General features: G+C 70.8%; 61 protein-coding genes (1 of these 61 running past the window's edge). 29 read left to right on the top strand and 32 right to left on the bottom strand.

All coding sequences use genetic code 11. The annotated features are described in order from the left end of the window. The coding region (locus tag OU415_RS12210) for an alpha/beta fold hydrolase (RefSeq protein ID WP_270948789.1) at positions 1-619 on the bottom strand (619 nt) is incomplete at its 3' end. A 200-nt stretch (positions 620-819) separates the two neighbouring features. Between OU415_RS12210 and OU415_RS12215 the strand changes: the two genes are divergently transcribed. After that, complete coding sequence (locus tag OU415_RS12215) at positions 820-1440, top strand: TetR/AcrR family transcriptional regulator (RefSeq protein WP_270948790.1); 621 nt, start codon at positions 820-822, stop codon at positions 1438-1440. Positions 1441-1606: 166 nt separating this feature from the next. Then, complete coding sequence (locus OU415_RS12220) at positions 1607-2443, top strand: transposase family protein (RefSeq protein WP_270948911.1); 837 nt, start codon at positions 1607-1609, stop codon at positions 2441-2443. Positions 2444-2655: 212 nt separating this feature from the next. On the opposite strand, the gene OU415_RS12225 is transcribed toward OU415_RS12220, so the two are convergent. Together OU415_RS12225 and OU415_RS12230 are read right to left on the bottom strand one after the other, a co-directional pair. Then, positions 2656-3570, bottom strand: coding sequence for an alpha/beta fold hydrolase (locus OU415_RS12225; protein ID WP_270948791.1), 915 nt, complete (start codon positions 3568-3570; stop codon positions 2656-2658). Beyond that, positions 3567-4466 carry an AurF N-oxygenase family protein gene (locus tag OU415_RS12230; protein ID WP_270948792.1) on the bottom strand — a complete coding sequence of 300 codons (900 nt, stop codon included), beginning with the start codon at positions 4464-4466 and terminating at the stop codon, positions 3567-3569. Before OU415_RS12230 ends, OU415_RS12225 begins: the two co-directional genes overlap by 4 nt. 64 nt (positions 4467-4530) lie before the next feature. Between OU415_RS12230 and OU415_RS12235 the strand changes: the two genes are divergently transcribed. Then, positions 4531-5286: a TetR/AcrR family transcriptional regulator gene (locus OU415_RS12235; protein ID WP_270948793.1), complete on the top strand. Its 756-nt coding sequence runs from the start codon at positions 4531-4533 to the stop codon at positions 5284-5286. Further along, positions 5279-5587 carry a DUF4873 domain-containing protein gene (locus OU415_RS12240; protein WP_270948794.1) on the top strand — a complete coding sequence of 103 codons (309 nt, stop codon included), beginning with the start codon at positions 5279-5281 and terminating at the stop codon, positions 5585-5587. Before OU415_RS12235 ends, OU415_RS12240 begins: the two co-directional genes overlap by 8 nt. Positions 5588-5683: 96 nt before the next feature. Here the strand turns inward: OU415_RS12240 and OU415_RS12245 are convergent, their stop codons facing one another. Further along, positions 5684-5911: a DUF3107 domain-containing protein gene (locus OU415_RS12245; protein WP_270948795.1), complete on the bottom strand. Its 228-nt coding sequence runs from the start codon at positions 5909-5911 to the stop codon at positions 5684-5686. A 227-nt stretch (positions 5912-6138) separates the two neighbouring features. Continuing rightward, positions 6139-6825, bottom strand: coding sequence for a ferritin-like fold-containing protein (locus OU415_RS12250; RefSeq protein WP_270948797.1), 687 nt, complete (start codon positions 6823-6825; stop codon positions 6139-6141). Between the two features lie 419 nt (positions 6826-7244). On the opposite strand from OU415_RS12250, the gene OU415_RS12255 reads away from it, so the two are divergent. Next, positions 7245-8900: a DEAD/DEAH box helicase gene (locus OU415_RS12255; RefSeq protein ID WP_408641844.1), complete on the top strand. Its 1656-nt coding sequence runs from the start codon at positions 7245-7247 to the stop codon at positions 8898-8900. A gap of 310 nt (positions 8901-9210) precedes the next feature. Next, a complete protein-coding gene (locus OU415_RS12260; protein WP_270948799.1) occupies positions 9211-10224 on the top strand; it encodes an Rv3212 family protein in 1014 nt (337 codons plus the stop codon). Positions 10225-10276: 52 nt separating this feature from the next. Here the strand turns inward: OU415_RS12260 and OU415_RS12265 are convergent, their stop codons facing one another. From OU415_RS12265 to OU415_RS12285, 5 genes are all read right to left on the bottom strand, one after another. Then, positions 10277-10663 carry a hypothetical protein gene (locus OU415_RS12265; RefSeq protein WP_270948800.1) on the bottom strand — a complete coding sequence of 129 codons (387 nt, stop codon included), beginning with the start codon at positions 10661-10663 and terminating at the stop codon, positions 10277-10279. Then, positions 10660-11496: a RecB family exonuclease gene (locus OU415_RS12270; protein ID WP_270948801.1), complete on the bottom strand. Its 837-nt coding sequence runs from the start codon at positions 11494-11496 to the stop codon at positions 10660-10662. Before OU415_RS12270 ends, OU415_RS12265 begins: the two co-directional genes overlap by 4 nt. A gap of 47 nt (positions 11497-11543) precedes the next feature. Beyond that, positions 11544-12425 carry a PHP domain-containing protein gene (locus OU415_RS12275; protein WP_270948912.1) on the bottom strand — a complete coding sequence of 294 codons (882 nt, stop codon included), beginning with the start codon at positions 12423-12425 and terminating at the stop codon, positions 11544-11546. Between the two features lie 87 nt (positions 12426-12512). After that, positions 12513-13085, bottom strand: coding sequence for a PH domain-containing protein (locus OU415_RS12280; protein ID WP_270948802.1), 573 nt, complete (start codon positions 13083-13085; stop codon positions 12513-12515). A 25-nt stretch (positions 13086-13110) separates the two neighbouring features. Then, positions 13111-13272, bottom strand: coding sequence for a hypothetical protein (locus tag OU415_RS12285; protein ID WP_270948804.1), 162 nt, complete (start codon positions 13270-13272; stop codon positions 13111-13113). Between the two features lie 146 nt (positions 13273-13418). Here OU415_RS12285 and OU415_RS12290 point away from each other — a divergent pair, with 146 nt between their 5' ends. The 4 genes from OU415_RS12290 to OU415_RS12305 all read left to right on the top strand — a co-directional run bounded on the left by OU415_RS12290 (position 13419) and on the right by OU415_RS12305 (position 16485). Continuing rightward, positions 13419-13847, top strand: coding sequence for an NUDIX hydrolase (locus OU415_RS12290; protein WP_270948805.1), 429 nt, complete (start codon positions 13419-13421; stop codon positions 13845-13847). A gap of 440 nt (positions 13848-14287) precedes the next feature. Beyond that, positions 14288-15370 (top strand): magnesium/cobalt transporter CorA, encoded by a 1083-nt coding sequence (corA, locus tag OU415_RS12295; protein WP_270948806.1) that lies wholly within the window; start codon positions 14288-14290, stop codon positions 15368-15370. A gap of 140 nt (positions 15371-15510) precedes the next feature. Then, positions 15511-15699 carry a hypothetical protein gene (locus OU415_RS12300; protein ID WP_270948807.1) on the top strand — a complete coding sequence of 63 codons (189 nt, stop codon included), beginning with the start codon at positions 15511-15513 and terminating at the stop codon, positions 15697-15699. Between the two features lie 312 nt (positions 15700-16011). Continuing rightward, a complete protein-coding gene (locus OU415_RS12305) occupies positions 16012-16485 on the top strand; it encodes a CAP domain-containing protein (RefSeq protein WP_270948808.1) in 474 nt (157 codons plus the stop codon). Here OU415_RS12305 and OU415_RS12310 read toward each other — a convergent pair. The 5 genes from OU415_RS12310 to OU415_RS12330 form a co-directional block, all read right to left on the bottom strand. Beyond that, a complete protein-coding gene (locus tag OU415_RS12310; protein ID WP_270948809.1) occupies positions 16478-17650 on the bottom strand; it encodes an ABC transporter ATP-binding protein in 1173 nt (390 codons plus the stop codon). The genes OU415_RS12305 and OU415_RS12310 overlap by 8 nt on opposite strands. A gap of 6 nt (positions 17651-17656) precedes the next feature. Continuing rightward, positions 17657-18502, bottom strand: a complete 846-nt coding sequence (locus tag OU415_RS12315) for a carbohydrate ABC transporter permease (protein WP_270948810.1) — start codon at positions 18500-18502, stop codon at positions 17657-17659. Next, positions 18502-19425, bottom strand: coding sequence for a carbohydrate ABC transporter permease (locus OU415_RS12320; RefSeq protein ID WP_270948811.1), 924 nt, complete (start codon positions 19423-19425; stop codon positions 18502-18504). The genes OU415_RS12315 and OU415_RS12320 overlap by 1 nt, the downstream gene beginning before the upstream one ends. Then, positions 19425-20681, bottom strand: a complete 1257-nt coding sequence (locus OU415_RS12325; protein ID WP_408641842.1) for an ABC transporter substrate-binding protein — start codon at positions 20679-20681, stop codon at positions 19425-19427. The genes OU415_RS12320 and OU415_RS12325 overlap by 1 nt, the downstream gene beginning before the upstream one ends. Before the next feature lie 322 nt (positions 20682-21003). Beyond that, positions 21004-21525, bottom strand: a complete 522-nt coding sequence (locus OU415_RS12330; RefSeq protein ID WP_270948812.1) for a general stress protein — start codon at positions 21523-21525, stop codon at positions 21004-21006. 207 nt (positions 21526-21732) lie between these two features. On the opposite strand from OU415_RS12330, the gene OU415_RS12335 reads away from it, so the two are divergent. After that, complete coding sequence (locus OU415_RS12335; protein WP_270948813.1) at positions 21733-22122, top strand: helix-turn-helix domain-containing protein; 390 nt, start codon at positions 21733-21735, stop codon at positions 22120-22122. Here OU415_RS12335 and OU415_RS12340 read toward each other — a convergent pair. Continuing rightward, a complete protein-coding gene (locus tag OU415_RS12340; RefSeq protein ID WP_270948814.1) occupies positions 22029-23591 on the bottom strand; it encodes a DHA2 family efflux MFS transporter permease subunit in 1563 nt (520 codons plus the stop codon). The genes OU415_RS12335 and OU415_RS12340 overlap by 94 nt on opposite strands. Before the next feature lie 195 nt (positions 23592-23786). Here OU415_RS12340 and OU415_RS12345 point away from each other — a divergent pair, with 195 nt between their 5' ends. Then, complete coding sequence (locus tag OU415_RS12345; protein ID WP_270948815.1) at positions 23787-24539, top strand: spermidine synthase; 753 nt, start codon at positions 23787-23789, stop codon at positions 24537-24539. Here OU415_RS12345 and OU415_RS12350 read toward each other — a convergent pair. Both OU415_RS12350 and OU415_RS12355 read right to left on the bottom strand, forming a co-directional pair. Then, positions 24536-27976: a patatin-like protein gene (locus OU415_RS12350; RefSeq protein ID WP_270948816.1), complete on the bottom strand. Its 3441-nt coding sequence runs from the start codon at positions 27974-27976 to the stop codon at positions 24536-24538. The two genes, OU415_RS12345 and OU415_RS12350, sit on opposite strands and share 4 nt — an antisense overlap. A gap of 270 nt (positions 27977-28246) precedes the next feature. Further along, the gene (locus OU415_RS12355) at positions 28247-29203 is read right to left on the bottom strand and encodes an HpcH/HpaI aldolase/citrate lyase family protein (RefSeq protein WP_270948817.1); all 957 of its coding nucleotides are present in this window, start codon (positions 29201-29203) and stop codon (positions 28247-28249) included. Between the two features lie 123 nt (positions 29204-29326). Here OU415_RS12355 and OU415_RS12360 point away from each other — a divergent pair, with 123 nt between their 5' ends. Both OU415_RS12360 and OU415_RS12365 read left to right on the top strand, forming a co-directional pair. Further along, the gene (locus OU415_RS12360; protein WP_270948818.1) at positions 29327-30616 is read left to right on the top strand and encodes a magnesium transporter MgtE N-terminal domain-containing protein; all 1290 of its coding nucleotides are present in this window, start codon (positions 29327-29329) and stop codon (positions 30614-30616) included. Continuing rightward, on the top strand, positions 30616-31125 hold the full coding sequence (locus OU415_RS12365) for a DUF1003 domain-containing protein (RefSeq protein ID WP_270948819.1): 510 nt from the start codon (positions 30616-30618) through the stop codon (positions 31123-31125). Before OU415_RS12360 ends, OU415_RS12365 begins: the two co-directional genes overlap by 1 nt. Positions 31126-31227: 102 nt before the next feature. Here the strand turns inward: OU415_RS12365 and OU415_RS12370 are convergent, their stop codons facing one another. After that, positions 31228-31641 (bottom strand): NUDIX hydrolase, encoded by a 414-nt coding sequence (locus tag OU415_RS12370; protein WP_270948820.1) that lies wholly within the window; start codon positions 31639-31641, stop codon positions 31228-31230. A 4-nt stretch (positions 31642-31645) separates the two neighbouring features. Further along, complete coding sequence (locus OU415_RS12375) at positions 31646-32134, bottom strand: MarR family winged helix-turn-helix transcriptional regulator (protein WP_270948821.1); 489 nt, start codon at positions 32132-32134, stop codon at positions 31646-31648. 193 nt (positions 32135-32327) lie between these two features. On the opposite strand from OU415_RS12375, the gene OU415_RS12380 reads away from it, so the two are divergent. Beyond that, complete coding sequence (locus OU415_RS12380; RefSeq protein WP_270948822.1) at positions 32328-33467, top strand: Mrp/NBP35 family ATP-binding protein; 1140 nt, start codon at positions 32328-32330, stop codon at positions 33465-33467. A gap of 89 nt (positions 33468-33556) precedes the next feature. On the opposite strand, the gene OU415_RS12385 is transcribed toward OU415_RS12380, so the two are convergent. Next, a complete protein-coding gene (locus tag OU415_RS12385) occupies positions 33557-34159 on the bottom strand; it encodes an O-methyltransferase (RefSeq protein WP_270948823.1) in 603 nt (200 codons plus the stop codon). Between the two features lie 287 nt (positions 34160-34446). On the opposite strand from OU415_RS12385, the gene sigE reads away from it, so the two are divergent. The 4 genes from sigE to tatB all read left to right on the top strand — a co-directional run bounded on the left by sigE (position 34447) and on the right by tatB (position 38146). Next, entirely contained in the window at positions 34447-35058 is a 612-nt protein-coding gene (sigE, locus tag OU415_RS12390) for an RNA polymerase sigma factor SigE (protein WP_270948824.1), read from the top strand. 3 nt (positions 35059-35061) lie between these two features. Beyond that, on the top strand, positions 35062-35793 hold the full coding sequence (locus tag OU415_RS12395) for a zf-HC2 domain-containing protein (protein ID WP_270948825.1): 732 nt from the start codon (positions 35062-35064) through the stop codon (positions 35791-35793). Between the two features lie 152 nt (positions 35794-35945). Then, the gene (locus OU415_RS12400; RefSeq protein WP_270948826.1) at positions 35946-37613 is read left to right on the top strand and encodes a trypsin-like peptidase domain-containing protein; all 1668 of its coding nucleotides are present in this window, start codon (positions 35946-35948) and stop codon (positions 37611-37613) included. A gap of 140 nt (positions 37614-37753) precedes the next feature. Beyond that, on the top strand, positions 37754-38146 hold the full coding sequence (gene tatB, locus OU415_RS12405; RefSeq protein ID WP_270948827.1) for a Sec-independent protein translocase protein TatB: 393 nt from the start codon (positions 37754-37756) through the stop codon (positions 38144-38146). Here the strand turns inward: tatB and OU415_RS12410 are convergent. Further along, positions 38034-39302, bottom strand: coding sequence for an MFS transporter (locus OU415_RS12410; RefSeq protein WP_270948828.1), 1269 nt, complete (start codon positions 39300-39302; stop codon positions 38034-38036). The genes tatB and OU415_RS12410 overlap by 113 nt on opposite strands. Positions 39303-39365: 63 nt before the next feature. Between OU415_RS12410 and OU415_RS12415 the strand changes: the two genes are divergently transcribed. Then, a complete protein-coding gene (locus OU415_RS12415) occupies positions 39366-40286 on the top strand; it encodes a LysR family transcriptional regulator (protein WP_270948829.1) in 921 nt (306 codons plus the stop codon). A 159-nt stretch (positions 40287-40445) separates the two neighbouring features. Here the strand turns inward: OU415_RS12415 and OU415_RS12420 are convergent, their stop codons facing one another. Then, positions 40446-42029 (bottom strand): leucyl aminopeptidase, encoded by a 1584-nt coding sequence (locus OU415_RS12420; protein ID WP_270948830.1) that lies wholly within the window; start codon positions 42027-42029, stop codon positions 40446-40448. Positions 42030-42272: 243 nt separating this feature from the next. Next, positions 42273-42440 carry a DUF3117 domain-containing protein gene (locus OU415_RS12425; protein WP_009949794.1) on the bottom strand — a complete coding sequence of 56 codons (168 nt, stop codon included), beginning with the start codon at positions 42438-42440 and terminating at the stop codon, positions 42273-42275. Between the two features lie 382 nt (positions 42441-42822). Here OU415_RS12425 and OU415_RS12430 point away from each other — a divergent pair, with 382 nt between their 5' ends. Next, a complete protein-coding gene (locus OU415_RS12430) occupies positions 42823-43611 on the top strand; it encodes an enoyl-CoA hydratase-related protein (protein ID WP_270948831.1) in 789 nt (262 codons plus the stop codon). Positions 43612-43689: 78 nt separating this feature from the next. Here the strand turns inward: OU415_RS12430 and OU415_RS12435 are convergent, their stop codons facing one another. Genes OU415_RS12435 through OU415_RS12450 form a run of 4 tightly spaced genes read right to left on the bottom strand, consistent with a single transcriptional unit; the run spans position 43690 to position 45431 of the window. Next, positions 43690-44265 (bottom strand): DNA-3-methyladenine glycosylase I, encoded by a 576-nt coding sequence (locus OU415_RS12435; protein WP_270948832.1) that lies wholly within the window; start codon positions 44263-44265, stop codon positions 43690-43692. Further along, a complete protein-coding gene (locus OU415_RS12440) occupies positions 44262-44714 on the bottom strand; it encodes an SRPBCC family protein (protein ID WP_270948833.1) in 453 nt (150 codons plus the stop codon). Before OU415_RS12440 ends, OU415_RS12435 begins: the two co-directional genes overlap by 4 nt. Before the next feature lie 3 nt (positions 44715-44717). Further along, positions 44718-45056, bottom strand: a complete 339-nt coding sequence (locus OU415_RS12445) for a DivIVA domain-containing protein (RefSeq protein WP_270948834.1) — start codon at positions 45054-45056, stop codon at positions 44718-44720. Positions 45057-45098: 42 nt separating this feature from the next. Then, complete coding sequence (locus OU415_RS12450; protein WP_150065560.1) at positions 45099-45431, bottom strand: PadR family transcriptional regulator; 333 nt, start codon at positions 45429-45431, stop codon at positions 45099-45101. 171 nt (positions 45432-45602) lie between these two features. On the opposite strand from OU415_RS12450, the gene OU415_RS12455 reads away from it, so the two are divergent. Beyond that, positions 45603-45971, top strand: coding sequence for a hypothetical protein (locus tag OU415_RS12455; protein ID WP_270948835.1), 369 nt, complete (start codon positions 45603-45605; stop codon positions 45969-45971). 174 nt (positions 45972-46145) lie between these two features. On the opposite strand, the gene folP is transcribed toward OU415_RS12455, so the two are convergent. From folP to OU415_RS12470, 3 genes are read right to left on the bottom strand one after another with little or no spacing between them, the layout of a single operon-like run. After that, positions 46146-47015 carry a dihydropteroate synthase gene (folP, locus tag OU415_RS12460; protein WP_270948836.1) on the bottom strand — a complete coding sequence of 290 codons (870 nt, stop codon included), beginning with the start codon at positions 47013-47015 and terminating at the stop codon, positions 46146-46148. A gap of 41 nt (positions 47016-47056) precedes the next feature. Continuing rightward, the gene (locus OU415_RS12465) at positions 47057-47614 is read right to left on the bottom strand and encodes an LOG family protein (protein WP_270948837.1); all 558 of its coding nucleotides are present in this window, start codon (positions 47612-47614) and stop codon (positions 47057-47059) included. After that, positions 47611-48396, bottom strand: coding sequence for an LOG family protein (locus OU415_RS12470; protein WP_270948838.1), 786 nt, complete (start codon positions 48394-48396; stop codon positions 47611-47613). The genes OU415_RS12465 and OU415_RS12470 overlap by 4 nt, the downstream gene beginning before the upstream one ends. A gap of 198 nt (positions 48397-48594) precedes the next feature. On the opposite strand from OU415_RS12470, the gene OU415_RS12475 reads away from it, so the two are divergent. Then, on the top strand, positions 48595-49542 hold the full coding sequence (locus OU415_RS12475; RefSeq protein WP_270948839.1) for a slipin family protein: 948 nt from the start codon (positions 48595-48597) through the stop codon (positions 49540-49542). 9 nt (positions 49543-49551) lie between these two features. On the opposite strand, the gene dapE is transcribed toward OU415_RS12475, so the two are convergent. Continuing rightward, complete coding sequence (dapE, locus tag OU415_RS12480) at positions 49552-50628, bottom strand: succinyl-diaminopimelate desuccinylase (RefSeq protein WP_270948840.1); 1077 nt, start codon at positions 50626-50628, stop codon at positions 49552-49554. A gap of 112 nt (positions 50629-50740) precedes the next feature. Between dapE and OU415_RS12485 the strand changes: the two genes are divergently transcribed. The 6 genes from OU415_RS12485 to OU415_RS12510 all read left to right on the top strand — a co-directional run. Beyond that, positions 50741-51037 (top strand): hypothetical protein, encoded by a 297-nt coding sequence (locus OU415_RS12485; protein WP_270948841.1) that lies wholly within the window; start codon positions 50741-50743, stop codon positions 51035-51037. Positions 51038-51039: 2 nt separating this feature from the next. Continuing rightward, a complete protein-coding gene (locus OU415_RS12490; protein WP_270948842.1) occupies positions 51040-52782 on the top strand; it encodes an alpha/beta hydrolase in 1743 nt (580 codons plus the stop codon). After that, positions 52779-53297, top strand: a complete 519-nt coding sequence (locus tag OU415_RS12495) for an LppA family lipoprotein (RefSeq protein ID WP_270948843.1) — start codon at positions 52779-52781, stop codon at positions 53295-53297. Before OU415_RS12490 ends, OU415_RS12495 begins: the two co-directional genes overlap by 4 nt. 179 nt (positions 53298-53476) lie before the next feature. Beyond that, on the top strand, positions 53477-53932 hold the full coding sequence (locus OU415_RS12500) for an LppA family lipoprotein (protein WP_270948844.1): 456 nt from the start codon (positions 53477-53479) through the stop codon (positions 53930-53932). 54 nt (positions 53933-53986) lie between these two features. Further along, positions 53987-54973, top strand: coding sequence for a 2,3,4,5-tetrahydropyridine-2,6-dicarboxylate N-succinyltransferase (gene dapD / locus OU415_RS12505; protein ID WP_270948845.1), 987 nt, complete (start codon positions 53987-53989; stop codon positions 54971-54973). A gap of 115 nt (positions 54974-55088) precedes the next feature. Then, on the top strand, positions 55089-55883 hold the 5' portion of the coding sequence (locus OU415_RS12510) for a CHAD domain-containing protein (RefSeq protein ID WP_270948846.1). Its footprint extends 141 nt past the window's final position; the window shows 795 of its 936 coding nt (coding positions 1-795); it begins with the start codon at positions 55089-55091; the stop codon falls past the right edge of the window.

The raw sequence follows: 55883 nt of genomic DNA on the forward strand, positions 1-55883 counted from the left end.
CGAAGCGGTGCGGCGGCACGACGTCCGGATCGGCGAAGCACAGCCGCATCAGCTGCTCGGTCCGCTCGGCCGGAGTCACGGCGGCCAGCTGCCGACGCGTCCGCGCCCCGATCACCGGCACCATCGCCAGCGCGATCCGCGGATCGGAGACCCGCCGGGGATCCAGCCGCAGGTCGGGCATGGCCGGGGAGACCAAGGTCAGCGTGGCGATCAGGTCGGGGCGCTGCACCGCCACCTCGACGGCCACCGCCGCGCCGAAGGAATTGCCGGACAGGTGCACCGGGGCGGGCAGCTGCTCCAGCAGGCCGATCACCGCTTCGGCGTTGGCCTGGCGGGTGCACGGGAACCCCCGCGGTGGTTCGGTGTGGCCGAATCCGGGTAGGTCGACCGCGATGCTGCGCAACTTCACCGAGAGCACGGCGGCGAGGTCGGTCCAGTTCGTCGAGGAGCCGGCCAGGCCGTGCAGGTGCACTGCGGTCTCAGCGGTCACCGCTGGTCCGGGCGTCTCCCGCACGTGCAGCCGCACCGGCCCCCAGCCGGTGGCGACGTCGACGTGCTGCCCGGGCGGAGGTTTGGCCGCGAGGTCGACCGGAGGAACGCCCTCGGCTACCAGCGGCACCCGCGTCAGCTCCCGTCGGCCGAGCTGGTCTCGTCCGGGAACCGCAACAGTAGGTGTAGTGGTGGTCACAACTACAGCATGATGGCCCCTCGACCACCGGATTTCGCCACCTGGGCCTACCGACGAGTAGAGTCAGTGCGCACCGGAGGTCGCCAACGGCCGCCGAGCGCGCTTTTGGAAGGAATCGGGTGGAGGCGAGGATGACCGAGACCGCGCAACCTGGCCGAGGTGTCCGGTTGCCCCGCGACGCACGCCGCGCGCAGCTGCTCGAAGCTGCCCAGCACGTGTTCGTGCACAACGGCTACCACGCGGCGGCGATGGACGACATCGCCGAACGCGCGGGCGTCAGCAAGCCCGTCCTCTACCAGCACTTCCCCGGCAAGCTCGAGCTCTACCTGGCGCTGCTGGACGTGCACGGCAACGAGCTGGTGCGCCGCGTCCGCGAAGCCATCGCGTCCACCTCGGACAACAAGCTCCGGGTGCGGGCGGCGATCGGCGCGCTGTACGAGTTCGTGGCGGGCGAGGACCAGGCGTTCCGGCTGGTGTTCGAGTCCGACCTGCGCGGCGAGCCGGCGGTGGAGAAGTCCGTCGAGAGCGCTCTGCACGGCTGCATCGACGCGATCACCGAGGCGGTGACGGCGGATGCCGGGCTCGACGCCGAGCGCGCCCGCCTGCTGGCGGTCGGCCTGGTCGGCCTGGCCCAGGTGACCGCGCGCGACTGGCTCGACGCGCGCGGAACGATCTCCCGGGACGAGGCGGTCGGCCTGATGTCCACCCTCGCCTGGAAGGGCCTCGCCGGCTTCCCCCTCCAGAACACCTGACCCCGGATCCGCAAATTCAATGAGGTGTTCTCAGTAAGGCTGGGCAGGGGGCGCCATGGTGTGAGGTGTGACGGTCGCCGAGGGCCTGCCTGAAGGAAGTGGGACGTGGGGGCTCCTGGTAGAAGAACTCCGACCAAAGATGATCTTCACCAGGCAAGGCCCCCACGTGATCACCTATCGTGCCATCCTCGATGTTCCCCGTGACCTCGCCCTCTACCTCGCCGGACTGCTGGCCGCCCAGCGTCGTGAGCTCGGCACCCGGAAAGGCCGCCGGGCACTGACCCCGTTCGGCCAGGCAGTGCTGGGGCTGCGTTGGTTCCGGGACAACATCAATATCGCCAGACTCGCCCGTGATCACGGGATCTCCAGCGCGACCGCCTACCGCTACCTCGACGAGGTCACCGAAGTGCTCTCCGCCCAGCGCCCTGACCTGCACGAGGCTCTCCGGCAGGCCAAAGACGACGGCTGGACCTATGTGATCGGCGACGGCAAGATCTTCTCCTGCGACCGGGTGAACGAGAAGATCCTCAGCGTCAAAGGCACCGAGATCGACCGGTGGCATTCCGGGAAAACCCGCGGGCAGGGCGGCAACATTCAAGCTCTCACCCAGCCCGACGGGTTCCCGATCTGGGTCAGCGACGTCGAACCAGGCTCGGTCCACGACATCACCGCCGCCGACAAACACGTTCTCGGCGCCCTGCACTGGGCCGCGTCCCAGCTAGACCTGCCCACCCTGGCCGACGCCGGCTACCAAGGCACCGGTGCCGGGATCCACACCCCAGTCAAACGCTCCAAGAAACACCCCGGCAGCCCACTGGACATCGACAACCAGACCTACAACCTGCTGCTCCGCAGCCTGCGCGCCCTGGGCGAACGCGGATTCGCCCTCCTGGTCGGACGCTGGCGCACCCTACGGCGCTTGACCACCAGTCCCCGCAAAATCGGCCACATCGTCCAAGCCGCACTCGTACTCACCCACCACGAACACGGCCGCCTGACCTAATCCTTACTGAGAACACCTCAATGGAAATCGGACATCCAATTTCCATTGAATTTGCGCACCCCCCGACACCCAGCACCCGCCCGGACGGCTCGGTGCCCGTCCCGGGTGGTCCGCAGTTTCAATTGAAACTGCAGATCCCAGGCACGGTGGACCGCAGTTTCAATTGAAACTGTTGTCAGTCGGGACTGAAACCACGGTCCACCGAGGTCGGATCAGCGGGCGGCTCGGGCGACGAGTTCGGCGATGCGGTCGGTGACCTCCGTCGTTCGCTCCAGCGGGAGCATGTGGCCCGCACCCGCGTAGATCAGCAGCTTCGCGTTCGGCAGCGCCTCGGCGATGCGGCGGGAGTGCGTGTGCGGCGTGAGCCGGTCGGCCAGGCCGGAGAGCACGACAGCCGGCTTGGACCGGAGCGCGGACAGCGCACCGAGCCGGTCGTGATCGGCCAGGGCCGCGCGGAAGGACGCCATGTTCGACGGGTTGCAGGCGGCGACCCAGTCCGCGGTGGTCGCCACGTCCCTGGCCTCCGGGCCGCGTCCGAACAGCAGCCAGCGCATGGCCGGCCGCATCCACGCCGACTTCGAGCTCAGCCGCTTCCCGCTGGCTCCCGCGAGCTGCTTGCGCACCAACCGCTCGCTGCGGTTGGCCAGCGCCGCGACCGGCGCGGGCAGGCCGAGGGTCGGCGCCACCAGGTCACCACCCGAGGTCGCCACCAGCGCCACCCCGGCCACGCGCTGCTCGACCAGCTCCGGGTGCTGCTCGGCCAGCGCCATGATCGTCATGCCGCCCATCGAGTGCCCGGCCAGCACCACCGGCCCGGTCGGGACCCGGTCTTCGATCAGCTCCGCCAGGTCGTCCGCGCAGCGCCGGATGCTCGCGCCACCTCGCGGCGCCGCGTCGCTCTCGCCGTGGCCGCGCAGGTCGAAGCGCAGCACGCGCGCCTCGACCCCGGCCGCCTTCGGCAGGCCGGTCGCGACCCGGTCCCAGCTGTGCTTGGTCAGCGCCCAGCCGTGCACGAGCACGACGGTGACGGGCGCGTCGACCGGTCCTTCCTCGACGACGCTCAGCCGGACGCCATCGCTGGTCTTGAACTCGTCAGCGGTCGTGGTCAGCAAGTTCGCTCCCGTCATCGGATCAGGTGGGCCTTCTTCCACCAGTACATTCCCGGCGTTCCGACCAGCCCCGCTTCCTGCAGGAACGCCATGATCTTCTCGCCGCCCCAGTGCAGGGTGTCCTGCCAGACCGGATTGCTCCACGCCGCTTCCATGCCGTCGCGCGGCCGGATGCCGACCGCCTTGTAGACGTGCGGGTTGATCAGGCTGAAGCAGACGAAGTACGACACCATCGCGGTCATGAACTGGTGGTAGGCGCGTTCCGCGGCGTTGCACTCGGCCATCCGGCGCATCACCTCTTCGCGCGCGAAGGTCACGTGCCGCGCCTCCTCCAGCACGTGGATGCGGTTGATCATGCGCACCAGCGGCTGGACGTTCTCGTCGTTCATCTGGTCCCGCTGGTAGCGGTCCAGGATCTCCTCCGCGACCAGGATCGACGCGTACGCCGACGGGCCGCGCAGGGTCGCGGGCAGGATCCGGCCGCCGAGCTTCAGCAGCGGCAGCGGCCCGTAGGCCGGAGCCCCGATCCGGTCCACCGTCTTGGCGAACATCGTCGAGTGGCGGCACTCGTCGGCCACCTCGGTCAGCGCGTACTGGGCGTGGTTGGTGCGCGGGTCGGAGTTGTAGAACTCCTTGAGCAGCATCTGCATCAGCAGGACCTCGAACCACAGACCGTTGGAGGCGATGCTGGCGAACTCGTGCTTGGTGAGCTCGATGCGCTGCTCGTCGCTGAGCCGGTCCCAGAGCTCGGTGCCGTAGAGCGAGCTGCGGTGCAGCGGGATGAACGGCTTGCCCTCGGCCAGCGGCGCATCCCAGTCGACGTCGACTTCGGGGTCGTAGCTGTTCCGCGCCGACGAGCTCAACAGCCTGCCGGCCGTCTTCTCCCGGTCGTTGACCTGCAAGGCCCTGCTCATCCCGTGATCACCCCTCAACCCGCGGCATTGCGTGTTACTTCGGGTAACAGTTACCTTGGGTAGCGTGAGCCACATCTCTCGACCTGTCAAGGCTGCTCCGAACGACGGCGCCCGCGGCGACGCGCGGCGGGAACGCTGGCGCGAGCACCGCCAGGCGCGGCGCGCCGAGTTCGTCGAGGCGACGGTGCGGGCCATCGGCAAGCACGGGGCCGAGGTCGGCATGGACGACATCGCCGCCGAGGCCGGGGTCAGCAAACCGGTGCTCTACCGGCACTTCCACGACAAGAGCGACCTCTACGTCGCCGTCGGCGAATGGGGCGCGGAGCTGCTGATGCAGCGCCTCCGACCGCTGTTCCACGAGACCGGCAGCCCCAACCAGCGGATCCGCCGCCTGCTCGACGCCTACCTCGGGACCATCGAGCAGTACCCGGACCTGTACCGGTTCGTCGTGCAGCGCACCTTCGCCGACCGGCCGGTGCGCAGCGACCCGGTCACGGCGGAGAAGACGGTGATCGCGAACTCGCTGTCCCGCCTGCTCGGCGAGTACCTGCGGCTGCTCGGCCTGGACTCCGGCGGCGTCGAGGTCTGGAGCCACGGCGCGGTCGGGATGGTGCAGGCCAGCGGTGACTGGTGGCTGGACCGGCAGTCGATGAGCCGCAGCGACCTCACCGACTACCTGGCGCAGATCATCTGGCACGCCATCGACGGCCTGCTGCGCTCGGCGGGCCTGGTGATCGACCCCGACGAACCGCTGGAGATCAACGAGCACGGCTTGCACGTGGTGGCCGATGCCGACGAGGAGGACGTCGACCATGGATGAGCACGACGAGGACGACTACCGCGGCCCGGCCACGGTGCGCACCGAGGACCGCGAGGTCGCGGTCGAGGTGGTGCTGCGCGGCCACTTCCAGCCGATCGACGGCCGTTTCCACTGGTACGGGCGGGTGGCCGCGCACGACGAGGTGGCCGAGTTCGCCGCCGGCCGCAAGACGGCGGTGCTGCTGAGCACCCCGCAGGGCGAAGCGCGGGGCACCCTCTCGGACCCGGATCCGTGGGGCCGCTTCCGGATAACCGGCACCGGCCGCCCGCCGTTCCCGATCCCGACCGACGTGGACGACTGAGCAGCGGGAAACGCGGAGGGCACCTCTCGCCACGTACCTGGCGAGAGGTGCCCTCCACCTCGGTCTAGCGGCCGCGCGCGGCGGAACTCCCGACGATCAGCCGACGCCGAAGCCGACCCGCGGCAGCTCGGCCGGGCCGATCTCCACGTAGGCGACCTTCGTCGACGGGACGATGACGCGCCGCCCCTTCTCGTCGGTCAGCGCCAGCACGCCGTCAGCGTTCTTCAGCGCGTCGGCGACCAGCGACTCGACCTCTTCGGGGGACTGTCCGCTGGCGACCGTCAGCTCGCGCGGGCTGTCCACGACGCCGATCTTGACCTCCACGCCGAACCTCCGTTGGGCACTCGATTCCGATGGATGCGGCAAGGCTATCCCAGCCCGAGCCGACTCAGGGCAACGAAGCCCACCGCGCCGCTATTCCCCCGACCGCAGCAACCCGACCGGGGCCAGCAGAACCACAGTTTCAATTGAAACTGCGGATCCCACCCACGGCGGATCGCAGTTTCAATTGAAACTGCATTCAGTCGAGACTGAAGCCATCGTCGGCGGGGTCAGCCGAGGCCGAGGCGCTCCATGCGCTTGCCGTGGTTGCTCTGCAGGCGGCGGAACATGGCTCCGATGCCGGTCAGGTCGCCCGAGCCCTTGATGATCAGCTCGGCCAGCGCGTCGCGCTCGGCGACCACCCGCTGCGCCTGCATGATCGCCTCGCCCAGCAGGCGCCGACCCCACAGCGTCAGCTTGTCGCGCAGCTGCCGGTCGTCCTCGCAGGCCGCCTGCACCTCGCGCTCGGCGAAGGCCGCGTGCCCGGTGTCGGCCAGGACCGCGAGCACCAGATCGCGCGACGTCGGGTCGAGCCACTCGGCGACCTCGCGGTAGAAATCGGCCGCCAGACCGTCTCCGACGTAGGCCTTGACGAGTGATTCCAGCCACGAATGCGGCGCGGTGGAGGCGTTGAACGCTTCGAACGGCTCGGCGAAGGGCTCCATCACGGCGCCGATCTCCACCCCGCGCCCGGCGAGGTGCTCCTCGAGCAGCCGGTAGTGCCCCATCTCCGCCGCCGCCATGCTGGCCAGCGCTGCGCGCCCGGTCAGAGTGGGTGCGGTGCGCGCGTCCTCGGCGAGACGGTCGAACGCGGTGAGCTCGCCGTAGGCCAGTGCCGCCAGCAGATCCACGACGCCTTCCGAGTAACGTTCGTCACTTTCTCCCGGCAGCGCCGCGTTCTGGTCAGCCTCACTCATGGCTGCGAGCGTAACCGGCGGCGCGCCCGAGTTATACGCGCCACGGTCAGAACGGCCGACCAACAGGTATCCTTTGACATCGGAGGAGCTTCGGCGTCCAGCGGGCGGCCTGCCGGTCGCGCACCGCGGGGCTGGCTCCCCGAACGTCACGATCCGGGCGCGACAGCCCGAGCGGGACGGCCCCGGACCACTGCCGGCGCGAACGCGGCCCACGAGAGCTCGCACGCCGGTTTTGGCGCACGCGACGCCGAGAGGAACGAACCGCAGCGGATCTCCGCTGAGCGAACAGAGGCGCGCATCATCACGTCGGTGACCACGAGCACAGCGAGCGGCTGGGAACAGCAGGCCGCAGTCCTCGGAGGCCGTCGCCACGGATCGACCCGAACCGGGACGCGAGCGCGCAGGTACCGAGAGAGGCGATCATTCTGACGTTCACCAACACCCAGGCCCCGGACGGCCTCGAAGACCCCAACGGCGGCAGTCCCGAGGCCGAGGAGCCGGGAACCGCGAACGCCACCCCGCAAGCCCCGACCTTCGCCGAGCTCGACGTGCACCCGGACATCGTCCGGGCGCTGAGCGAATCGGGCATCGAACGCACCTTCGCCATCCAGGAACTGACCCTGCCGCTGGCGATGAACGGCGAGGACCTGATCGGCCAGGCCCGCACCGGCACCGGCAAGACGCTGGGCTTCGGCGTCCCGCTGCTGCACCGCGTGCAGGTGCCCGGCGACGGCACCCCGCAGGCGCTCGTCGTGGTCCCGACCCGCGAGCTGTGCCTGCAGGTCACCCGCGACCTCACGGACGCGGGCAAGCACCTGGGCGTGCGCACCGTCGCGGTCTACGGCGGCCGCCCCTACGAGGAGCAGATCTCCGCCCTGCAGAAGGGCGTCGACGTCGTCATCGGCACCCCCGGCCGCCTGCTCGACCTGGCCGAACAGCGCCACCTGGTACTCGGCAAGGTCCGCGGCCTGGTGCTCGACGAGGCCGACGAGATGCTCGACCTGGGCTTCCTGCCCGACATCGAGCGGATCCTGCACATGGTTCCCGAGCAGCGGCAGACGATGCTGTTCTCGGCCACCATGCCGGGCCCGATCCTGACCCTGGCCCGCACCTTCATGACCCGCCCCACGCACATCCGCGCGGAGCAGGCCGACGAGAGCGCGGTCCACGAGCGCACCAAGCAGTTCATCTACCGGGCGCACGCGATGGACAAGGCCGAGCTGATCGCCAAGGCCATGCAGGCCGAGGGCCGCGGGCTGGCGATGATCTTCAGCCGCACCAAGCGGCAGGCCCAGAAGGTGGCCGACGAGCTCACCGAGCGCGGCTTCGCGGCCGGCGCGGTGCACGGCGACCTCGGCCAGGGCGCCCGCGAGAAGGCGCTGCGCGCGTTCCGCTCCGGCAAGGTCGACATCCTGGTCGCCACCGACGTGGCCGCCCGGGGCATCGACGTCGCCGGGGTCACGCACGTGATCAACCTGCAGTGCCCGGACGACGAGAAGACCTACGTGCACCGCATCGGCCGCACCGGCCGGGCCGGCCGCGAGGGCGTCGCGATCACGCTGGTCGACTGGGACGAAGAGCCCCGCTGGAAGCTGATCAGCGACACGCTCGGCCTGGACAAGCCGCAGCCGGTGGAGACCTACTCCACCTCGCCGCACCTGTTCACCGACCTCGACATCCCGACCGACGTCACCGGTCGGCTGCCGCTGTCCAAGCGCACCCGGGAAGGCCTCGACGCCGAGCCCGAGGCGCAGGGCGGCGAGGCCAAGCGCCCGCGCCGCAGCCGCCGCCGCACCCGCGGTGGCAAGGAGTCCCGAGGCGAAGCCGACGCCGGTGCCCGCCAGGACAGCGACTCCGAGACCCGGCCCGCGCGCACGCGGCAGCGCCGCCGCACCCGCGGCGGAGCCGAGGCCAGCGCCGCGCCGGCGCCCGAGGCGCCCGCCGCAGGCGGGGAAGCCGACGCCGGGGAGCGGCCGCGCCGCCGACGCCGGCGGCGTCGTCCCAGCGGCGGCGACCAGGCCGGCGAAGCCGGCGGTTCGACGCGCAGCGGCAACGCCGAAGGCGGCGCCGCGTAGCGGAGGCAGCGGATGGCGGTTTCCCCGGAGATCGCCATCCACCCCGCAAGCTGATCAGCACCCGCTGACGGGAAACCGGCTTGTAAGCTCGCCCTCGAGGCGAGCTTTTTTTAGGAGTGATGGTGGTCCGGCCGGAGCGGCGTACGCGTACCGATCTCGTCGTGGTCGCGCTGATCGCGGTCGCCGTGGTCGTCACCGGGACCGTGCTGTGGTTCAACAGCGACGCCCGGGCCACCGTTTCCGAGGTCGCCCCGCAACCGCTGCCCGAACTCCCCGAGGCCCAGAGCGTTCCCGGGGGATTCACCGAGGCGTGGCGGGCTCCGAGTCCTGTCACCCCGGTTCCCGTCGTCGCCGGTCCGGCAGCCGGACCGGCGACGGGAACGAGGTCCTCGGGCACGATCCGCAGACCGGTCGGGTCGCCTGGCGCTACGCGCGCGACATTCCGCTGTGCACGATCGGTTCCGAGTGGGACCGGGCGGTCGCGGTCTTCCGCAAGTCCAGCAACTGCAGCGAGGTCACTTCGCTGCGCGGGCCGACCGGTCTCCGCGGTCCGCAGCGCAACTCCGACGCCGAGTTCGACACCCAGCTGCTCTCCGACGGCACCTACCTGACCGCCACCGGGCAGCGCACCTTCGAATCGTGGCGCTCGGACCTGGTGCGCACCCAGCAGTTCGGCATTCCACCCGCGGTCAAGAACCCGGACAACGACATGAAGCGCCCGGACTGCACGTTCACCTCCACCGCGGTCGGCGACGACCGGGTCGGCGTGGTCGAGAAGTGCCCGCAGGAGCTGGGGCGGATCACGGTCATCAAGGCCAAGCCGGAGGACGACGAGAAGCCCGAGGAGGTCTTCAGCGTCGGTCTCGGCAGCACCTCGGCCAGCGTCATCGCGGTCACGAGCAAGCACGTCGCGGTGGTCGAGCGCGACCGCTCCGCGGTGGTCGTGTTCGACGACAACGGCCGCGAGGTGTCGCGCTACCCGGTCCGCCTCGGCACCCCGGATTTCCGGGCGAACGTGCAGGTCGAGGCCACCAAGACGGGCAACCGGATCTACTGGCACACCGGCGCCGACACGCTCGCGCTCGACCCGGCCGCGTTCACCCCGCAGTGGAGCGTCCCGGACACCCTCGGACCGGGCACCGGGTTCGCCGGCAAGCTGCTGGTCCCGGTGCGGGAGGGGCTCGCCGTGATCGACCCCGGCACCGGCAACCGCGAGCGCGTGATCCCCGTCGACCGGGGCGGGTACGCCGGTCCGGTGCAGCTCAACGCGGTCGGTTCGGTCTTGCTTGAGCAGCGCGGCAACACCCTCGTGGCGCTGCGCTGATCACCCGTGAGCACTTTCCGGTGCTATGACGCCGGAAAAGACGCACGGCTGGTCAGAGCCACCACCAGAACCACAGCGAACCCAGCACCAGGACGAACACCCCGGCGGTCGCGAGGCCACCGGTCAGATCGCGGCGGCGATCGGCGACCGCCTGCAGCGCCAAGGCCACCAGCGACGCCGCCAGCTGGCTGATCACCGCAGGTAATCCGGGTCCTTCCTGCCCCTGCCCCGTCGCCCAGAACTGGACGCCGGCGAGGAGCAGCGCGAGCACGAGGAACCCCGCGGCCAGCGATCCGCTCAACCCGCGGAACCGGCCCTTGCTCCGGCGGGCGGGCTGGTGCGCGTGCCGTCCTCGACCGGGGACGGCGGGGATCGGTTGGGTCCGGAACCGGCGCGGCTCAGGTGCGCGCATCCGCCGGCCCTCGTCTCGCCTGCTCATCCGGTTTCCAACGCGGACCAGGACGGCAGATCCGGTGCTGCTTGCCTGCCTTCGGGGCAGTGCGACCGGAAATCGCACCACGAGCAGTGCCGCCCGGTGCGCACCGGGAACAGCGACTCCGGGTCACCGCCGAGCGCCAGCTCGTCCGCGGCGCGCTGGAACTCGGCGGCCAGCTGCTCGGCCCGGTCCCGCAGCTCGGCCAGCGATTCCGCGGTGTGCTCCCAGCTCGCGACGGTTCCGCTCGGCAGGTGGTGCAGCTCGACGCGGCGGCAGGTCCGGTGGAACTGCTTGCGCACGGCCAGCGCGTAGAGGCCCAGCGCCAGCGAATCCCGCGCGTCGCTGATCTGCAGCCCGAACCGCCCGGTCTTGTAGTCGACGACGACGAGTTCTCCGTGCCGCTCGTCGATCCGGTCCACCCGGCCCTCGGCGATGATCGACCCGACCGGCGCGGAAACCCACCGCTCGACCGCGAGCGGGGTCTCCCCCGCGGGCAGCTCGGCGACGTAGCCGCGGACCCATTCCTGCGCGCGACCGCGGAAATCGGCGGCCTGCTCGGGGTCGGCGAACCCGTCGGACTTCCAGTGCTCCCGCACCAGCGCCGAGGCGCGCTCCGGCGACCGCTGGTCGGCGCGCAGGTCGAAGTAGGCCCGCAGCGCGTTGTGCACCACCGCGCCCAGCGTGGCGTTGGCCCGGGCACCGGATCGCGACGGGGTCGGCCGATCCAGGTAGTTCATCCGGTACTTGCGCGGGCACAGCTGCCAGGTCGACAGGCGGGCCGGGGTCACCCGCACCAACTTGCTGGGAATGCCTTCGAGACCGAGCTGCCCTTGCACGTGGCCCACAGTACGCAGTTTTGCGCCTGCATCTCGAGCTGCCCCGTTCAGCCGATCACCTTGCTACCGCTGCACCTGTCGACCAGCCGGTCCAAGGACTCCGGCGGCGTCGTCTCCTGGCCGATCCGGATCGTCTTGTTGGTGCCGTGGTAGTCGCTGCTCCCGGTGGGGATCAGGTCCAGCTCGGCGGCGAGCCCGCGCAGCCGCTCGCGCGTCGCGGGGTCGTGGTCGGGGTGGTCGATCTCGATGCCGGCCAGCCCGCGAGCCGTCAGGTCCTCGACGACCTCCGCGCTCACCACCGGTCCGCGAGCCGTCGCGAAGGGGTGGGCCAGCACGGTCACCCCGCCCGCGTCGGAGATCATCTGGATCGCGCGCTCGATCGGGGTGTCGGTGCGCGGCAGGTAGTACCGGCCGCTGCCCCCGAGGTACTTGGCGAACGCCTCGTCCACGCTGGCCACCCTTCCCGCTTCGACCAGAGCGCGCGCGAGGTGCGGACGGCCGCCCGGCGAGTCCGGCGGCAGCCCGGCCATCAACCGCTCCGGGTCGATCGGGAAGCCGTCGGCCGCCATGTGCCGAGCCATCTGGAGCAGCCTCTCCCGCCGCTCCGCGCGCAGCCGCGACTGCTCGACGACGAGCGCCTCGGACGCCGGGTCGAACAGGTACGCCAGCAGGTGCACGGTGATCGTCCGGCCGTTGCCGTCCGGGCACGCGCAGGACAGCTCAGCGCCCGGGACGACCCGGATCCGGCCCGGCTGCCCGAGCTCGCGCACCGCTCGCTCGGCCTCTGCCCAGCCCGCGGTGGTGTCGTGGTCGGTGATCGCGATGGCATCCAGCCCCGCCGCGACGGCCGTGGCCACCAGCTCGGCCGGTGTGTCGGTGCCGTCGGACTCGGTGGAATGCGTGTGCAGGTCGATTAGCACACCGAACAGTGTGACCTATGCCCTGCGAACGGCCGCGACCGCAGTCCGGGCAGCGATCGGCCCGGCGAGCTGGACGCCCGCCGGGCCGATCACCGCTCAGAGCTTGGCGGCCTTGCGCTTTCCGACTGCTGCACGGCGAGCCTTGAGCATCGAGAAGCGGTCCTGCTGCTGACCCTTCTTGTCGCCGAAGACCAGACCGGAGATCGCGTCTTCGACCTCGGTCGGGTTCGGGACGTACTCGATGCGGTTGAGCGCCTGGATCTGACCGGCCGACTCGACCACGAGGGTGCCGTACCCGAAGATCCGGCCCATCAAGGTTCGGGCGAAGGTCAGGTCGGTCACCTTCGTGATCGGCATCATCGCCACGTTGGTGGTGAAGATGCCGGAGGTCAGCAGGAACCTCTTGTCGGTGACGACGATGCGTTCCACGTACCAGTCGAGCACCTGGTACGTGAAGCGCACCAGGACGATCAACCCGGCGTACCAGAGGATGTTCTGGAACAACCAGGCGTTGCCCGCTGGTAGCAGGTACGACACCATCACCAGGCCGACGAGCAGGCCGACCGCTTCGAAGAGGTCCCACAGCAAGCACGCCCAGTGGCGCCGCACGCGGATCACCCTGCGTTCGGTGTCCAGCAGGTACTCGTCGGGATCCCTCGGAGCGAACAAGGCACCCGCCTCCCGCGGCTCGCGCTTACTGGAAGAGGTTCTGCATGAAGGTGATGACGGCCTCTGCTGCGCCCTTCAGGCTGTCCAGGATGCCGTTGACCACGCCGCTCGCTTGAGCTGGCGCGGCGAACAGGAAATACAGGAGGAAAGCAACTCCGGCCCACGTGAGGATTTTCTTCATGTTCACTGTCACGCACCCCGTCCGAAAATGCCCTTGAGTAGCGCAGGCGTTTGCTGATCCGTTGTACCGCACTTCGCCGCTTTACGGCAGCTTTGTACCGCACTTGGGTCAGTCGTTTCCGAGCAGGCTCGGATCAACTACCCTCCGTGGCGATGATCGTATCGGAGAACCCCGCGATCCGCTGCGTCGGAGCCGTGATCCACGACGCACGTGGCCGGTTGCTGCTGGTCAAACGCGCACATGAGCCGGATGCCGGGAAGTGGTCGCTGCCCGGCGGCAAGGTGGAGCAGGGGGAATCCGACCATTCGGCGGTACAGCGCGAAGTCCTCGAGGAAACGGGACTCTCCGTCACCGTCGGCGAGCTCGTCGGCCGCATAACCCGCCCCGGCCCGCACGGGACCTACGACATCCTCGACTACTCCTGCCGGACCAATGATTGGGCCCTTTGCCCTGGTGATGACGCCGCAGATGCCATGTGGGCGGACAGTGCGACTTTCGCCACATTCGACGCCGAAGGCGCTCTGACGAAGGGTTTAGCGGACTGCCTGCGGTCCTGGGATTGTTTACCCCGCAACGAGTGATCACCCGAATTCGACCGGGTGATCATCGCGATCCTCGGTGACCGAGTTGTCCGAACCGGGCCGCGGAGCTCGCGGGCATTCGCCCACATCGCCCAATTCACCCGTTTCCGTCCGCCGTTCGATGCGGCTTGTGACGTTCTGCCAGAGCGGTTGCCGGGACAACGCTCCGACGGAGTATCGTTGCCGGTTGGCTGACGCGAGGACCACCGCATCGGTGGATGACCTTCAGGAGGTGAGGGATCGTGGGCACTAGTGCCGACAGCGCTCTTCCGTGCAGTACCAACCGCATCCCCGCCGGGAAGACCGTCCGCTAGCACCGCCGGTCATTTCGCCCCTCCGGACCCGGCCGGGATGCGCGACCCCGTTCCGCGCCCCGAAGCTCGTCGTTCCCCGGTCCATCCACCTCGGCGGAACGCGCCCCGGACACCCTGGAGGCCGCCGTGCCCAACCTTCCCTCGCTCGGCCTGCGCAACCGAAACGGCCGCCCGCCCCGCACCGCGCCCAGGCCGGCTCCCGCACCGACGTCCGACTACGTCGTGGACTGCGGGATCTACGTCGACGGCGAGCGGGTCGAAGGCACCTGGAACCACTTCGAAGCCGTCGAAGAGGTGCGCCGCCGCGGCACCGGATTCGTCTGGATCGGCCTGCACGAACCCACTGAAGAGCAGATCAACGGTCTCGCCGACACCTTCGGGCTGCACGAGCTGGCCGTCGAGGACGCCGTGCACGCCCACCAGCGGCCGAAGCTGGAGCGCTACGACAACACGTTGTTCATGGTGCTCAAGACGGTCCGCTACCTGTCCTCGGACCGGCGGTCGGCGACCAGCGAGATCGTCGACACCGGCGAGCTGATGGTGTTCCTCGGCCGGGACTTCGTCATCACCGTCCGGCACGGCAAGCACGCCGGGCTCGGCGAGGTGCGCAGCCAGCTGGAGGCCGATCCGGAGCAGCTGGCGCTGGGACCGTCCGCGGTGCTGCACGGCGTCGCCGACCACGTGGTGGACACCTACCTCGAGGTCACCGAGGCCATCCAGGACGACATCGACGAGATCGAGGCCGAGGTCTTCGAACCGCGCACCAAGGTCGACGCCGAGCAGATCTACCTGATGAAGCGCGAAGTCCTGGAGCTGCGCCGGGCGGTGCTGCCGCTGACGAAGCCGTTGCAGCGGCTGGCCGACGGCTACACGCCGATGGTCGCCGACGACGTGCGCTCCTACTTCCGCAACGTCGAGGACCACCTGGCGAAGGTCTCGGAAATGGTGGGGTCCTTCGACGAACTGCTGACCACCCTGGTGGACGCGACGCTGGCCAAGATCACGCTCCAGCAGAACACCGACATGCGCAAGATCTCCGCGTGGGTCGCGATCATCTCGACGCCGACCATGGTCGCCGGGATCTACGGCATGAACTTCGACAGCATGCCCGAACTGCACTGGACCTACTCGTATCCCGGGGTCCTCCTGCTGATGCTGACCGCGTGCCTGGTGCTGTTCAAGATCTTCCGCCGGAACAAGTGGCTGTGATGGCACTCGGTAACGAAGTCCGGATCTCGGACGATACGCTTAGTAGGGTCACTTCGCGCCCGGTCTTCTTCCGGGTGCACCACCTGCCGTTCACCGCCGCCCGTTCAGTTCGGGCGGTATCCGCGCGTGAGGAGGTTGTCATGCACCGGCTGCTGCAGAACCAGGGGCGAGCCAAGCATCAGCCCGTCTCCGCGCCCCTGCCGCGGCGAAGTCCGGTGACGCGCCGGCAGATCGCTGAACAGCTGTTCCGGCACACCTCGTGGGTGCAGCGAAAACCCGGCGCGATGTGGGACGCGGTTCCCGCCGCGCCGCGCGCCGCCGTGCGCTGACGCCTGCCGGGATTCTCCGCGGGCCCACATCGTGAGGGCGAATCTCTTGCAGATCTTCGTTGTTCACGTGGAGGCACCGCCATGACTCGCTTGATGACCAACAAGCTGACCATCCTCGTCGCACTGATCATGGGATGGATCTTCACCATTTTCCTGCTCATCTCGAACCAGGTCTGAGCCCGCTCGTCCACTGTGGCCTGAATTCGCGCCCACGGGCGGTAGCCGCATTCAGCGATGCACTCGCGCATCGCCGGCGCGGCGCGGTTATAACTCCCACCGGACAGGGCTTTCCCACGGTGGAGGTGGTCGCGAATGCCTGGTTTGCGCTCAACCGCTGCGGCTCTGGCGCTGCTCGGCGCCGGGCCGCTGCTCCTGGCGGCGAGCACGCCACCGGTGGAGCAGCAGCTCCTCGACCTGACCAACACCGCCCGCGCGGGCGCCGGTTGTCCACCGCTCCGGCTGAACGCGGACCTGAGCGAGGCGGCGACCGAGCACAGCGCCGACATGGCGCACCGGGGCTTCTTCGACCACACCGGTAGCGAGGGCAGCGACCCCGCGTCCCGCACCCAGGCCGCGGGGTACCCGGGCGACTACATCGGCGAGAACATCGCTGCCGGCTACGACTCGGCCGAAACCGTCTTCCAGAAGTGGATGGAGACCGCCGTCCACCGCAGCAACATCCTCAACTGCAAGTTCACCGACCTCGGCGTCGGCCACGCCGACGTCCCCGGCAGCCAGTACCGCACCTACTGGACCCAGGACCTCGGCCGCCCACCGATCAGGTGAGCGTGCGGCCGGTGGTGGGGTCGAACAGGTGGATCTTGTCCGGGTCGAACCAGACGTCGAGGGGCTGGTTCTCCCGGGCGGCGGACTGCACCGAGAGGCGGGTGACGACCTGCCCCTCGTCGGTCGGGACGTCCGCGCTGCCGCTGTCGGCCGCTAGTTCGTCGAGTTCCGCCGTGCTGGCCCGGCCGCCGTGGACGGTGAAGTAGACGTACTTGTCCGAGCCCATCTCCTCGACCACGTCGACTTCGCCCCGGAACGTGGCTCCGGCGGCTCGGGTCGCGTCGTCGAGGAGGGCTGCGTCCTCGAAGTGCTCCGGGCGGATGCCGAGGACTAGGTTGCGCGGGCCACCGGCGGATTCCAGTGCCCGGCGGATGCGGTCGTTGAGCGGGACATCGCCGAGGGGGCCGCGCAGGACGCCGTCGTCGGCCTCGACCGGCGCGAAGTTCATCGCCGGAGAGCCGATGAAACCCGCCACGAACAGGTTCGCCGGGTGTTCGTAGAGGTGCTGGGGCGCGCCCACCTGCTGCACGACGCCGCCGCGCAGGACGACGACCCGGTCGCCCAAGGTCATCGCCTCGGTCTGGTCGTGGGTGACGTAGACCGTCGTGGTGCCCAAGCGCTTCTGGAGCTTCGACACCGAGGTGCGCATCTGCACCCGGAGCTTGGCGTCCAAATTGGACAGCGGCTCGTCCATCAGGAACGCCTTGGGGCTGCGGACGATCGCCCGCCCCATCGCGACGCGCTGGCGCTGACCGCCGGAGAGGTTGGCCGGTTTGCGCTCCAGGTGCTGGGTCAGGTCGAGGATCTTGGCCGCCTCCTCGACCTTCGACCGCACCGTCGTGGCGTCGACCTTGGCCAGGCGCAGCGGGAAGGCCATGTTCTCGAACACCGTCATGTGCGGGTACAGCGCGTAGGACTGGAACACCATCGCGATGTCGCGGTCCTTCGGCGCGCGCTCGTTCATCCGCTCACCGCCGATGCGCAGCTCGCCGGAGCTGATGTCCTCCAGCCCGGCGATCATGTTCAGCGTGGTGGACTTCCCGCATCCGGACGGGCCGACCAGGATCACGAACTCGCCGTCGGCGATCTCCAGGTTCACCTCGTCGACCGCCAACGCCCCGTCCGGATAGCGCTTGGACACCGCGTCCAGCACGATCTCGGCCACTTCGCCTCACCCCTTCACTGCGCCGGAGGTCAGTCCGGACACGATGCGCCGCTGGAAGAACAGCACGAACACGATGATCGGAACGGTGATCACCACCGCAGCGGCGGAGATCGACCCCGTCGGGTCCTCGAACTGCGAGCTGCCGGTGAAGAACTGCAGCGCCACCGGCACCGTCCGGGAGTTCTCCGTGGAGGTCAGCGAGATCGCGAACAGGAAGTCGTTCCAGCAGAAGATGAACACCAGGATCGCGGTGGTGAACACGCCCGGCGCGGCCAGCGGCGCGATCACCTTCGCGAAGGCCTGCCCCGGCGTCGCGCCGTCCATCTTCGCCGCCTTCTCCAGCTCCCACGGGATCTCCCGGAAGAACGCCGACAGCGTGTAGATCGACAGCGGCAGCGAGAAGGTGATGTAGGGCAGGATCAGCCCCGGCCAGGTGTCGAACAGCCCCAGCACCCGCTCGATCTCGAACAGCGGGGACACCAGCGACACCTGCGGGAACATCGCGATCAGCAGCGACACCCCGACCAGCAGCCGCTTGCCTGGGAAGTCCAGCCGGGCGATCGCGTAGGCGGCCATGGTGCCGAGCACCACCGCGATCAGGGTGGCGATCAGCGCGATGCCGATGGAGTTCAGCAGCGCGCGGGTGAACTCCGTGGTGCTGAAGATCGCCGCGTAGTTCTCCAGCGTCCACTCGCGCGGGATCAGGTTGCCGTCGGACAGCGTGTCCGGCGTCTTGAACGACAGCGACAGGATCCACAGCACCGGCAGCAGCGCGTAGACCACGACGACGACGTTGAGCACCGTCCACTTGGCCTTCCGCGCGGGGGTCTCCGCCCCTCCCACGCCCGCCATCAGCGCCTCCCCTCGTCGTCGCTACCGGGCGCGGCCGTGCCGAAGAGCTTGACGAAGATCCACGCGATGAGCGCGACCGCCACGAAGATCAGCACCGACATGGTGGAGCCGATGCCCAGGTTCAGTCCCTTGATCAGGTTGTTGTAGGCCAGCACCGACACCGACGAGGTGTCCTGCGCGCCGGAGGTGAGCACCACGATGTTGTCGAAGACGCGGAAGGCGTCGAGGGTGCGGAACAGCAGCGCGACCAGGATGGCCGGTTTCATCACCGGCAGCATCACCTTCACGAACCGCTGCCACGGCCCGGCGCCGTCCATCGCTGCCGCCTTGAGCAGGTCGTCGGGCACCAGCGCCAGCCCGGCCATCAGCAGCAGCGCCATGAACGGGGCGGTCTTCCAGACCTCGGCGAGGATCACGATGGCCAGCGCGCTGGCGTGCTCGGTCAGCGGTGCGCCGTCCGGGGTGATCGCGTTGGCCAGGTACCCGGTGTCCGGGGTCCAGGCGTAGCGCCAGCTGAACGCCGCGACCACGGTGACGATCCCGTACGGGATGAGGGTGACCGTGCGGACCAGACCGCGGCCGACCAGCGCCCGGTGCATGACCAGCGCCAGGCCCATGCCGAGCGCGAACTCGATGACCACCGACACCACCGTGACCAGCACGGTCACCCAGAACGCCGTCCACCAGTAGCTGTTGCTCAGCACGGTGACGTAGTTGTCCAGCCCGACGAACTCGCGCTGGTCCGGGTACTTCAGGTCGAAGCGCTGGAAGGACAGCCACAGCGCGTAGAGGATCGGGTAGCCGGTGACGGCGAGCATCACCAGCGCGGCCGGCGCGCACAGCATCCAGCCGAGCCGGCGTTCGGCCTTCTTGCCCTCGCTGATCGCCTTGGCCACGGGGAGGGAGTCCTGCTGTTGCACCATCAGGGCATCACTCCCTTGGACTCCAAGGCGTTCTGCACCTCGGTGCGCATCCGGTCCGCGGTGGGTTGCGGGTCGATCTGCGCGATCGGGGACAGCAGCTTGGACAGCACCGTGGACACGTTCTGGGAGGCCGGGGTCACCGGGCGCACGCCGGGATCCTTGAGGGCTTCCAGGATCGTGTCCCGCATCGGGTACTCCGCGGCGATCTCGGGTTCGGCGTAGACGGACTCGATGGTCGGCGGCACGCCGTCGTTGAGCGCGGAGGCCTTCTGGTTCTCCGGGTTGCGCAGGCACTTGGCCGCTTCGAAGGACAGCTCCGGCTTGGTCGAGAAGCTGCTGATCGCGTAGTTGCCGCCGCCGATGGTGGACTTGCTCGGCACGCCCGGCTGCAGCCCCGGCATCCGCGCCCAGCCGACCTTCGCGGCCAGCTCCGGCTTCTTCTCCTGCATCGAGGCGTAGACGAACGGCCAGTTCAGCTGGAACGCGGCCTGCCCGGACTCGAACTCCTGCCGGGCGTCGTCCTCCTTGGCGTTGTTCATCGACGCGCTGGTCACGCCCGCCGTGCCGAGGTCGCGCAGCGCCTCCAGGGCCCGCACCGCGCCCTCGTCGACCACGGCGGTCTTGCCGTCGTCGGAGATGATGCGCCCGCCCGCCGACTCGACCAGCGTGTTGAAGTGCACGTACAAGCCCTCGTACTGCGCGCCGGTGAGCGAGACCCAGTGCGGTTTGCCCTCCTGCTTCAGGCGCTGGGCGGTGGAGATCATCTCGTCCCAGGTCTTCGGCGGTTCGGGCACGAGGTCCTTGCGGTACCAGAGGAGCTGCACGTTGGTGTTCTTCGGCGCGGCGAAGAGCTTGCCGTCCCAGGTGGCGGTTTCCAGCGGTCCCTGCAGGGTGCCGCGCTCGACGTCGGCCTTGTCCTGCCCGGTCCACTCCCGGATCCACTTCGCCTCGGCGAACTCACCGGTCCAGGTGACGTCGAGGTTCAGGACGTCCATGCCCTCGTCCCCGGCGGCGAGGCGGCGCACCATCTGCTCGCGCTGGCCGTCGGCGTCGCGGGGCAGCTTGTGGTAGACGATGCTGTACCGCCCGCCCGACGCGGCGTTGCAGCGGTCGACGTTCTGCTGCAGGTTCTCCTCGGGCGCGCTGTAGAGGTTCACGGTGTTCGCGCTGGATGCCGGCGCGCAGGCGGTCAGCGCGGACGCGCAGGCCAGCGATGCTCCGAGCACCGCCGCGCGACGAGTGCGGCGAACTCTCACGATCGGTCCTCCCAGTTTCCGGCCGCAGCCGCGACCGAGCCCGGGTCCGGAGCTCCGTCGCCTGCCACCACCGGCGGTGACGCCGGTGAGGGGAAAGCTAGGGCGCTTGATCAGCTACGGCAAGACCGCCGCACCCCTTGTTGCCAACACGTGAATAACGGCGAAACAGGCAACGCGAATGCTCCCCCGAAAGCACGAAGCCCAGGCTCCGAACGGGGCCTGGGCTTCGGCGCGAACGCGTCGCTGAGGCTTTTCCATCCTGTCCGGTCTGCGACTGCGAGGCACGACCGGCACCGCCGCGCAGGACGAGGATGGAAAACCCTCACTGCGAGGGTGGTGGTTTCATCGCCAGCTTCGCGAGCAGGTCGCGGCCCTGCTCCGCGTGGCGGGGCTGGGCCAGGACGTCGTAGCGGCCCGCGACCAGCTGGCTCGCCGAGGAGAAGTCGCGGCGACCGCGCGTGGAGGCGTAGCCGACCGCGGCGAAGACCAGACCGAACAGCACACCCGCGCCGAGGCCGGCCAGCACCGGGCCGATCCAGCTGCCCTGCGGGGTGAACATGCCCATGATCAGACCCACGAACAGGCCGAACCACGCGCCGGAAGCGGCACCGCCGCCCAGCACCCGGCCCCAGGTCAGCCGTCCGGTGACCCGCTCGACGAGCATCAGGTCGACGCCGACGATGGTCACCTCCTGCACGGGGAAATCGCTGTCCGCGAGGTGGTCGACGGCGCGCTGCGCCTCTTCGTAAGTGCTGTAGGAGCCGATCGGCCAACCGGTCGGCGGCGTGGGCAGGTTCGGTGTGCCCGGCGTCTGCCGGCTGGCGCCGGTGAATGGGTTGGACACCGCTGACACCTCCGTGAAAAGTGCTGCCAAGGCCGGAACCAGCGGCGGCGGACGAGCCCGATTCCACCGCAATGTCCCTTCCCCCATCAGGCTACCCTGCGAGGGTTTCCCGGAGATCATGTCGGTCCACGACCCAGCACGCATCCCCAGCCCCGCGACATTCGACTTAGGGTTGCCTAATTTATCGGCTTGCGGTCGAATGGATCCGTGACCGCTGCGACCCCCATCCGCGCCGTCGCCGACCACTTCGAGCTGGCCGTCTCGACGTTGCACTACTGGGAACGGCGCGGGCTGATCACGCCGCACCGGCGCGGCGGGCAGCGCTGGTACGACACCGATCAGCTCTACCGCATCGCCCTGATCAAGGAATGGCGCACCAGCGGGCTCTTCAGCCTGGAGCAGATCGCCCTCATGCTGTCCGGCGTGCCGGACTGGCGCGAAGAGGTCGTCGCCCGGATCGGCGAGATCGAACAGCAGCAGGCCGAACTGGCCGGTGCGCGGTCCTACCTGGTCCGCCTGCTCGGCTGCCGATCCCCCGAAGATCCCGAGCGGTGCCCGGGTTTCCGCGCCGAGACCGAGATCCCCGCGGTTCGCTGACCTGGCATCGCCACCGCCGCGACTGCGCCGGCGACCGCGACGCAGACCGCCGATGCGGCGAACGCAGCGGTGTAGCCGTGCGCCAACGCGTTGACGTCGTCCCCGGGGTGCGCGGCCTGCCACGACGCCGTCACCGCGGCGGAGAGCGCGCTCACCGCGGCGAGTCCGATCGCACCGCTGGTCTGGCGGACCGTGTTCAGCAATCCCGCGGCCAATCCGCTCTGGTGCGCCGGAACTCCGCTGGTCGCGCCGACCGTGATCGGGGTGAACGCGGCAGCCGTGCCGAACCCCAAGACCATGCCCGGCAACATCACCGAGGTCCCGTACGAGGAGTTCGCGCCGGCGAGCAGCGCCACCCCGGCGAGGCCCGCTGCGCCGATCAGGCAGCACAGCACCGCCGCGCGGCGCACGCCCAGCCGCACCGACAGCGATCCGGCGATCTGCGCACCGACGAACATCGCCACTCCGATCGGCAGGTAACCGAGCCCGGCGCGCAGCGGCGAGTAGCCGAGCACGTCCTGCAGGTACAACGACAGCTGGACCGAGGTGGCGAGAAAACCCAGTCCCAGCAACAACATCACGACGTTGCCGCTGCTGACCGATCGCAGCCGGAAGATGCCCAGCGGAACCAGCGGCTCCCGCGACCACCTGGCCTGGTGCACCAGGAAGACGCCCAGCACCGCGATCCCGGCCAGCAGCGGTGACCAGACCGACGCGTCCGCCCAAGTGGCCTCGGACGAGTGCATCACCGCGTAGACGATGCCGCCCAGACCTGCCGTGACCAGCACAGCACCGAGCACGTCCAACCGCGGTCGCACCGCACCGCCCGTTCGCGGCGGCAACGCGGTCCAGGCGACCGCGATCGCCAGCACCCCGACCGGCACGCTGACGAAGAACACCCACCGCCAGCCCGCCCACTGCGTCAGCACGCCGCCGATCACCGGCCCGGACGCCGCTCCGACCGCGCCCACCGCGCTCCAGGTACCCAGCATTCGCGCGCGCTGCGCGGGCTCGGTGAACGTCGTGATCAGCAGCGACAGCGTCACCGGCATCAGCAGCGCCCCACCGGCGCCTTGCACGGCCCGCGCGGCGAGCAGCAGCTCGGCCGAGGTCACCAAGCCGCCCGCCGTCCGGGCCAAGGTGAACAGCCCCATGCCGAACAGGTACATCCAGCGCTGGCCGAACACGTCCGAGAGCCGTCCCCCGAGCAGCAGGAATCCCGCGAAGGTGAGGGTGTAGGCGTTGACCACCCACGGCAGCGTCGCGTCGGTGAACCCCAGTTCGGCGCGGATCGCGGGCAGCGCGACGGACACGATGGTGGCGTCGAGGATCACGACGAACGATCCCGCGCACGCGAGCCCGAGCACGACGGCGGGTTTGCGTTGCGCGGGCGAGGAGTTCTGCTCGATCGTCGCGGTGCTGCCGCGATCCGACCGAGCGCGGGACGGGCATCGCCTGCCGAACACCATTCCGGCCTCCGCTCCGGACGTCCGCCGCCTCCGAGCGGGCGGCGGGATCGGCCGTAGCATGTCGGCTCAACCCGAGTTGAGCGCAAGCCTGCGGTTTACGGACCGACGCCCCGGGAGCGGGTCTGCATCGAGCGGTCGGTCTGGTTCGGCGAGGCCGAGCTGATCCCCGATCCGCACCGGTCCCGCGGGTGGACCGTGGCCGTCGACGGCGTCACCCAGTCCTTCGTCGACCTCGCCGATCCGACCTACCTGAAGCTGCCCTACATCGCCTGGATCGCGCAGGCGATCGACCGGCACTGGCCCGCCGGCGCTGCCGTGTCGGCGACCTACCTCGGCGGTGCCGGGTGCACGCTGCCCCGCTACGTCGCCGCGACGCGGCCCGGATCCGAGCAGACCGCGTTCGAGCTCGACGAACCGCTGGTCGAGCTCGTGCGCGAGCACCTCGCGCTGGACGAGGTGCCGGGGCTGGACGTGCGCGTGCAGGACGGGCGAGCGGGTATCCAGGACGCGCCGGACGGCAGCAGCGATCTCGTGGTGCTCGACGTGTTCCGCGCGGGGAGCGTGGCCACCGAGCTGGCCACCGTCGAGTTCCTGACCGAGATCTCGCGGGTGCTGCGTCCCGGCGGGCTGTTCGCGGCGAACATCTGGGACGGCGGTGCACTGGAGTTCGCGCTGCGCGCCTTCGCCTCGGTCCGCGAGGTGTTCCCGCACGTCCTGGTCCTCGCCGAGCCCGGCGTCCTGCTGCGCCACCGCGCCGGCAACGTCGTGGTCGTCGCCTCCACCCGGGAGCTGCCGAAGGCGGAGCTCGACGCGTGGGGCGCCGCAGCGGCGAACCGGATGTCGTGCCTGACCCCGCCGCAGCTGGCCGGCGTCGCCGGAACGGGTGCCCCGATCACCGAGGCCGATCCGCACGAGGATCCGGTCCCGCCGGTCCGGGGATCCCGCTAGCTCGTCCGTCCTCGCGGGCGCGGGGTGAGGACGTCGACCACGCCCAGCAGGACCATGTGCGCGTAGGCCGTGAGCGCCGTGGCCAGCAGGATCCAGCCCCCGCCGCTCCAGGCGTTCGGCTCGGACAGCCACAGCACACCGCCGAACACCAGCGCCGTCAGCGCGACGGCTCCGATGCGGGCGCCGGTCCGGTAGGCGATCGTCGCGGGCCAGGTCAGCAGCACCGCGACCAGCACCAGGCCGAGCGGGCCGAGGCGGAAACCGGTGGTGAACAACCAGAACTCCGCGGCCAGCAGCACCGCCGCGAGGACCAGGGCGGGGATCCAGCGGGCCAGTCCGCGGCCGAAGTGGGCCACGATCCTGCTGCCCGCCCACACCGCGAACACCGCCACCAGCAGCATCGCGAACAGCACGCCGGGGCCGAAGGAGGTGCCCGAGAAGTCCGCCAAGACCCACCAGTCGCCCCGCGGCGGCTCGAAGGCGAACCAGCCGAAGTCCGCCGCCTGCAGCGGGCACTCGGACAGGCAGTAGCTCTGCTGGACCGACACCGCGCTGGCGGTGAACTGCGGGAGGTCGTCCGAACCCGATGCGGTCTGCATGCTCGTCTGGCCGATGCCGGTGAACGCCACGGCAGTGGCCGCCAGCAGACCGAGCAGCGCCGCCCGGCGAGGGGCGGCGATGGCGTAGACGACCAGCATCGCCAGCGGTTTGATCAGCGTCATCGCCCGACGGCCGAGCCACGGCAGCACGCCGCCGCGCGACGGGCGGGCGGCGCGGTAACCGAGCAGGCCGAAGCGGGTGGCCAGCGACAGCGCCCGCCGCTCCCCCAGGTCCGCGAAGCGCTGGCGGCCGACGGCGTAGTGCTCGACCTCGTTCGACAGCTGCTCCGGGGTGGGCGTCGACGGCTCGCCGCCGCCGCGCTGGTCCGCCCCCGAGGCCACCGTCGCCACGTACGGGACCTCCTCCGCCGCGATCGTCCACTGCAGACGTTCGGTGAGCAGGTTGCGGGTCTCGGTCAGCGGGTGCTCGTCGTCGGGACGGGCGAACATCGCGTCCAGCTCGGCGCGCACGTCGCCCGCGTGCCGGGCCCAGACCTCGGCCAGGAAACCCCGCCACTGCTTGGCCTGGTCCTCGTCGAGGCTGCCGAGCTCGGCCTTCGTCGGGCGGCTGACGATCGCCTGCAGCGCATCGCCCAGCGCCTCGGAACCGCCGTGCCGCTGCACCAACCGCGCCGGGTCGGCGAGCAGCCCGACCAGCGCTGCGGCGGCGTCCATCCGCCCCCACATCCAGTCGTTGGCCCGCCACTTGGCGGACAGGAACGCGCCGAAGTTGCCGATGTCCAGGCCGCGGATCTTGTCCTCGATGCGCAGCGGGGAGTTCTCCCCGCGCCGCAGCGCCGAGAACGGCAGCGGGCTCTGCTCGTCGCTGACCACGCGCAGCAGGTTGATCCGCGAGCCCGGCACCCGGCCGACGTCCAGCGGCGCGGTCAGGACCACCAGCTGCTGGAGCACCTCGGGCCGCTGGTCGCTGCGCTCCAGCAGCGAGTAGCCGATCTGCGCGGGCTCGTCGCACTGCGCGCGCGGCGGGGCCAAGGCGGCCAGCCGGTCGGCGACGCGGTGCAGCAGCTTGCGGGCTTCGGCCACCGCATCCACCCCGGTGGCCTCCGGAACCGCGTCCGCGCCCGAAGACTCCACGATGGACCGGAGCTCGGCGGCGAACTCGGCGAGCACCCGCTGGAAGTCCGCACCTTCCTCCACCGCACCCAGCACCTCGCCGAGCAGCGGCGCGATCGGCGTGGGCAGCGCGTGCTGCAACCGGACCCGGCGCCGGAGCACCCGCTGCACCCACTCGTCGAGCTCCGCGGTCTCGACGATCGGCTCCAGCTTCGCGCCGTTGATCCAGTACCGGTCCGCGTGGCCTTCCAGCACTTCGGCGAACGTGCGCAGCCGGTAGAGCACCGACTTGCAGCGCCCGATCTCCCGGCTCTCCGGCGACCAGCGCTCGATGTCCCACGCCCAGCCGAGGCATTCCTGAACCGCGGTGATCAGGCTGCGCGCGTCGTCGAAGACCCGCGTCGTCGCCTCCCGGCCGAGCCCATCGGACAGCCGCTGCTCGAGCTGGGTCCGGGCCGTCGCGGACCAGTCCGCGAGCGGATCGCCGACCACCGGCGGCAGCAGCTTCCCGTCCTCGCTGCCCGCGGGCTCGGTGAGCAGCCGGTACACCGCCTGCGCGTCGAGCTCCGAGCGCACCACGGCGTGGTCGGGCGCGACGGCGGTGACCTGGCGCTCCAGCGCGTCGAGCCGTTCTTCGTCCGGCGTGGCGTGCAGCTGCGCGAACAACGCCTTGCGGCGCAACGCCGTTCGCTCCACGACGCGGTTGTGCTCCTCGAGCGCGTCGAGGTCGCCGAGCAGCGATTCCTGCGTCATGCGGGCGCGCAGCGCGGTCAGGCTGACCGGGACCGCGCGCCCCGGCTCGCGGCGCTGCTCCCGCGAAGCGATGGGGTCCGGGTTCAGGTACAGCAGCCACCGCTGCGTCGGGCGGTCCGCGGGCGCTTCGGTGATCGCGCGGATCGCCGCGGACACCGGGATGTTGTCCAGCACGCCGCCGTCGATCACGCGGAACGGCGCGGGACCGGAATCGGCCGTGGTCTCGGAGAACAGCCCGACCATGTTCGGCTCGCCCACCGGCGGCCGGCCCAGCGACGAGTGCACCTGGGCGGGCTCGAAGGCGAACGGGAACGACGAGGTGGCGCGGGCCGCGTGGGCCAGCCGCAGCACCGTGTCGCCGAACTGCTCGCCCGCACCGAAGTCCGACAGCGGATCGCCCGCGCGGCCGCGGTGCCGGAACTCGAACCTCGCGGCGCGCCGCTCCTGCAGCATCGAACCGGAGCGGGAGTCGAGGCGCTGCTCCACGACCGGGTCCAGCAGGGTCGCGGTGAGCAGCAGGTCGGCGCGGTTGCCCGGCGCCTCCGCCTGGGCCGGGACACTGCCGGTGATGACCTTGACCAGCTCGGCGCGGAAGTAGGCGTCGCCCTCCAGCAGCGACGGCGGGCTGTGCTGCCAGAACCTCGGCACCGGCCGGGACATCGCCTCCACGTCGCCCAGCCGCACCCAGACCTCGCGCATCCGGTCGAACGGCATGCCGTAGACGAGGGTGGTGGCCAGCAGCGTGGCGTTCAGCCCACCGGCCGACGCCCCGGCGAGCACGTCGACGGCGACCGAGTCGTATCCGGACAACTCCGCCAGCGCCGCCCACGGGTGCGCCCCGGCGGGATCCTCGACGTCGAGCAGCGCGGTGCGCAGGCGGTTGATCTCGGCGACCGCGCCACCGATCCACACCGCCATGCTCGCGCCACCGCGCATCGCCAGCGCCAAGCGCAGTTCCTGCTCGTTCTCCGCTCCAGCCCCGGTGGACACCTCGGAATCCGCCCTCTCCATCGACACCTGCGGATCACCCGAAAACCTACCGCGCGAACGCCGTCCGGTGTCCCCCAACGACGTTTCCGGCCCCCAATGCCCCACAACCTCAACCCACCGGACCAATCCCGAGGGGGCGCAGTTTCAATTGAAACTGCGCCCCCTCGGCATGTCGGCGCCGGACACACCGAAGTGCGTCCGATGAGTTCCCCCGCCCGTGGGACAGATCCGCGAATTCAATGGAATCGGGCGTCTGATTTCCATTGAACTTGCGCCAGCCCGGAGCCCGGGTCAGTCGGTCGGGGGTGTCCAGGGGTTCGTTCGGGTCATGCCGGCCGCTCGGCCCTTGCCCGCGATGACGAGAGCCATCTTCCGGGACGCCTCGTCGATCATCTCGTCGCCGAGCATCGCCGCTCCGCGGGCTCCGCCGGCCGCCGAGGTGTGCCACTCGTAGGCGTCGAGGATGTTCTCGGCGTGGTCGTAGTCCTCCTGGCGCGGGGAGAACAGCTCGTTCACCGCGTCCACCTGCGCCGGGTGCAGGACCCACTTGCCGTCGAAGCCCAGCGCCGCCGTGCGCCCGCCGACCTGCCGCAACCCGTCGACGTCCTTGATCTGCAGGTACGGACCGTCGATCGCCTGCACCCCGGCCGCGCGGGCCGCGATCAGGATCCGCATCAGCGTGTAGTGGTAGGCGTCGCCCACGTCGTAGCCCGGCGGCTGGTGGCCGACCACCAGGGAACGCATGTTGATCGAGGCCATGAAGTCCGCGGGCCCGTACACCAGCGCCGCCACCCGGGGCGAGGCCGCCGCGATCGCGTCGATGGCGACCAGACCGGCGGCGTCCTCGATCTGCGGCTCGATGCCGATCCGCCCGACCTCCAGGCCGGTCGCCCGCTCGATCTGGGTCAGCGTCAGGTCCAGCCACCGCACGTGGTCGGGGGTGCTCACCTTCGGCAGGACGATCGTGTCGAGCTCGGCGCCCGCGCCCTCCACGACGGTCACCACGTCGCGGTAGGTCCACTCGGTGTCCAGCGCGTTGACCCGCACCGAGCGGATCTTGCCGTCCCAGCCGCCCTCGTTGAGCGCGCCGACGATCCGGTCCCGCGCCTCGGCCTTGGCCAGCGGGGCCACCGCGTCCTCGAGGTCCAGGAAGAACTGGTCGACGGCCAGACCGCGCGCCTTGTCGATCATCTTCGCACTGGAACCGGGCACCGCCAGGCAGCTGCGCCGGGCACGTCGACCGTCCACCTTGTCCTCCTCAACGACGAGACTGCTGGTTGTGTACCACGCCGCGGGCCGGGGCAGGACGTGCTGCGGGTCACCCGGCTCGCCCGCACAGCGGGGTGACCGCGGAGTGCATAACCTGATCACGTGGTAGCCGCGACCAGGGTTTTCGCTGCTCGGATGACCGGTCTCCCGGTGTTCGGGCCGGACGGCGAGCCGATCGGCCGGGTGCGCGACGTGGTCGCCGGGCTCAGCATCGGGCGACGGCCGCCGCGCGTCCTCGGCGTGGTCGTCGAGCTGCCCACCCGCCGCCGCATCTTCGTGCCGATGCTGCGGGTCACCCGGATCGAACCCAACGCGGTGACGCTGGCGACCGGATCGGTGAACCTGCGGCAGTTCCACCAGCGCCCCAACGAGCTGCTGGTGCTGGGCCAGCTCCTCGACGCGCGGGTCTCCATCGACCCCGAGGGCACGCCGGCCGTGCTCGTCGACGTCGCGATGGAGCAGACCCGCACCCGCGACTGGCAGCTGATCAAGCTCGCCGTCCGCGAGCGCACCGGACGGCTCGGCCGCCGCGGCCAGACCCGCGTGCTGGACTGGGACCAGGTGACCGGCCTGGAGTTCGCCGAGGTCACCGGCCGCCCGCAGGGCGTCCACCAGCTGCTGGCCATGTTCGACACGATGCGCGCCGTCGACGTCGCGAGCACCCTGCACGACCTGCCGTCCAAGCGCCGCTACGAGATCGCCGAGGCGCTGGACGACGAGCGGCTCGCCGACGTCGTGGAGGAACTGCCCGAGGACGACCAGAAGGACCTGCTGCACCGGCTCGACGACGAGCGCGCCGCCGACGTGCTGGAGGCGATGAACCCCGACGACGCCGCCGACCTGCTCGCCGAACTGTCCGAAGTGGACAAGGAACGGCTGCTCGGCCTGATGGCCCCGGAGGAGTCCGCCCCGGTCAAACGGCTCCTGGAGTACTCCTCCGACACCGCGGGCGGCCTGATGACGACGGAACCGATCGTGGTCGGACCGGACGCGACCATCGCCGAAGCCCTGGCCCTGGTGCGCAACCCCGACCTGCCGGTGGCGCTGGCCAGCCTGGTGTTCGTGTGCCGCCCGCCGTCGGCCACCCCGACCGGCCGCTACCTGGGCTGCGTGCACATCCAGCGGCTGCTCCGCGAACCACCGTCCACATTGGTCGCCGGAGCGCTGGACGCCGACCTGACCTCCCTGTCCCCGCAGACCCCGCTGACCGAGGTGACCCGCTACTTCGCCGCCTACAACCTGGTCTGCGGCCCGGTGCTCGACGACGAGGAGCACCTCATCGGCGCGGTCACCGTCGACGACGTGCTCGACCACCTGCTGCCGGAGGGCTGGCGGGAGAGCGGACTGCCCGAGACCGAACCCGACCACCAGACGAACCGGGAGGCACGCTGATGCCCGAGCTGCTGACCCACCGCCGACTCGACCAGCCCCGGCCGCCGAGCCACCTGTCGGTGACCTTCGACCGGGAGATGTTCGGCCGGTTCTCCGAGCGCATCGCCCGGTTCCTGGGCACCGGCACGTTCATCTTCTGGATGACCGTCTTCGTGATCGCCTGGATCGGCCTGAACCTCTTCGCGGTCGGCCTGCAGTGGGATCCGTACCCGTTCATCCTGCTCAACCTGGCCTTCTCCACCCAGGCGTCCTACGCCGCGCCGCTGATCCTGCTGGCGCAGAACCGCCAGGACGACCGCGACCGGATCTCGCTCGAGGAGGACCGGGCGCGCGCGGAGCAGACCAAGGCCGACACCGACTTCCTGGCCCGCGAGCTGGCGGCGCTGCGCCTGGCGATCGGCGAGGTCGCCACCCGCGACTACCTGCGCGGCGAGCTGGACCGCCTCCGCGAAGAGCTCCCCGGCCTGCAGAGCGAAGCCGAGAAGCGCCGCACCCGGACCCCGGAGTGACCACAGTTTCAATTGAAACTGCGATCCGCCGTGGGTGGGATCTGCAGTTTCAATTGAAACTGCGTTCAGCCGAGGCTGAAACAACCGTGCGCCGGACGGGAGTCAGGCCGGGTCGAGGTCTGCGTAGAGGGCGACGATCGCCGGGGCCGTGACCGGGCGGGCCAGGTACTCCTCGCGGGTCATCCAGGCGAGCTCGGCGATCTCCGCCGCCGGTTCCGGCTCGCCGTCGAGACCGCCGGAGTAGCAGCTCAACGACACCTGCACGCCCTCGCCCTGGCCGACCGCGTCGGTGACGTAGCGGCGGTAGAAGTCCGCGCCCGACAGCTCGACGCCCAGCTCCTCGCGGATCTCCCGGTGCAGGGCCTGCACCTCGGTCTCGCCCGGGTCGATCTTGCCGCCGGGCAGGTAGAACGCGTCCTGGTAACCGGCGCGGACCAGCAACAACTTGCGGTCGACGAACCGGACCAGGCCGACCGCGCGGATCAGATCGGGCGCTGAGGACTTCGCTTCTGGCACGCCCTCATGCTTGCGCACGCTGCCCGGGCGGCGACGGCACACCCCCGTCGGCCAGCCGCTCGCAGGTGCGCATCAGCGCCTCCAGCTCGTCGGCGGTCACCGACAGGAAGTACCGCGCGACGCCGTTGCGGTGCGTCGCGACCGCCGTCCGCAGCCGGTTCTCGCCACGTTCGGTGATCACCGCCTGCACTCCGCGGCCGTCGGAATCCACCCGGACCCGCTGCACCAGACCGAGCCGTTCGAGGCGGTCCACCAGTCGGGTGACACCGGAGCGCGACAGCAGCACCACGTCGGCCAGCTCGGTCATCCGCAATCGGCGCTCGGGCGCCTCGACCAGTGCTTCGAGCACGTCGTAGGCGGCCAGCGTGAGTCGTTGTTCGGCGATCAGGTCGCCTTCCAGGCAGCGAGTGACCCTGGCGTGCGCGCGGAGGAAACTGCGGTACGCCAGCAGTTCGCTTCGAGTCGGTAATCGGTCGAGAGCCGTCTCTGGCACGGAGATTGATATTACGGTCCGCGTTCGCCTGACTGCGCAGCGCCCCCGGCCGTCACCGCGCGTAGCACCGCCGCGATCGGCATCGCCCCTGTTCCGGGCGGGCTACCGATCCGTAGCATTGGAATCGCCCAGAAGGGGCCGTGTGAGAGTCTTGGGCTCCGCGCGAAGTTCCCAACAGCATGCCGAGGTAACCGTGAGCAGTACGCAGTCCGCGCCCACCGAGGACGCCGTCCGCAAGGCCCTCAGCCAGGTCGAGGACCCCGAGATCCGGCGGCCGATCACCGACCTCGGCATGGTGAAGAGCGTGTCCGTCGGCGACGACGGCGCCGTCGGGGTCGAGGTCTACCTGACGGTCAAGGGCTGCCCGATGCGGGAGACCATCACCCGGCGGGTCACCGACGCGGTCTCCGCCGTCGAGGGCGTCAGCTCGGTCCAGGTCGAGCTCGACGTGATGAGCGACGAGCAGCGCACCGAGCTGCGCAAGATGCTGCGCGGCGACGCCGCCGAACCGCGCATCCCGTTCGCCGAGCCGGGCTCGATGACCAGGGTGTACTGCGTGGCCTCGGGCAAGGGCGGCGTCGGCAAGTCCAGCGTGACGGTGAACCTCGCCGCCGCGATGGCCAAGCGCGGGCTGTCCGTGGGCGTGGTCGACGCCGACATCTACGGCCACTCGGTGCCGCGGATGCTGGGTGCGGGCGGCAAGCCCACCCAGGTTGAGAAGATGATCATGCCGCCGCAGTCGCACGGCGTGAAGGTCATCTCGATCGGCATGTTCACCCCGGGCAACACCCCGGTGGTCTGGCGCGGCCCGATGCTGCACCGCGCGCTCCAGCAGTTCCTCGCCGACGTGTTCTGGGGCGACCTCGACGTGCTGCTGCTGGACCTGCCGCCCGGCACCGGCGACGTGGCGCTGTCCACCGCCCAGCTCATCCCGAACGCCGAGATCCTGGTGGTCACCACCCCGCAGCAGGCCGCGGCCGAGGTCGCCGAGCGCGCCGGGGCGATCGCCATGCAGACCCGCCAGCGGGTGGCAGGCGTGGTCGAGAACATGTCGTGGATGGAGCTGCCGGACGGCCAGCGCATGGAGGTCTTCGGCTCCGGCGGCGGCCAGCTGGTGGCGGACTCGCTGAGCCGCTCGATCGGCACCGACGTCCCGCTGCTCGGCCAGGTCCCGCTCGACCCGCGGCTGCGCGAGGCCGGCGACAACGGCACCCCGCTGGTCCTGGAGGACCCGGACTCCCCGGCCGCGGCGGTGCTCAACGACATCGCCAAGCGCCTGTCCACCCGCTCCCGCGGCCTGGCGGGCAAGCTGCTGTCCGTCTCCCCCGCCTGATCGGACCATTTCCGCAGGTCATCGCTCGTGAGCACTTTGGGGTGCTATCACGCCCCAAAGTGCTCACGAGCTTGTGCGGTCGTCGGTTCTCAGGCGCGCTTGGTGACGGCGAGGAGACCGGGGCCCGTCGCCAGGGTCACCGGGACCAGTCCGTCGTCGGACTGGACCTCGCGGACCAGCGCGCGGACGGCCTGGGCCATCGCGCTGGCCGGGTCCGGCCCCGCCAGCTGGATCCCGGCGAACACGATCACGCCGCCCGGGCGCAGCAGGCGCAGGCCCAGCTCCAGGTACTGCGGGTAGTCCGTGGTCGCGATGTTCACCGAGATCAGGTCGTAGCCGCCGGCGGTCAGGCGGGGCATCAGCTCGATCGCCCGACCGGCGATCAACCGGGTGCGACCGGCCGGAACGCCCGCTTCGCGCAGCGTCGCGCGGGCCACGCGCTGCACCGAGGCGTCCGCGTCGATCGAGGTCAGCAGGCCGTCGGGCACCATGCCGCGGAGCAGCCAGAGGGCGCTCTCGCCGGAGCCGGTGCCGACCTCAACGACCGCCTTCGCCCGCAAAGTCGCCGCCAGGAACCGCAGCACGTGCAGCGGCGAAGCACCGACCGACGCCCCCTGCAGGCGGTCGGGCGTGCTCAGCGGCGTCTGCTCGTGGCCTGTCGGCCCGGCACCGAGCGGCGTCTCCGGAATCACAACGCGAAAGGTTATCGATGTTGTGCTCATCCGTGACCCGCGCGGCCCACATCGTTAGTCGGCCGTTTCCGGCGAGCGACTCGGATGACGTAGGTCACGCCAGGTTCTCAGCTTGTTCTCAGGCGCTTATTAAGACCACCTCACCAGCGCATACGAGAGTGATGGCGTCACGATCTAGACCCATCGGCGTCTCCCCTCCGAGGGAGCCGGGAACAACCGGTCCCGCTCACTCGTTCTGGTAGATGCAAACGCAGGAGGTGGCTTTTCGCCCAATGGCAACTCAGCCGATGAGTGTGGCCCCCAGTGTTCAACCGAGCACCGCTGTTCACCCGAGCACGAACGTTCAGCCGAGCACGGTCTCCCCCGCTGAGGAGGTCGCCTGGACCCCGCCGTCGTGGGACGACGTCGTCAGGCAGCACGCTGACCGGGTGTACCGGCTCGCGTACCGCCTGACCGGCAACCAGCACGACGCCGAGGACCTCACCCAGGAGACCTTCATCCGGGTGTTCCGCTCGCTCGCGTCGTACAAGCCCGGCACGTTCGAGGGCTGGCTGCACCGGATCACCACGAACCTGTTCCTGGACATGGCCCGCCGCAGGTCCCGCCTGCGGATGGAAGGCCTGCCCGAGGACACCGACCGGCTTCCCGGCGGCGGCCCGAGCCCGGAGCAGGTGTTCTCCGACACCCACCTCGACCCCGACCTGCAGTCGGCGCTGGACGAGCTGCCCCCGGAGTTCCGGGCCGCAGTGGTGCTGTGCGACGTCGAGGGCCTCTCCTACGAGGAGATCGGGACGACCTTGGGCGTCAAGCTGGGCACCGTGCGCAGCAGGATCCACCGCGGTCGCCAGATGTTGAAAGCCACCTTGGAATCTCGTCGCGAGCACGCCCGGGAGGTTTGACGGATGACGGTTTTGCGTGGGTGGGGTCTGCCCGAGCAGCACCTCGCGCTCGACGCGATCGTTGCGTTCGTGGACGGGGAACTGAGCCCGAACGCCAACGATCGCGCCGCCGCCCACCTGGCCCGGTGCCCCGCGTGCACCGCGGACGCCGCTGCCCAGCGGCAAGCGCGGGCTGCGGTGAAGGCCGCCGGGACGCCGTCGATCTCGCCGAAGCTCCTGCAGGCGCTGCAGGCCATCCCCGGGCACGCCGAACTCCCGAGCCAGCCCGACGGGCTCGCGCTGACCGAGGACGGTCAGCTGGTCGCGGTGTCCAGACCCGATCGCGCGAACCGGTTCGGCACCGGCGCGATCCTGGGCTCGACCACCCCGCTGGGCGGCGGGCAGCAACCGCTGGGCAGCTCGCGCCCTTTTGCCGGTGACTCCGGCGAGCCCGAACCGGCTCGCCGAATGGGTCGGCGCACGAAGCAAGGCGCCGGCGTGGTGTTCTCCGGCCTGGTGCTCGGCGCGCTCGCGCTGATGAACCTGCCCGCCGACGAGGACGGCCACCGGGTTCCGGGCATCCCGGGTCCGCAACCGGGCGAGGAGTTCGCCGTGGTGCCGGCCTCCGCCCAGGAGTCCCTGCCACCCGAAACGACCAGCAGCGAGCCACCAGCACCGATGGTGGCCACGGTCGCGCCTTCCTCCTCCGGGGAACCGGCCCCGACGACCACCGCGGGCGACCTCTCCCAGCGCTGAGCTCCGCGGGAGATTTCACCGCTCCAACACGAACTTCACCGCTCTCCCGGCAGAATGGGCGCACCGGCAACGGGTTCAGGTGCCGGTGGCACGGGAAACGCACCCGTGTGATCCACTCGAGGGGACGAGTTCGACCGCATGCCCGGGGAGCGATGACCGACCAGCCAGGAACGCCCGCGCAGGGCCCGGACACCGATCAGGGACGTCAGGACGATCCCCGCGCAGGCCAGCCAGATCCCAACGGGCGGCCCGCTGAGCCGGTGCACCCGTGGCAGGGCGCAGCCAGCACCACGCGCGGCGTGCCCGCGTCCAGCCCCGCTCCGCAGCACACCACCGCGAACGGTGCTGAACCTCCGCGTCTGGCCCCCAAGCCGCTGCACCGCCCCCCGGTCGATCCCTCGCAGAGCTCGTCGTTCCGCCGCCCCCGGGGCGTGACCGGGAGCTTCGACCCGAACCGGCGCGACCTGCCGGTGCGCGGCATCGAGCACACCGCTCCCCCTGCGGCCCCGCTGGCCACCGCGTTCGGCCGTCCGAAGGACAGCGACGAGCAGCTCCAGCGAGCTCCCGGCGAGGAGCCGGTGACGCCCGAGCCCGCCGAAGACCCCGTGCTGTGGAGCACCGACGAGCAGGACCCGTGGCGCAACCCGGCCGCGGGCGCGATGCTCGGTCCGCCCGCTGCCTCCGCTGACCAGGACGAGGAGTCCGAGAAGACCGAGACGGGTCCGCTGCTCAGCGCCCGCGAAGTCCTGTTCGGCCGCCGGGTGCAGCCCCGCGCGCTGGTGATCCTCGGCGTCGTCGCACTGCTCGTCGGCCTCGCCGGCGGGTTCCTCGGGCGGATCACCGCCGAAGAGGGGAACCCGCTGCTCAACCCGTCCGTGACGCTGGCCGAGGTGGAACCCGCCAAGGAACGCCCGAAGGGCACCGTGGCCGACGTCGCCAAGCGCGTGGTGCCGGCCGTGGTCTCGATCGAGGTGCGCGTCGGTGCGCAGGGCGGCAGCGGTTCCGGCGTGGTCATCGACGGCAACGGCTACGTGCTGACCAACAACCACGTGGTCTCGATGGCCGCCGACACCCCGAACGCGCAGGTCTCCGCGGTCTTCCACGACGGCACGCGGGCCCCGGCCCGGATCGTCGGGCGCGACGTCAAGACCGACCTCGCGGTGGTCAAGGTCGAGGTGTCGAACCCGACCGTGGCCCAGCTCGGCAACTCCGACAGCCTCGCGGTCGGCGACGACGTGATCGCCATCGGCTCCCCGCTGGGCCTGGCGGGCACGGTGACCACCGGCATCGTCAGCTCGGTGCACCGCCCGATGCGGCTGGCCGGCGAGGGCACCGACACCAACGCGGTGATCGACGCGATCCAGACCGACGCCGCGATCAACCCCGGCAACTCCGGTGGTGCGCTGGTGGACGGCAACGGCGCGGTGGTCGGCATCAACAGCGCCATCCGCACCCTCGGCTCCGGCGGTGAGGGCGGTTCGATCGGTCTGGGCTTCGCGATCCCGATCGACGACGCGCGAAGGATCGCCCAGGAGCTGATCCGCACCGGTCACATCCAGCACGCCGACCTCGGGGTGAACGCCAAGTCGGCCAGCGACGGGCTCTCCGACGGCGCCCAGGTGCAGAACGTGCAGGACGGCAGCTCGGCGGCCGACGCCGGGATCGCCGAGGGCGATGTGATCATCCGGGTCGGCGAGCGCAAGGTCGGCAGCGCGGACGAGCTGGTCGTGGCCGTGGACCGGTTCCAGGTCGGCGAGCGGATCCCGGTCGCCGTGGTGCGGCAGGGCCGCGAACTGGTCCTGGACGTGACGCTGAAGTGAACACGGGTGCACCTGCGCCGGAAGGCGGCATGTTCGGCCACTTCCCCCTCCAACCGGGATCCCCCGGTCGGTACTCTGGGGGCGTTGGCAGCTAGCGCGGTGCTGGTCCGCAGCAGCGAGGACCCGGAGGTAGTCGAGAGGTGTTCGATAGCGTCGGCTGGCCCGAGCTCCTCGTGCTCATCGTGGTCGGGTTGTTCGTGCTGGGGCCCGAGCGCTTGCCGCAGGGCGCGGCGTGGCTCGGCAAAACCGTCCGCCAGGTCAAGGAGTACGCGACCGGGGCGCGGGATCAGATCCGCTCCGAGCTGGGCCCGGAGTTCGACGATCTGCGCAAGCCCCTGGAGGACCTGCGCGGCATCCGCAACTTCAACCCGCGCAGCGCGGTGACCAAGCACCTCTTCGACGGGGAGAACCCGCTCGACCTCAACTCGAACGGGAACGGGAACGGCCAGACCCAGCCGCCGACCCAGCCGAAGCCGCAGCAGCGCCCGCTGGAGCCCGGCGAGCGCCCGCCGTACGACTCCGACGCCACCTGATCCCGGCGATCCCCACCGCGACGGCTGCGACCGCGAGCCAGCAGCAGATCAGCGCCGTCATGCCCGACCAGCCCCAGGAGCCGTAGGCCGCGCCGCCGACCACGCCGCCGACGCTGCTGCCGCCGTAGTAGGCCAGCTGGTACAGCGCTGATGCCTGGCCGCGGGCCTGCGGCGAGGCCTGGACGCCGACCCAGCCGCTGGCCACCGAGTGCGCGGCGAAGAACCCGCCGGTGAACACCACCAGTCCGATCACGATGACGCCCAGGCTGTCGGCCAGCATCAGCAGCAGGCCCAGCGCTGTCACGGCGAGTCCGGTGAGCAGGACCTGCGTGCGTCCGAAGCGGTCCGCAGCCCTCCCGGCCAGCGTCGATGTCACGGTGCCCGCGGCGTAGGCGAGGAAGGCGAGCGCGGCCAACGCTGGAGGAACCAGCAGCGGCGGCGCGGCGAGGCGGAAGCCGAGGACGTTGTAGACCGTGACGAACGAACCCATGCCCAGCGCTGCGACCAGGTAGGGCGCGTAGAGCACGGGGTCGCGGAGCGCGGAGCGCAGACCGCCGAGCAGCGGGCCGAGCGACAGCGGCTTGCGGACGTGGTTGCGCTCAGCGGGCAGCAGCACGACGAACAGCGTGGTGCAGACCGCAGCGAGCAGAGCCACTGCGAGCACGCCGCCCTGCCAGCCCGCGAAATCACCGACCACACCGCCGAGCAGCCGGCCGGTCATGCCGCCGATGGTGGTACCCGCGACGTAGAGGCCCATCGTGGCGCCCAGGTTCTTGCCGCCGGTCTCCTCCGCCAGGTACGCGGTCGCGACCGCGGCCAGCCCGGCGATCGCGATGCCCTGGACCAGGCGGATCGCCACGAGCACCGGGAAGATCGGGATCCACGGCAGCAGCAGGCCGAGGACCTCGGCCACCAGCAGCGCCCCGATCATGACGCGACGACGTCCCACCACCTCGGCGAGCGCGCCGAGCGGGATGGCCGCCACCGCGAGTCCCAGCGTCGCCGCCGAGATCAGCAGCGCAACCGTGCCGGGGGCCAGCGCGAAGGCGTCGGCGAACTGCGGCAGCACCGGCTGCGGCGCGTAAAGCAGGGCGAACATCGCGAGCGCGCCGAGCAGCAGGGAGATCCGGATCTTGTTGGTGCGTGCCTCGTCCACGCCCTCGAAATTAAGCAGCCCTAATTAATGCGTCCAATACGCCAATGGTCCATCATCGATGCAATGGCGGATCAATCGTTCCCGCTCGGCGACGCGCCCCAGCTCGCGGCGCACCTGGCTCCCACGCTGGCGATGCTGCGCGCGGTCGCCGCCGAGGGGCATCTCACACGGGCTGCCGAGTCCCTGGGCATCCCGCAGCCGACGGTCAGCCGGGCCCTCGCCAAGCTGGGCGAACAGCTCGGCACCCCGGTCACGGCACGGCAAGGGCGCGGCATCCACCTGACCCGGGCTGGCGCCCTGCTGGCCGAGGCCGCCGAGGAGGCGATGCAGCAGCTGGAGGCCGGGTGCCGCGCGGTGGTCGAAGAGCTCGATCCCGACCGGGGTCAGGTGACGTTCGGGTTCCAGCACACGATGGGCAGCACGCTGGTGCCGCCGCTGCTGCGCGACTTCCGCGCCGAGCACCCGCACGTGCGGTTCTCGCTGGTCCAGGGCCCGCGCGACGCCATGCTCGCGCGCACCTGGGCGGGCGAGATCGACTTCTGCCTGATCGCCCCGCTGCCCGAGGGCGACCCGCGCTGGGCCAGCACCACGATCCGCGAAGAACCGCTGGTCGCGGTCCTGCACGCCCGCCACCGCCTGGCCAAGCGCCGAACCCTGCGGCTGGCCGACCTGGCGGCGGACGACTTCATCGCGATGCGCCCCGGCTACGGCCTGCGCCAGATCTTCATGGGTCTGGCCGCAACCGCCGGTTTCGAACCCCGCCTGGCGTTCGAGAGCGAAGAGGTCGACACGGTCCGAGGCCTGGTCGCGGCCGGTCTGGGCGTGGCCGTCCTACCACCGGCCGACACCGCCCCGGCCCCGGACACCGTCGAAATCCCCCTCAACCCACCGGCCCACCGAACGATCGGCCTGGCCTGGCCGGCCAACCGCCCCCAACCCCCAGCGGTCCGAACCTTCCGAACCTTCGCCGTCAGCCGGGCCTGAAACCGGCCCCCTTTGCCCTGGTCAGGCCCCGTGAGCACTTTGGGTCGCTATAGCAGCCCAAAGTACTCACGGGACCTGACCAGCGGAGACGGAGCGTCAAGCAGTGGGGGCCGCAGTTTCAATTGAAACTGCGGCCCCCGAGCAGCGCCCAGGAACGGGTCAGGGCTTGGTGAGGGTGGCTGCGAGTTCGACGAGGCTTCGGGCTGCGAAGCCGGTGCCGCCGGGCACCACCTCGTTGTAGTCCTTGTCGGAGCGTGCCGGGCCCGCGATGTCCAGGTGGGCCCACGGCAGGCCGCCGGTGAACTCGCGCAGGAACAGGGCCGCTGTGATGCCGCCCGGTCCGGTCGGGGTCTGCTTGACGTCCGCCAGCTCGCCCTTCACGGCCTCCGCGTGGTCCTCGAGCAGCGGCATCCGCCACCACGCCTCGCCGACGCTCTCGCCGGCCGCGCGGACCTTCTCGGCCAGCCCTTCATCGGAGGCGAACAGGCCGCCGGTGCGCAGGCCGAGCGCGACCTTCATCGCGCCGGTCAGCGTCGCGACGTCCACCAGCACGTCGGGTTCGAGCTTGTCGACCGCGTAGGCGATGGCGTCGGCGAGCACCATCCGGCCCTCGGCGTCGGTGTTGCCGACCTCGGTGGTGGTGCCGCCGTAGTGCCGGACCACGTCGCCGGGCCGGTAGGCGCTGCCGGACACGTGGTTCTCCGCCGAGGGCACCAGGCCGGTCACCTTCACCGGCAGGCCCAGGCGCGCGATGGTCAGCAGCGCCGCGATCACCGCGCCGCCGCCGGACATGTCGGTGCGCATCAGGTGCATGCCCTCGGCGGGCTTGATCGAGATACCGCCGGTGTCGAAGGTGATGCCCTTGCCGACCAGCACCAGGTGCGGTCCTTCGGCGTCCTTCGGGCGGTAGGCCAGCTCCAGCAGCCGGGGCGGGCGCGACGAGCCGCCGCCGACGGCGAGGATGCCGCCGAAACCGTTGTCCGCGAGCCACTTCTCGTCGCGCACGGTGGCGGTCAGGCCCGGGATCTCCGCGGCGAGCTCCGCGGCGACACCGGTGAGCCACGCCGGGTCCTTGACGTTCGACGGGGTGTTCGCGAGGTCGCGGGCCAGGGCCGTGGCCGCCGCCAGCTCGCGGGTCCGCCGGACCTGCTCGGCCAGCTCCGCGGTGTCCGCGCCCTCGGGCGCCACCAGCAGGACCTTCCGCAGTCGCGGCGGCACCGGACCGCGCGACACCCGGTACCGGTACCCGCCGAGCGCGAGCCCCAGGGTCAGCGCCGACACGATCTCGCCGTCGACGTCCGCGGGCAGCCGCACCTGGAGGTAGTCCGCGTCGGACGCTTCGCCGAGATCGCCCGTCTCGTCGTCGGATTCGGCCACGTCGTTGAGCCGGGCGCGCACCGCGCGCGCCAGCGCACCACCGGCGCTGCGCCACTTCACCGCTTCGCCGGAGCCCACGCCGACGACCCAGCCGAGGCCGCCGGTGGGCAGCGGCAGCGCGCGGACCGCACCGGCCGAGGCCGTCGCTCCGACGGCGTCCAGGACCGCGGCGTCCACATCGAACTGTTCAGCAGCGGCGGCCAGCTCCGGTCCCGATTCCCCGTCGAAGACCGGGACCGCGCCGGGCAGGCCGTCCCGCCACTGCCGCACGACGTCCACTTCGACCAGAGCGGTCGGGATGGCGGGCAGCGCCGGGTCCGCGTCGCGGACCGACTGGGCTGGGCGGAACACTGATGCACCGGACACGAAAAGACCTTCCTGCACGGGCTGGCCGCGCGCACTCGAAACTACTGTCGTCACCCGCCGGCCGAGGCGCCCGGCCGCGGGGACCTGCCTGTCGGCGACGACGGCCCCGGCGCCGCCCTCGGCACCGGGGCCCGTGGCGAAGAGTGCTCGCCACCCGTCGTCGACGCTGCGTTGTCGCCTCGGCGTCGCGAAGCGCCGCGCGGCTGTCCGCCCGCGGCGCCCCGACATCGCCGGCCGGCGGCCTCAGCCGGTGGCGGACTCCAACGCGTCGCCCAGGTTCTTGGCCTCCTCGACCGACATCTCGACGACGAGCCGCCCACCACCCTCAAGTGGAACGCGCATCACGATGCCGCGTCCCTCCTTAGTCACCTCGAGGGGACCGTCACCGGTCCGGGGCTTCATGGCCGCCATAGCGTGCTCCCTCCGTGAACTCTTACCCCGCTGATCGCCACAACCAGCTCGGGTTCACCCCCATTCTCCCCCATCCCGAGGCTGGGACGAAACCGAACCGATCAACTCGTGTCGCCCGTGCGCTGGTCGAATGCCCGTGGCGGCTGGCAGACTCACCGCCCGTGCGCGCTGTTTCGCGACCTCCGCGGGCCTGCCTGCGGCTGTCCGGAGCAGTCGGCGCACCGCTGGTCGCCGCGGCAGGTGGAGCACCTCCACGATGACCCCGGCTACCTGCGACAACACTGTCCACCTGGGACATCGCGCGACCAGCGGAGTCCACTTCGGACCCCGGTGCGACGTCCCGGCCGACCGCCGCAGCGGACCGCGAGGCAAGGAGTTCGAAGTGACCGACGTGCTGCTGACCGAGGACAACGCGGGTGTGCGCCTGCTCACGTTGAACCGGCCCGAGTCGTTCAACTCGCTCAACGTCGAGCTCAAGCAGGCCCTGATCGGTGCGCTGCGCGAGGCCGCCGCCGACGACGCGGTGCGGGCCGTGGTGATCACCGGCGCGGGCAAGGCGTTCTGCGCCGGGCAGGACCTCAAGGAGCACGTCGCGCTGCTCGAGGCGAACGACCCGAGCCCGCTGAAGACGGTCGAGGAGCACTACAACCCGATCATCCGGGCCGTGACGAGCATGCCGAAGCCGGTCATCGCGGCGGTCAACGGCACCGCCGCGGGTGCGGGCGCGTCGCTGGCCTACGCCTCCGACCTGCGGGTCGCGTCGTCGAACGCGAAGTTCCTGATGGCCTTCGCCAACGTCGGCCTGTCCACCGACTCCGGTGCGTCCTGGACGCTGCCGCGGCTGATCGGGTACGGCCGGGCCATGGAGATGCTGCTGCTGGCCGAGCCGGTTGCGGCGGAGGAAGCCCTGCGCATCGGCATGGTGAACCGGGTCGTCGGCGAGGGCGAAGCCGTCGGCGCCGCCGTGGAGCTCGCGACGCGCATGGCAGCCGGCCCGACCAGCGCCTACGCCCGCATCAAGGAGACGGCGCTGGCCGCGGCGGCCGAAGGCCTCGCGGAGGCGCTCGCGGTGGAGGCCGGAGCCCAGGCGGAAGCCGGCGCGACGTCCGACCACCGCGAAGCGGTGTCGGCCTTCGTCGCCAAGCGCACCCCCAACTTCACCGGCCACTGAGCCGTCGGCCGCAAATTCCATTGAAATCGGAGGTCCGATTTCAATGGAATTTGCGGTCCACCCGGACGGCGGAGGTTCTCAGGTGGCGCGCCAGCAGTCGGTGAGGTGGTCGTCGACCATGCCGGTGGCCTGCATCAGGGCGTAGCAGGTGGTGGGGCCGACGAAGGCGAAGCCGCGGCGCTTGAGCTCCTTGGCCATCGCCTTCGACTCCGGGGTGATCGCCGGGACGTCCTCGAGGGTGGCCGGGCGGTGGTCGCGGCGCTCCGGGGCGAAGGACCAGAGCAGGTCGTCCAGCGGCTGGTCGAGCTCCAGGACGGCCCGCGCGTTGCCGATCGCCGAGTCGATCTTCGCCCGGTTCCGGACGATGCCCGCGTCGGCGAGCAGCCGCTCCCGGTCGGCGTCGTCGAAGGCGGCCACCTTCTCCGGCTCGAACCCGGCGAACGCGCTGCGGAACGCCTCCCGCTTGCGCAGGATCGTCAGCCAGGACAGTCCGGACTGGAACGACTCCAGCGTGATCCGCTCGTAGAGCTCCACGACACCGCGCAGCGGCACGCCCCACTCGCGGTCGTGGTACTCGGTGTAGTCCGCCGGTCCCGCACCCCACGGGCACCGGGCCTTGCCGTCCGCGCCGAGCACGGCGCCGGATCCACTCACGTCGTTCTCCTGTCGTATTCGCGGCAGAACCGCGCGAACGCGGCCAGCGACCGGCGCATCCCCCAGGTGAAGGCCGGCCTGACCAGGGGCCAGACCAGCGCGGCGCCGGTCGGCGGGGTCAGCCGCTCCCACCAGACGAAGGTGGAGGCCGCGTTCCCGCACCGGACGACATCGAACCCGCCATCACCGACAACCAGCTCGCCGAAGTGCCGCACCCGGCAGCTCTGCGGCGGGCGCCACTCCACGATTTCCATCCGGTCCACGAACCCGACGCCGCCGAACCCGGTCACCGCGACCAGCTGCCCACCCGGCCCATCGGCTGCTCCGACCGGGTGCACTTCGGTGCCGAGCATCCACTCGCCCTGCCGAGCCCAGTCGGTCGCGGCGGCCCACACCACCTCCGGGGCGGCCTGCACCGGGATGCTGAACCGCAGCTCGACCGGGCTCAACGCTCAGTCCTCCGAGTCCTCGGCACGCGCCTTGAGCTGCTCGCCCGCGACGTCGAGCTGGCGCTCGAGCACCGCGATGCGGCCGTGCAGCTCGTCGATCTCGCCGGCCAACCGCTCCAGCGCCCAGTCCACCTCGGAGGCTTTGTAGCCGCGCAGGACCTGCTGGAACCGCAGTGCGCGCACGTCCGAGCCCTCGACGTCGGCGGGAGGCAGCCGGGTCGGCGTCGAGCCCGGCGGCAGCGGGGACAGCTCCTCGCCGCGCCCGAAGACCAGCGTTGCGAGCAGGTACACCACCGCAGCGACCGCGAGCACCGCGAAGAGGTAGATGAGCGCACTAGCCACGGTCGCCATCGTGGCACGGACGGCGAACCGCCGCGGCCACGGTCAGGTCTTCGCCGGAGCGGCTTCCAGGACGCCTTCGATGGCGCTGGTGAACTCGCGCCACGCACGCCGCTCGGCCTGCAGGGTCTGCACACCGGCCTGGGTCAACCGGTAGGTGCGCCGCTGGCGACCGCCGACGGTGCTCCAGGTGCTCTGCACGTAACCAGCGCGCTCGAGGCGCCGCAGCGCCGGGTAGACCGTGCCCGTGGGCAGGTCGAGAGCACCACCGCTGCGTTCTTGCAGCGCCTCGATGATCGCGTAACCGTGCAATGCCCTGCCGTCGAGCGTGGCCAGCAAGAGGGCGTCCAGGTGGCCGCGGAGCGCATCAGCCTTCACAGGTAGCGACTCTACGGTCATTTCCGACCACTGTCACCGTGCTTCCACAAGAGGACCTAGGTCCTTTCGCGATACGGGATGACATGACCTGCATCACAGCTGGGCTATTCGGGTGGCGTCCACCCGCAAGGGCGTTGACGGGCGGCCGGTTCGAGCACACTGCGGAGTCGGATGAGCCGCGAGAGCAACCAGGAGGCGTCCGCAGTGCCCGACGACAGCGCCCCGGTCACGACGTCCGGAGCGTCGCGGTTGGACGCCGCGACGACCTACGCACCGCAGGCGGACGCGCGCACCCAGCTCCGCGACTACTTCGAGCAGCTGGTCGAGGTGATCGCCCAGCACCCGGAGCCGGTGATGGCCCGCGACGAGGCGCACTGGCGGCTCCTGGAGCTGGTCGACGAGCTGTCCCGGGACGCCCTCAGCGCGCCCCGGATCCAGTCCCGCTGGCTGCGCCTGGCCCCGCTGCTGCACGAGGTCCGCCCGGACATCCCGGTCCCGGCCCTCACCGATCTCCTCAACCGCGCCGTCGGCACCCCCTGACCGCAGTTTCAATTGAAACTGCAACCCCCGGTGTGTCGGACACCCGACATGCCGGAGGATGTGGATAGGTCCCGGGTCCTGTGGACAACTTCCGCAATTTCGATGGAAATCGGACATCCGATTTCCATCGAAATTGCGTCACCCCGGACGGCGACCGGCCGGTGCGGGCTCAGTTCAGGCGAGGGCACGGAGGACTTGGTCCGGGGGGTGGGTGCCTGCGATGGCCGCGACCATGTCGACGACGCGGCGGGTTTCGCGGACGTGGTGGGCTCGGAAGACCTTCGCCCCTCCCCAGGCCGCGACCGCCGTCGCCGCGAGGGTGCCCTCCAGGCGCTGGTCGACGGGCGCGCCGAGCGTTTCGCCGATGAAGTCCTTGTTGGACAGCGCCATCAGGACCGGCCACCCGGTGCCCACCAGCTCGTCGATCCGGCGCAGCAGCGCCAGGCCGTGCCAGGTGTTCTTGCCGAAGTCGTGCGTCGGGTCGATCAGCACGCCCTCCTTCGGCACGCCCAGGCGCACCATCCGCTCCGCCCGCTCGACCAGCTCGGCGGTCACCTCGGCGACCACGTCGGCGTAGCGGACCCGGTACGGGTCGGTGCGCGGCGGCAGCCCACCGGTGTGCGAGCACACCACCCCGGCGCCGAACTCCGCGGCGACCTCGGCCAGCTTCGGGTCGGCACCGGCCCAGGTGTCGTTGAGCAGGTCGGCACCGGCTTCGCAGACCTGGCGGGCCACCTCGTGCCGCCAGGTGTCCACGCTGATCACCAGCTCCGGGTGCCGTTCGCGGACCGCGGCCACGAACGGCACCACCCGGCGGGCCTCCTCCGCGGCGTCCACGGTTTCGCCCTGCGCGCCGGCGCGGACCCCGCCGATGTCGACGATGTCCGCGCCGTCGGCCACCGCCCGGTCGACCGCCTCGGCGGCGGCGTCGACCTCGAAGGTGCGGCCGCGGTCGAAGAACGAGTCGCGGGTGCGGTTGACGATCGCCATCACCAGCGGGCGGTCCTGGGGGACGTCCTTGTCGCGGAACCGGAGGGGCTGCACGTCTGCAGATCCTGGCACGTCGCCGCGCTCGTCCGGGAGGGTCACGGAGCGCAGGCGTCGAGCGCGGCGTCGACGTCGGTGGTCACGGTGAGCACGTCCATCGAGTACTGCTTGGCGAACCCGCTGTCGACCAGCCCCTGCAGCCAGGCCAGCAGGCCCTCGTAGTGGCCGTACGGGTCGAGCAACACGATCGGCTTGTCGTGCATGCCGATGTAGCGGGAGGTCCAGATCTCGAACAGCTCCTCGCAGGTCCCGATGCCGCCCGGCAGCGCGATGAACGCGGTGGAGTGGGCGTCCATCAGCCCCTTGCGCTCCCGCATGTTGTCCACGACCAGCAGCTCGTCGGCGTCGTCGTCGGCCATCTCCTTGTCGACCAGGGCGTGCGGGATGACCCCGACGGTCCGGCCGCCGTCAGCGCGCGCGGCCCGGGCGACCTCCCCCATCATCGACACGCGGCCGCCACCGGAGACCAGCGTCCAGCCGCGCTTGGCGATCTTGCGCCCGACTTCGGCGGCCAGGTCCAGGTACTGCTGGTCGACGGGTCCGGATGCGCAGTAGACGCAGACCGAGACGTCGGCGGCGGGTGCGGAACTGGTCAATGCGTGGCCTCCCATGCGTCGTACGCCTCCTGCACGATCCCGACGGCGTCGTCGATGTCGTCGGTCAGGTGCAGCAGCGCTAGGTCCTTGTCGCCGATCTTGCCGGACGCCCGCATGCTGTCCCGGATCCAGTCGTACAAGCCCTGCCAGTAGGACTTGCCGAACAGCACCACCGGGAACTTGGTGACCTTCTTGGTCTGCACCAGGGTCAGCGACTCGAACAGCTCGTCCATGGTGCCGAACCCGCCGGGCAGGCAGACGAACGCCTGGGCGTACTTGATGAACATGGTCTTGCGCACGAAGAAGTAGCGGAAGTTCACCCCGAGGTCCACCCACGGGTTGAGCCCCTGCTCGAAGGGCAGCTCGATGCCCAGCCCGATGGACAGCCCGCCGGCCTCCGAGGCACCCCGGTTGACCGCCTCCATCGCGCCCGGACCGCCACCGGTGATCACCGCGCAGCCGGTCTTGGCCAGGGCCGCGCCGAGCTCGACGCCGGTGGCGTACTCCGGGTGCTCCCGCGGCGTGCGGGCCGACCCGAACACGGTGACCGCCCGCGGGACCTCGGCCAGCGCGCCGAAGCCCTCCACGAACTCGGCCTGGATCCGCAGCACCCGCCACGGGTCGGTGTGCACCCAGTCCGAGGGGCCGCGGCTGTCCAGCAGCCGCTGGTCGGTGGTGGTGGGTTCGCGCAGCCGGGACCGACGCAGCACCACCGGTCCGCGTTGCTTCTCCTGGGGCCGCTCGGCACCGTTCGGCTCGCCCACTTGGCCTTCGATCGTCATGGCACGAGCCTACGCAGCCGACGGCCGCGGCCCGAGTGCGCGACGCGCGGTGAAATGCCTGTTCGCAAGGGATTCACAGGCGCGTTTGCGGGCGTACGATACGAAGAAACGATCGAGTGGTGCCGACGGCCCGGCCGGACCACCACGCAGATCCGCCGGGTCGCGGGCACGACCGGATATCGAGCCCGGGAGCCTGCCATGCTCATCGAACTGCTGATCGTGATCATCGCCCTCGGCGTCCTCTACGTCGCCTCCAGCATCAAGGTCATCAAGCAGTACGAACGCGGCGTCGTGTTCCGCTTCGGCAGGGTGCAGGAGCTGACCCGCGGCCCCGGCCTGACCACGATCGTCCCGGTCGTCGACCGGATCCGGAAGGTCAACCTGCAGATCGTCACCATGCCGGTGCCCGCCCAGGAGGGCATCACCCGCGACAACGTGACCGTGCGGGTGGACGCGGTGGTGTACTTCCGCGTCGAGGACCCGGTGCGCGCCATCGTCAACGTCGAGGACTACCTGTTCGCCGTCGGCCAGGTCGCGCAGACCTCGCTGCGCTCGATCATCGGCAAGAGCGACCTGGACGACCTGCTGTCCAACCGCGAACGGCTCAACCAGGGCCTGGAGCTGATGATCGACAGCCCGGCGCTGGGCTGGGGCGTGCACATCGACCGCGTGGAGATCAAGGACGTCTCGCTGCCGGAGTCCATGAAGCGCTCGATCGCCCGCCAGGCCGAAGCCGAACGCGAACGCCGCTCGCGGGTCATCTCCGCCGACGGCGAGTTCCAGGCCTCCCGCCGCCTGGCCGACGCGGCCCACGTCATGTCCGACACCCCGGCCGCCCTGCAGCTCCGCCTGCTGGAGACGGTGGTCGAGGTGGCCGCGGAGAAGAACTCCACCCTGGTCCTGCCGTTCCCGGTGGAGCTCCTCCAGTTCGTCGACACCATCAAGCACGGCGCGAAGAGCGCCGCGGAGGCACCCGCCGAGGCCACGCCGGAGGCGGCCGAAGCCGAGCTCGCGGAAGCGGAGCTCGCGGCGAAGCGCGAAGCGGAGCTGGTCGACGGGGAGCAGGCGGAGCTGCCGCAGCAGCGCTCGGCGACGGCCGACGCCGACGCGGAGAGCTCGGAGAGCTCGGTGCTCGGTATCGCCTGACCCCGCCGCTCAGCGCAGGAAGCGGGTGAGGACGTCCGCGCAGTGGCGGATCTCCGCCGTTGCGACGTGCTCCTGCTTGGTGTGGGCGAGCGTCGGGGAGCCCGGGCCGAAGTTGACCGCCGGGAGGCCGAGGGCCGCGAAGCGGGCCACGTCGGTCCAGCCGAGCTTGGCGACCGGTTCCGCGCCGGAGGCCTCGACGAGCTCCGCGGCGGCGGGAGCGGTCAGGCCGGGGAGGGCGCCGGCCGATTCGTCGGTGACCGTGACGTCGAAGCCGTCGAAGACCTCGCGGAGGTGGGCTTCGGCCTCGGCGACGGACTTGTCCGGGGCGAAGCGGTGGTTGACCGTCACCACGCAGGAGTCCGGGACCACGTTGCCCGCCACGCCGCCCTCGATCCGGACCGCCTGCAGCCCTTCGCGGTACTGGAGGCCGTCGATCACCGGGTTGCGCGGGGTGTAGTCGACCAGGCGCTTCAGGACCGGCTGCGCGGCGTGGATCGCGTTCTCGCCCATCCAGGCGCGGGCGGTGTGCGCGCGGGTGCCGGTGGTGCGGACCTCGACGCGCATGGTGCCCTGGCAGCCGGCTTCGATCGCCGCGTTCGACGGCTCGCAGACCACCGCCAGGTCACCGGCCAGCCAGTCCGGCAGCTCGCGCTCGATGCGGTTGAGGCCGTTGCGCTCGGCTTCGACCTCCTCGCAGTCGTAGAACACGAAGGTCAGGTCGTGGCGGGGCTCGGTCAGCGCCGCGGCCAGGTGCAGCATCACCGCGTCGCCGCTCTTCATGTCCACCGTCCCGCAGCCGTGCAGGACCTCGTCCGCGCCCGAGCCGGTGCGGGTCAGCGGCAGGTTGTCGTTGATCGGCACGGTGTCCAGGTGCCCGGCGAGCACGACCCGCGAGCCGCGGCCGAGGTTGGTGCGCGCCAGCACCGCGTCACCGTTGCGCACCACTTCCAGGTGCGGCGCCTGCGCCCGCAGCGCCTGCTCCACCGCGTCCGCGATGGCTTTCTCCCCGCCCGAGACGGACGGGATGTCCACCAGCGCGGCGGTCAGTTCGACGGGGTCAGCGGTGAGATCCAACGACGCAGTCACGACCGGCAGGCTACCCGGCGGCGACCCGCTCGGCGGTCCGGCGGGAACCGGATCGCGCCGAACGACATCTGAGGTGGTGATCATCGCGCTAGGCTGCGCCGCTGGAGGTGGCATGACGTACACGGCAGACCCGGATTCGCTGCGCGGAGCGGGGGCGAGCTCGAAATCGGCCGGGGAGCAGGCGAGCCAGGTGAAGCTCGGCCCGCCCGCCCAGGACATCGCCGGGGCGATGCCCGGCAGCGAGTCGGCAGCCCTCGCCGAGAAGGTCGCGCAGAGCTGGGCGAAGGCCACCGAGCAGTGGAGCCGGGCGGCCGTGCGCCACGGCGACTCGCTGATCGCCAGCGGTGACGACTACGAGGAATCCGACAGGTCCGGTGCGGAGAGCATTCGCGCTGCGGGTGGGAGGTAGCAGTGGTCTCGTTCGCCGAAGTGCGCCGCTGGAACCCCGGAGCGCTCGAAACCGTCCACGGCGAGCTCGGCAAGCGCCGCGACGACCTGGTGGGCCTGCAGGACGAGCTCGACGGCGCCAAGAACCCGGACAGCTGGACCGGTGAGGCCGCCGACAAGTCCGCGCAGGAGCACCAGAAGCTCGTCGAGGACATGCGCGCGCTGATCGCCGAGGTCTCGACCGTGCGCCTCGCGGTCGCCCGCGCCGCCGACGGCGTCGCCAAGATCAAGCAGCAGATCGACGAGGCCGACCACGAGGCGCAGGCCAACGGCTTCCAGATCACCGAAGAGGGCGGCATCCGGGACGTCGCCCCGCCGCAGGACGTGCCCGAGGACCAGGTGGAGGAGGTCAAGCAGCACCGCCTCCAGATCCGGGACAAGCTCTCGGCGGAGGTCGAGGAGATCCTCGACCGCGCCGAGGACACCGACGAGGAGCTCGCCAAGGCGCTCAACGCCGCCGAGAAGGACGAGGTCGACCCCGGCGAGGGCGATTCGCTGGCCGGGGCAGCGACCCCCGCCGGCGTCCAGGCGATGGCCGCGTCCGCGGGCAAGCCCGCCGAGGACTCCCCCAAGGCCAACGCCGAGTGGTGGAAGTCGCTGTCCGACGAGCAGCGCGCGGCGCTGCGGGAGAACCCGCCCGCCTGGCTGGGCAGCCGCGACGGCATCCCCGCCGAGGTTCGCGACGCGGCCAACCGGGCCAACATCGACGACACCCGCCGCTCGCTCCAGGACGAGAAGGCGAAGCTCGAGCAGGGTGGCGTGTCCGAGGACGAGCAGGAGAAGCTCAAGCAGGTCAACGACAAGCTCAAGGCGGTGGACGCGGTGGAGGAGACCATCGCCCGCGACAAGCCCCCGCGGCAGCTGCTGGTGCTGGACTCCAGCGGTGAACGGCTCAAGGCCGCCGTCGCGGTCGGCAACGTCGACACCGCCGACCACGTCTCGGTGTCCGCCCCCGGCTACACGTCCACTGTGGACGGAAGTCTCAAGGGCATGGACTCCGAGGCGCAGGAACTCGTCGCCAAGTCCGAGGACGAGCTGGCCCGCGGCGGCAAGGACGGCAGCGTCGCCGCGATCGCCTGGATCGGCTACGAACCGCCGCAGAAGGACGAGAACCTCGACGTCTTCGGCGACTCGGTGGTCAGCTCCAACTCCGCGCAGGAGGGCGGCGCGAAGCTGAACGCGTTCTACAAGGGCATCAACGCCTCCCGCGACGACGACCCGCACCTGACCGCGATCGGCCACTCCTACGGGTCGACGACCACCGGCTACGCGCTGCAGGGCGGTGGCCACGGGGTGGACGACGCGGTCATCCTGGGCTCGCCGGGCGTGGGCACCAACGACATCGAGGACCTGAAGGTCCCGGAGGGCCACGCCTACCGGCTGGAGGCCAAGGACGACCCGGTCGCGGACTTCGCCCGCTTCGGCGGCGACCCGTCCCACATGGACGGCTTCAAGGACCTGTCCACCGAGAAGTCCGAGCACGGCTCCGAGGTCACCGGCCACAGCAAGTACTTCAAACCGGACACCACCAGCCAGCACAACCTGGCGGCCGTCGTCGCCGGGGTGCCCGAGCAGGCGGTGACGGGCAAGACCGACGGCGTCGGCGACGCGATCTCCTACGTGCCGCACCAGGTCCAGGAAGGGGCTTCGCAGCTCAAGGACTGGGGCAGCGCCGCAGGCTCGAAGATCAAGGACGTCTTCTCATGAGGCGGCTCGCCCTGCTCGTCCTCGGCGCCGCGCTCCTCACCGGATGCGCGGGCCGGCCCGACACTCCCGACGGGGGAAGCATGCAAGACCAGACCAGCGCCCTGCAGCAGCGGCCCGCGATGGCCGAGATCACCGCTCGCTACGAGGAGATGCAGCAGAAGCTCCGGGACCGGTGGACCGCGGAGCTCGGCCTGTCCACGCCGTGGGTCAACGACGGCAACCCCGGTCAGGCGGGCTGCGCGGAGTTCCCGGACGTGCCGAACGCGGAGCAGCACACCCTGGACCGCTGGCAGAACGAGGGCGCCATCCCCGACGACCGGTGGCCGCGGGCGCTGCAGATCGCCGACGAGGTCGCCGCCGAGTACGGGTTCACCGAGCGCCAGGTGATCCTGGACCGGCCCGGCGACCACAAGGTCGAGATGCGCGACGCCTTCGGCGGTTGGCTGCAGGTCGGTACCAAGGTGAACACCGTCCTGCGGGTCCGCACCGGCTGCCACCTGGTCGAAGGCAGCTGAGCCCGAGCAGTGCTCGCGGTGGGCTTCGCCATCGCAGCGGGCGCGGTCGGACTGGCCATCCCGCGGGTGATCACCCCCGTCGTCGTCCACTTCGCGGCGATCTCGATCGGTTGACCTCCGGCGGTGCGCATCACAACTGAGGGTTCCGCGCAGTCGATCTCCGGCATGATCACTCCGGCATGGCAGTCCGACCCGAGGGAGGAGCCGTGGACGACCCGCGCAACCTGCTGCGACAACGGCCCAGCATCGAGGAGATCAGCGCGCAGTACGGCCAGCTCCAGCAGCGGCTGCGGGACCGGCTCGACCACGAGCTGGGCCCGCTGACCTGGGTGAAGTCCGAGCCGCTCAGCCGGGCGGACTGCGCCGACGTCCCCGAGGCGCAGATCTGGTCGCTGGAGTCCTGGCAGGTGCCCGACAACCTGCCGGACGCGTCCTGGCCGCGCGCGGTCGACATCGTCCGGCAGCTCACCCGCGAGTACGGGTTCGACGAGCCGGAGATCATCGTCAACCGCAGCGGCGACCACGAGATCACCGGCAACGACGAGTACGGCGCGGTCTACCGGTTCAGCACCTCGAACCGGACGGAGCTGTCCATCACCACCGGCTGCCACCTGCTGGCCGTCGCGAAGGGCTGATCGCCCGCGACCCCGTGCGGGCCGCCGCCACCTGCGCCGATTACCGTTCCCGGTATGAGTGCACAGTCTCCCGATCCGCAGACCACGGGCGCCCACGGCGTGGGCCTGGCCACCGTGACCGACGACGGCACGGTGCTCGACACCTGGTTCCCGACCATCCGGCTGGGTGAGCCGGGCCAGTCCGGCACCAAGCGGCTGTCCGCCGACGAGGCGGCCGCGTCCCTCGGCGAGGCCGGTGCGGCGCTGCTCGGGCGCGACGAGGCCCGCGGGGTCGAGGTGATCGCGGTGCGCACCGAGATCGGTCGCCTGGCCGACGCCCCGGTCGACGCGCACGACGTGTACCTGCGGCTGCACCTGCTGTCGCACCGCTTGGTCCGGCCGCATGGGCAGAGCCTCGACGGCATCTTCGGCCTGCTCGCCAACGTCGTGTGGACCAACCACGGCCCCTGCCCGGTGGAGGGCTTCGAGGCGACCCGGCTGCGGCTGCGGGCGCGCGGCGCGGTCACCGTCTACGGCATCGACAAGTTCCCGCGCATGGTCGACTACGTCGTCCCGTCCGGCGTGCGCATCGGCGACGCCGACCGGGCCCGGCTGGGCGCGCACCTGGCCAGCGGCACGACCGTGATGCACGAGGGCTTCGTGAACTACAACGCGGGCACCCTCGGCGCGTCGATGGTCGAGGGCCGGATCTCCGCGGGCGTCGTGGTCGACGACGGCTCGGACGTCGGCGGCGGCGCCTCGATCATGGGCACCCTGTCCGGCGGCGGCAAGGAGGTCATCTCCATCGGCGAGCGCTGCCTGATCGGCGCCAACGGCGGCGTGGGCATCTCGCTGGGCGACGACTGCATCGTCGAGGCGGGCCTGTACATCACCGCAGGCACCAAGGTGACGCTGCCGGACGGCACCATCACCAAGGCCTCGGAGCTGTCCGGTTCGGACAACCTGCTCTTCCGCCGCAACTCCACCACGGGCACCGTCGAGGTGACCGAGCGCGCGGGCGGCAAGGTCGAGCTCAACGCGGCCCTGCACGCCAACGACTGACCGAACGACCCAGCGGGGCCGGCCGACACCACGTCGACCGGCCCCGCTGCCGTTCCGGGCCGGTTGGGCCGATCGGACCAGGCGGGGGTCGGAGCGGGCGTTTTTATCATTGGTGATGGCTAGCAGCTGGCAGCACCGCGACCTGGCGGACGTCGTCGACCTGCCCGCCGAGCCGGTGGCGGCCGATGCGCAGGCCTCCATCGCCGAGCACGTGCGGGCCGGGCTGGACACCCGGCTGCGCGCGCTGATCGCGCACGATCCCGGGACCAGGCTCGGGACCGATCCCGAAGAGCTGCACCAGATGCGGGTCTCGGTGCGTCGGATGCGCGCGATGCTGCGGGCCGCGCGGCCGTTCCTGGACCAGGGCTGGTCGGAGCCGCTGCGCGCGGAGCTCGGCTGGCTGGGGCGCGCGCTGGGCCCGGTCCGCGACCTCGACGTCCTGCTGGACCGGCTGCGCGAGGAGAGCGCCGACCTGCCCGAGGGCGAGCGGGCCGCGGCCGCCCGGCTGATCTCCGGCCTGGAGGCCGAGCACGGAGCCGCCCGCATCGAACTGCTCACGGCCTTGGGCAGCGACCGCTACCTCGACCTGCTGCGCGCCGTGGCCACCGCCGTCCGCAGCACCCCCGAGGAGTCCGATGTGGACAGCGCGCGGGAGCTGCGCGCACTCGTGCTCGGCGAGTTCCGGAAACTCCGAAAAGCGGTGGCACGGCTGCCCGAATCCCCCGCCGACCCCGACCTGCACGCACTGCGCATCCGGGGCAAACGGGTCCGCTACACCGCGGAGCTCGCGCAACCCGCGTTCGGCAAACCGGTGCAGCAGCTGATCAGAGCGACCCGCCGCTTCCAGGACGTGCTCGGCGAGCACCAGGACGCCTGCGTGGCCGAGGAACGCGTGCGCGCCCTGCTCCAC

Origin of the sequence: Saccharopolyspora oryzae, assembly GCF_027853915.1 — a bacterium.
GTDB classification, from domain to species: domain Bacteria; phylum Actinomycetota; class Actinomycetes; order Mycobacteriales; family Pseudonocardiaceae; genus Saccharopolyspora; species Saccharopolyspora oryzae.

Bases quoted from the DNA above. Each gene is read 5' to 3' on its own strand.
- OU415_RS12215 (WP_270948790.1), top strand. From the start codon at position 820: ATGACCGAGACCGCGCAACCTGGCCGAGGTGTCCGGTTGCCCCGCGAC.
- OU415_RS12225 (WP_270948791.1), bottom strand. From the start codon at position 3,570: ATGACGGGAGCGAACTTGCTGACCACGACCGCTGACGAGTTCAAGACC.
- OU415_RS12230 (WP_270948792.1), bottom strand. From the start codon at position 4,466: ATGAGCAGGGCCTTGCAGGTCAACGACCGGGAGAAGACGGCCGGCAGG.
- OU415_RS12240 (WP_270948794.1), top strand. From the start codon at position 5,279: ATGGATGAGCACGACGAGGACGACTACCGCGGCCCGGCCACGGTGCGC.
- OU415_RS12250 (WP_270948797.1), bottom strand. From the start codon at position 6,825: ATGAGTGAGGCTGACCAGAACGCGGCGCTGCCGGGAGAAAGTGACGAA.
- OU415_RS12265 (WP_270948800.1), bottom strand. From the start codon at position 10,663: ATGAGCAGGCGAGACGAGGGCCGGCGGATGCGCGCACCTGAGCCGCGC.
- OU415_RS12290 (WP_270948805.1), top strand. From the start codon at position 13,419: ATGATCGTATCGGAGAACCCCGCGATCCGCTGCGTCGGAGCCGTGATC.
- OU415_RS12300 (WP_270948807.1), top strand. From the start codon at position 15,511: ATGCACCGGCTGCTGCAGAACCAGGGGCGAGCCAAGCATCAGCCCGTC.
- OU415_RS12305 (WP_270948808.1), top strand. From the start codon at position 16,012: ATGCCTGGTTTGCGCTCAACCGCTGCGGCTCTGGCGCTGCTCGGCGCC.
- OU415_RS12315 (WP_270948810.1), bottom strand. From the start codon at position 18,502: ATGGCGGGCGTGGGAGGGGCGGAGACCCCCGCGCGGAAGGCCAAGTGG.
- OU415_RS12320 (WP_270948811.1), bottom strand. From the start codon at position 19,425: ATGGTGCAACAGCAGGACTCCCTCCCCGTGGCCAAGGCGATCAGCGAG.
- OU415_RS12340 (WP_270948814.1), bottom strand. From the start codon at position 23,591: ATGGTGTTCGGCAGGCGATGCCCGTCCCGCGCTCGGTCGGATCGCGGC.
- OU415_RS12350 (WP_270948816.1), bottom strand. From the start codon at position 27,976: ATGGAGAGGGCGGATTCCGAGGTGTCCACCGGGGCTGGAGCGGAGAAC.
- OU415_RS12365 (WP_270948819.1), top strand. From the start codon at position 30,616: ATGCCCGAGCTGCTGACCCACCGCCGACTCGACCAGCCCCGGCCGCCG.
- sigE (WP_270948824.1), top strand. From the start codon at position 34,447: ATGAGTGTGGCCCCCAGTGTTCAACCGAGCACCGCTGTTCACCCGAGC.
- OU415_RS12395 (WP_270948825.1), top strand. From the start codon at position 35,062: ATGACGGTTTTGCGTGGGTGGGGTCTGCCCGAGCAGCACCTCGCGCTC.
- OU415_RS12400 (WP_270948826.1), top strand. From the start codon at position 35,946: ATGACCGACCAGCCAGGAACGCCCGCGCAGGGCCCGGACACCGATCAG.
- OU415_RS12415 (WP_270948829.1), top strand. From the start codon at position 39,366: ATGGCGGATCAATCGTTCCCGCTCGGCGACGCGCCCCAGCTCGCGGCG.
- OU415_RS12425 (WP_009949794.1), bottom strand. From the start codon at position 42,440: ATGGCGGCCATGAAGCCCCGGACCGGTGACGGTCCCCTCGAGGTGACT.
- OU415_RS12455 (WP_270948835.1), top strand. From the start codon at position 45,603: ATGAGCCGCGAGAGCAACCAGGAGGCGTCCGCAGTGCCCGACGACAGC.
- OU415_RS12470 (WP_270948838.1), bottom strand. From the start codon at position 48,396: ATGACGATCGAAGGCCAAGTGGGCGAGCCGAACGGTGCCGAGCGGCCC.
- OU415_RS12475 (WP_270948839.1), top strand. From the start codon at position 48,595: ATGCTCATCGAACTGCTGATCGTGATCATCGCCCTCGGCGTCCTCTAC.
- OU415_RS12485 (WP_270948841.1), top strand. From the start codon at position 50,741: ATGACGTACACGGCAGACCCGGATTCGCTGCGCGGAGCGGGGGCGAGC.
- OU415_RS12495 (WP_270948843.1), top strand. From the start codon at position 52,779: ATGAGGCGGCTCGCCCTGCTCGTCCTCGGCGCCGCGCTCCTCACCGGA.
- OU415_RS12500 (WP_270948844.1), top strand. From the start codon at position 53,477: ATGGCAGTCCGACCCGAGGGAGGAGCCGTGGACGACCCGCGCAACCTG.
- dapD (WP_270948845.1), top strand. From the start codon at position 53,987: ATGAGTGCACAGTCTCCCGATCCGCAGACCACGGGCGCCCACGGCGTG.